Below are 56,718 nucleotides of genomic sequence, written 5' to 3'. Positions count from 1 at the left end.
TTGCCCGCGAGCAGTTGGATCTAGTGATCACCGCCGACCCCCAACCCCTTGACGGCATTCACTACGCCCCGCTGTTTCGCTATGAGGGATTATTAGCCGTCGCCCGCCAGCACGCTTTTGCAGGCCAGGGTTTTATAGAGCCCCAGGCGCTGGCGGATGAAACCTTAATTACGTACCCCGTTGAGCAGTCGCGGTTGGATATTTTCACTCAGTTTTTGCAACCGGCGAATGTACGCCCTCGGGAGATCCGTACCGCCGAATTGACGATTATGATGATGCAGCTAGTAGCCAGTGGGCGCGGCGTATGTGCGCTGCCCAACTGGGCGCTCACCGAGTATTTAGAGCGCGATTACGTCAGCGCGGTAAAACTGGGCGAGCATGGGGTATGGAGCACGCTGTTTGCAGCGATTCGCGAAGAGACCCGAGAAGCGCCATGGATGCAGGATTTTTTGCGCACCGCGCGGGAAACCTCCTTTGCGGTGCTAACGGGGGTTAAGCCAGCGGATCACGACGGGGAACCAGCAGTGTAAAGCGCGCACCGCACAGGGTGGGGCTGGTATCGATAGTCACACTGCCGCCGTGCCCAGCCATGATTTTCTGCACAATCGAAAGCCCTAACCCGTAGCCGCCGGAACTGCGGGCGCGGCTGTCATCCAGCCGGGCGAACGGTTTAAAGATATCTGCCCGCGCTTCGGGCGGAATACCCGGGCCGTCATCTTCGACATCGATACGCACCAAGTTAGGCTCGTCCCACAGCTGAATCACCACCTGAGACTTGGCATGCCGACAGGCATTACCGACTAAATTCTGCAGCGCTCGCTGAAGATAGCGTGGTTCCGCCAGCAGCTCAATTTCAGGGCCGGGCGCCAGCGTTAACGTTAACTCTTTATGCAGCGGTGAAAGGGTATCAATCACGCGTTCCGCCATGGCACGGCACTCCACCAGTGACGTTTCAAGTTCAGCGCCATTGACCGTTTCACCGCCTAAGCGTGCATAGGTGAGTATTTCATCGACTAATTCATCGAGTTCGGCAATATCCGCATCGATGCCCTGCAACTGACGGCGAATAGCGGGCTGGTCGGTCATATCTTCGACCATCTGTACGGCAAAACGAATACGGGCGACCGGGGTACGCAGCTCATGAGAAACCGCGCGAATCATCTCTTGCTGACCACGCAGCAGGCTCTGCACTTGATTGGCCATGCCGTTAAACGCCATGCCTAACCGCCCTAAAAAGTCACCGCTTTCCACTTTTACCCGCGTTTCCAAACGGCCGCTGGCGATCCTTGTCGCGGCCAGCTCTAGCCGCGCCATACGGGCCTCAATACTGCGCATAATTAAATAGATGATCAGGCTGAGCACAATCATCAGCCCCACCAGAAGCGGCAAGTGCAAATTAGATGGCAGTGTATCGCCACGAGAGATAGGCCCAGCTTGCAGCCATTGGGATTCGCCTGGCAGTTGATAAAGCAGTGTGATGGAGAGCTTATCAGAGACCAACTGAGTAATGACGCCGCCACTCGCCAGCTGGGCCTGCTGCTGGGGCGATAGCCCGGCTGGCAAAGTAGGCGATAGCTGAAGCGGCCAGCTGCCGGGGCGCAGCTGGGCGATGCGGTTTTTTCGCTCATTTTCGGGCGCAGCCGCAAGCCAGTCGCCCAATAGAGCAATGCTGCCGTGCCACTGATGCTCACTCCACTCTTCAAGCCTGGCTTGCAGCAACCATGTATCGCCTGGTAAGCGTTGCTGTAACAACCACGGCCTCTCGGCAACCAGTATCTTGCCCTGCTCTAGGCGTAATCGCTCAAAATAGCCAAGATCAGCTTCGTTGATAGGCTGCAGGGTCAACTGCAGTTCAAGTTGCTCGGAAAAACGCGCAAGCAAAGCGTTTCGCTGGCCTGTAGGCAGATCGGCTAATTGTTGCGTCATCAGCGACATAGGTAACGCAGCTAGCTGCTCGCGGTAATCTTCGCGGCGCACCTGCTCGATAAATGAACGCCCTACTAACGCAATCACAAACACCACCAACAACGCTACACCCAGCAACAAATAGAAGCGTAAAAACGAGCCGTTACTGAGCACCCGCCGCATGATGCCTTCCCTCTGCATGATCAACCGTCTTTAACGAAGAGATAACCTTTACTGCGCACGGTTTTAATCCGGTGAGGCTGATTAGGATCATCGCCAATTTTAGGCCGGATACGAGACACACGAACATCAATAGAGCGGTCCTGGCCGTCGTACTTAATTCCCCGTAGATTACTGAATATCTCCTCACGGGTAAGCACCCGACCGGCATTACGGCCCAACAGCCACAGCAGATCAAACTCAGCGCTGGTTAGGTCGATACGCTCCCCAGAGAGCCAGGCTTCGCGGGTCGCGTTATCGATCTCTAGGTTTTCAAAGCGTAACCGCATTTCACCATCCGGTGCAGGCCCGTCGGCACGGCGTAGCAGTGCTCGCATACGCGCCAGCAGTACCCGCGGTTGAACGGGTTTCGGCACATAGTCATCAGCGCCCATCTCAAGCCCCAAGACTTGATCCAGATCGTCGGTGCGCGCAGTTAGCATCATGATCGGGCCAGCAAAGTTAGGTCTAACGCGACGACAAATAGCCAAGCCATCTTCACCTGGCAGCATTAGATCTAAAATGACTAAATCAGGCTGCAGGGTTAAAATCCGGTCAACCCCTTTAGCCCCATCAGCTTCCAGCGTTACTCGAAAGCCATTCGCTTCCAAGTACTCGCGGGTAAGTTCGGCCAAGCGCTGATCATCTTCAATGATCAGGATATGATCTTGATCGGGATAGTCAGGCATGACAGGCTCTTGCGACTCAAGCGCCTGAAATTGCTGCTCCAAATGATCTACCATCCTCTTTTTGCACTCCGCTTAGGCTGTTTATTTTTTCACCTGCTCACCCAGTAACAACGCAGGTGACCTATTGTTGGCTCCCAGGATAACTCAAAACCATCGAAACACCCGCTTCTGTCGTTACCATTGCGCTTATTGATCGACACGGAAGGCCTGACACTTGATTCTCACAGCAACGGGAGCTAATGTAGAGACGTTAACTGTCGACAATTTGACAGAGGAAACTGCCATGGGAAGTAGCAAAACGAAAAGTGTTATTAAACGTGTTTACATTCCAACCCAAGTGCGTGACCTGCCCAACGGGGAGAAGTTAAAAATACCCGGGCATTATAAAGCACCACCCGGTGAAGGAAACGACACAATTGAGTAATGCTCTCTTGAGTAGTCCTTTATTCAGTGAGTAAGCCTCAAATTAACAAAAAGGCAGGCCATCACAGGCCTGCCTTTTTCATTTGATCGCACTCAGCTAGGCTGCTATCCCTTCGGACCAAACAAGAACCACGCAATCAAACCGATCAATGGGAAGAACAGCAATACTAGAATCCAGATCAGTTTAGCAAAACCACCTGCATCGCTTTTGGCCACTTTGACGATGGCCCAAATAACGATAACAAGCCAAATTAGTCCTAACAATCCACCTACTTCAATGCCCATAGCAACTCCTTAGCGTGTTGGCACTCTGTTTCTGAAACCTAGCTGTTTAACTCTTGCGATCAACTCCACCTTCACCAGCTGAACTCACTGCTCGGGAAGGCTCAACACCATCTCGCCTGCCTGTATTTCAATCGACAAGAGATTTAAAAAACTCATGCCGAGCAGGACAGTGTCGCGTTCCATGCCAGGGCTAATAGAACCCTGTACATTTTGCACTTTTAACCCGCCCAGGGAAACCTCATCCAGTTCGGTTAAGGTACCTTCTACTCGGCCATTGGCGGTATTAAACCAAGCGCTGCGCCCCGGTGCCAAGCCCAGTTCATCGGCCAAATCGGCCGATACCGCCACATAGGTGGCGCCCGTGTCGAGCAAAAAGGTGACGGGCTCACCATTAATACGGCCAGGCGCCTCGAAATGCCCAGCACGATTACGCTTTAAGGTAATCGGCTCACCTGCAGGCAAGGTATGCACGATATTGGCATTGGGGCGCATCATTTCTTCCAGGCCACCGTGTATCCACCACGTCCCAACGGCCATTAACAACACCCAAAACAACAGCATCATGACGATGCCACCACGCTGTGCTATTGGCGTTGCTGTCTGCGTCACCATCGTTCACCTCGCTGAGGTAAGGGCACCCAGCTATCCCTATTGTGTGTTTTCCCAGGCAAGCGCAGCCTCCCGGCCGCGGCGCTCGTTGACCTTAGCGCAAATCAGCATCGCGATAACGAACAAGGCCACACATAATAGAATAGACGCCTGCAAGCCAATGAGCGTTTGCAACACGCCCAGCATGACGATACCAAACACCCCCGCCAACTTATTGGCCAACCCCCAGAAACCGAAAAACTCAGCTGATTTTTCCAGCGGTGAAAATAGACCAACCAGTGCCCGGCTGGCAGATTGGCTAGAACCAAGGCTCAGACCCGCCAAGCAACCCACTACCAGGAAGACGTACTGGGCCTGCCACTGCACCTCAAACTGTTCGTTGATCCACTGGGTCAGTTCCGGGGTTGCCCAGATGGCAATAATCGCCAGCACCCAGAGCGCCAGCGTCATCTGGTAAGTGTGCTTGGCACCTAGCCGATCCTGTAACCAGCCAAATCCTAACGCCCCCGCCGCCGCGGTGACTTGAACAATGATAAACATGATATTGCGTACGCTCTCGTCCCAGCCAATCACTTGGGCACCATAGATGAATGCAAACGCGATAATGATGTAAACACCGGCCATCGAGAACAACAGCGATACTAAAAAGACGGTCAGGTCTTTGAAATAACGCAATTCGTGCAGCGTGGATGTCACCCGCTTCAAGGCAATATGACGATACGAGACGCCACGAGGCTGAGGCGTACCACGCTCTTTTAACCATAAAAAAGTGGGAATAGCCGTAACCAGAAAAAAACCAGCGGCAAAGGGACCAACCCAGCGGATACGTTCAAAGTTGTCAGCGCTTGCTTCACCTAGTACCACCAAGGTGAATCCGGCGGCAAATAACCCCCCGATATAGCCTAACGCCCAGCCAAAACCGGAAATTTTGCCCAGCGACTGCGGTGGCCCAAGCTCGGGTAAAAAGGCAGCAATAAATGACTCACCCATGGAATAGGCGTAGTTAGACAACACAATCAACAACAAACCAATAATGACGTAGCCAGGTTCAACAAAGTAGAGCATGGCCGTGGTGACCACGGTGGCAAGATAGCTGATGAGCAGAAAGCGCTTTTTCTCAGCCTGGTAGTCCATCACCGCGCCACACAAGGGTGCCGTGATCACTACCATCAGATAGCTGATGGCCAGACCAAGGCTCCATAAGAAGTTGGCAAGTCGGAAGTTATCACCCCGATCCCCGACGATGACCGTGGTAAATAGCTCGCCAAAGACCACGGTAATGATCAGAAGCGTGTAAGCCTGGTTGGCAAAATCAAACATCGCCCAGCCGAAAATCTCTCGACGCGATGCGTAGCCATTCATCGCCTTAGCAGTAGTAGCAGGCAGCATTCGTTTACTCTCACAGAGGAAGTCGTAAGCCTAGCAGGTGGAGCCAGCAATATGCCACGGCTTGCGTTGGCAGATTAGAGAAGGTGAAGATTAGCCTAGTTAGCTTACCAAACGCCGGGGCCGGAACCGGGTAGAGACACGCAAATGCCCGGCTTAAAAAAGCCGGGCGTTGTGATACGACCAGTGCGAAGAACTAACTTTGCAAAGAGCTAGCAGCGTTAGAGCAACCAGTGGGCAGCCACCGCGGTCAAGCCAATGACCATGGCCGTCAGTACGGCTACGGTCACCACCCGGTCGAGCCAACGATCAAAGGCAACCCCTTTGGGCTGCCTTCGCGTTGCGCCATGGCGTCCTTGCCGAGCCATTAGCCTGTTCGCTCCATGTATCGTGCTCCTGAAATAGCAAGCTCCCGCAACAAAAAAGCTTGCCTGTCCCTAGCGATGCTAGCTATTAATTCGCCGGTTGACCACATTGGGGGCACGACGAAGACGCTCTTCTTCCCCTAATAGCTCGGCTTCAAAGGCGTCAGCCCCCACTGGTGTTTCCCCATGGCGACGATAAAGCTGCGTCAGCATCGCCTTGCGGTCTGCGCGCAGTTCCTGCACTAAAACAAACACCATCATATACAGAATAAAGGTGAAAGGTAGTGCCGACAGCACCGATGCGGATTGCAGCCCCGTTAAACCACCGGATGCAATCAGTGTCAGGCAGATGGCGGCGATCAGCACACCCCAAATGACGCGCTTATACAGCGGCGGATTGATCGAACCATTATCGGTCATTTGCGCCACGATATACGAGGCCGAGTCAGCGGATGTGACCAAGAAAATAAAGATCAACAGCATCGCGACAAACGACAGCGCGCCCGTAAAGGGCATCAGCTCAAACATCTCAAACAGTGCGACCGTTATATTATCCTGAGTCGCGGCAGCTAAGCCGATATCCGTACCGTTCAACTCCATATGCAACGCCGCACCACCGAATACGCCTATCCACAAACAGGCGAGCAGCGGCGGTACGAACAGCACCCCAAACACATACTCTTGAATGGTACGTCCGCGGGATACACGAGCAATAAAAGTGCCCACAAATGGCGACCAGGCGATTACCCAAGCCCAGTAGAAAATCGTCCAGCTGCTTGCCCACTCATTGTCGCTGTAGGGAGAAATACGCAGACTCATACCGATAAAGTTCTGCAGATAATCGCCAATGCCCACTGTGATAGTTTCTAATATCGCCACGGTAGGGCCAGTGAACAATACATACAGCATCAACCCAATACACAAAATCATATTAAGGTTAGAGAGGCGTTTAATGCCTTTATCCAAGCCCGACCAGGTCGATGCCATATAAGCGCAGAACATGACGAAAAGAATCACAAACTGCCAAAAGCCGTTTTCCGGCAGGCCGAACACGGCGTTTAAGCCGCCGTTCATCTGCAGCACACCCAGCCCAAGTGACGTTGCGACCCCCATGACAGTGGCCACCACCGCAAAAACATCCAGCCAGGAAGCATAAGGGCGAATTTTAGGGTTCTTAGCCGTTATCGACGACAACACCGAAGACACCAGCCCGGCCTGCCCTTTGCGGAACTGAAAATAGGCAATGATCAACCCCACAATCGAGAAGGCTGCCCACTGATGAATGCCCCAGTTAAAGTAGCTGTATTGAATCGCGTAGCGGGCCGCTGCTTCAGTTTCTGCAGTTTTGTCGCCATAGGGCGGTTCAATAAAGTGAAACATGGGCTCTGCCATGCCATAGAACACCAACCCGACACCAAAACCTGCTGCCAGCAGCATGCTGATCCATGAGAAAAACGTATAGTTGGGTCGGCTGTCCTGAGGGCCTAAACGAACTTTGCCGTATTTACTCAGTGCCAAACCAAAAAGAAAAATCACAAAGCCAAAGACAGAAAATAGATAAAACCACCCAAATAGCTCGGTAACGGTCGTCAGCGCTCCCTCTGCCGCGTTGGCAAATCCTTCAGGAAATGACGCCCCGACAACTACCAAGCCAAAAATAATCACCACTGATGCGATGAATACCGACTTGCCTCCATGATTAGCCATATAACCGTCCTGTTAGATGAGCTCTGTTTAGATAAGCACTGCGTACTAAGCGCATGCTTGTACAGCCAAACTTGTTTTGTACAGCTTAATGGTAACAGTTGGAAAACCTAATCGCACTGCCAGTGGAGCATGCCCCGCCGACGACGCATTTCGTCCTATCGCCATGCAGTGAACTTGCTAGACCAACTGTGTTCCAATGGATGCGAATAACCGATGGAGGCTCTCATGCCACAGATGAATCGCGACCAACGCAACGCAGCATGGCAAGCGGCAAACCAATGGCGTGCCCGTGCAGCGCAAACCCAGCCCACCGGCCTAGTAGGTAGCTTAAAGCTGCTGTTTACATGGTTGGCCTTTGGCGCGTTGATGATAGTAGGTGTGGTACTCGGCCTATTTTTCTTATTGATTGGCTGGGCAATGATGCCGTTTATGCGTCATAAAATGAAAAAACGTATGGAGCAAATGCGTGCTCAGCAGGCGCAGGATATCGGCGGTGGTTATTCTCGCGGAAATACCTCTGCGAACAGCCATCCAGGTCATCAGGACGCATTAGAAGGTCACTATAAAGTTAAAGACAGTGAAGTTAAAAATGGTCGTTAAATAGGTAGTCACTGATCGCGCCGCCTGTTAAAGCGGTGCATGTATCCACGTGAATGTTGCCGCTAGCGTTAGCGGCATTACCACCAAACTCCCCAGGTTGCCAATCAGTACCAGCGACGCCACTTTTTGTGGCGCCAGCTGGTACTGCTCTGCCACCAAATAATTCAATACCGCGGGAGGTAGGGCTGCAAACACCAGCAGTACGGCCATTTGCATGTCATTAAGTGGCAGTAGCCACATTAATGGCAACGCAATCACTAACCCCGACAGCGGACAGAGCACCGCCCCCAGCATCCCCGTGCGCCAATCGCTAAAGTCAATTTCCAGCAGCCGCACCCCTAGCGCAAACAGCATTAAGGGGATACATACTTCGCCCAGCATACGCATAGCCTCCAGCAGCCAGCTTGGTAGCGGCAGTCCACTGGTGTTCACCCCCAGCCCCGCCAAGCTCGCCAACACGATAGGCATGCGCAGCATCCGCCATAGCGAAGTACGCGGGTTTAGCATATAAAGCCCTACCGAGAAGTGCAGCAGCATCTCAACAATAAACACCACTACAGCGGCAGGCAGCGCGTCAGGGCCGAATGCAAGTACCAGTAACGGCACCCCCATATTGCCTGAATTGTTGAACATCATAGGGGGAAGAAAGGTTTTAATATCCAGCTTAAGCCACTTAGCCACCGGCCACAGCACAACCCCCGACCCTAGCACCACCGCAACAGCCGCCGTAGCAAGCCAGGCGTATTCAGCAAGTGGCGCCTGGCGGTCGGCCAGCACGGCGAATACCAATAGGGGAACGAACAGCTCCATATTGAGCGTATTCAGGCTACGAATGTCGGGTCTCCGATAGCGTCCATAGGCAGCGCCACAACCGGTGATTAAAAAAACGGGCAATAGCGTGGCCAGAATATGTCCAATCATGCGGGCCACCCCGCCTGACTCCATGGCTTCATTGTTTCTTCCTAGTCAGAGTGACCCGTTTGCCGGGCTAGTTATTTTCAGTGGCGGGTGACTCAAGAAAGCGCTGCCAGAGCGCGGTGACTACATCGCGATGTTGCCTAAACTCTTCACCATCGGTGAGCGCTTTTTCACCGGTGAGCGCCGCTCGATGGGTAGCGCTGCGATAGGCCAGATAAGCTTCTCTCAGTCGCTCCGCTTCTTCATAAGGTAAGTGCCCACTCTCCGTCAGGCTCTCTAAAATACGGATATTGTCACTATACGTCAGTAGCGCGGGGGTTTGGTGAGCGAGCGCTAACACCGCGTATTGGCAGAGGAACTCAATATCCACCATACCGCCCGCATCTTGCTTAATGTTAAACGTATCACTGGTCGCTTTACTGCCCAGATGGTCGCGCATTTTCTGGCGCATTTTGACCACTTCTTCGCGCAGCGCGGCTTTATCACGCTCATTGCTTAAAATATCGCCGCGCAGCTGGGCGAATTTTTCGGCCAGCACATCGCTCCCCGCCACGACACGGGCGCGCACCAACGCTTGGTGTTCCCACGTCCAGGCGTTCTGCCGCTGATAGTCTGCAAAGGCTTTAAGCGATGTTACCAATAGCCCTGAATTCCCCGAAGGCCGTAGACGCATATCCACTTCATAAAGCGTGCCGGTGGGGGTTACCGCGGTAAGCAGGTGAATAATACGCTGGCCCAAGCGGGTGAAAAATACGGGTGTATCAATGGGCCGTGGGCCATCCGTCGCGCCTTGTCCATCACTATCATGCAGGAAAACAAGATCTAAATCGGAGCTGTAGCCCAGCTCGATGCCGCCCAGCTTGCCGTAGCCGACAATCAGAAAGGCTGCCTCGCGGGTATTCAGGCCCTCAGGAACGCCATGCTTGCGGGTAATATGTTTCCACGCCATGGCCAGTACGGCATCAAGGATGACTTCAGCGATAAACGTTAAGTAATCACTTACTTTCATCAGGTGCCGAGTGCCCATGATATCTGACGCCGCGACATGAAGCGTTTGCGCGTGCTTAAAGACACGCAGCGCCTCCAGTTGCGCCTCTTCGTCATCCTCTGGCAAGCGGTTCAGCGTTTGGCGCAGCTCATCGGCCAGGCGCGCTTTATCGGCCGGGGTGTAGAGCGTTTCCGGCGTCAGCAGCTCGTCGAGTAGGATGGGGTAACGCGCCAGCTGTTCGGCAATCCATGGGCTGGAAGCACACAAACGCATCAGGTGTTCAAGCGCCTGAGGGTTTTCGCGCAGCAGGGCAAGGTAAGCGGTACGCCGTAAGACGGACTCAATCAGTGGCTGCACCCGCGCCAGCGCGGTATCCGGCGCCTCGTTGTCGGCCACGGCATCCAGCAGTAGCGGCATCAACGCATCCAATCGTTCAAAGCCAATCCGCTGCATGCTTTGCACTTGCCGGGAGTGGTAAAGACTCTGCAGACGCTTTAAGGCTTTTTCCGGCGCACCGAAGCCCGCCTCGGCAAGGTGCGCAGTGGCCTCCTCCGCCTCTAGCTCGCCGCGCCAAATCAGTCGCCACTGGGCCAAGCCAAGCTGGCTGTCATCATTGGCCTCATCCACGTCCTCTTCAGGGTCCGCGATCACTGCATCAAAGTGCTGGCGCACGCGCTCGCGCACTTCATCAAGCTGGGCAATCAGCCCCGGCCAGTCTTCATGGCCCATGGCGAAGGCTACCCGCTCACGGTCGCTATCATCGCTGGGTAAGGTTTGCGTCTGGCGGTCTTCCAGCGCTTGAAGGGCGTGTTCGACGTCACGTAAAAAAGCGTAATCGGGCAGTAGCTCATCAACCACTTCTTGCGGCAACAGGCCTAGCTCGGGCAAGCGGTTGAGCGCGGTTTTCAGCGATGTCACTTGCAGTTCGGTATCACGGCCGCCGCGAATCAGTTGGAACGCCTGCACCACAAATTCAACCTCGCGAATGCCGCCGGGGCCGAGCTTGATATTGCTCTGCATTCCTTTGCGCTTCACTTCGCGGTTAATCATCGCTTTCAACTCACGCAGCGACTCAATCGCGCCGAAATCAAGATATTTGCGATACACAAAGGGGCGCAGCCCGGCCAGCAACTCATCACCTGCGTCTAAATCACCCGCCACAGGCCGCGCTTTCAGCATTGCGTAACGCTCCCACTCGCGGCCTTGATCCTGGTAGTAGCTGGAGAGCATGGAAAAACTGCCCACCAGCGGCCCGCCGTCGCCTAAAGGCCGCAAGCGCATATCAACGCGGAAGGCGAAACCGTCCGCCGTGATAGCATCTAGAGCACCGATGAGCTTTTGGCCAAGCTTGGTAAAGTACTCCTGGTGCGCTAATGGCTTGCGCCCGCCCTGGGTTTCGCCTTTTTCGGGGAAGGCAAAGATCAGATCAATATCGGAGGAAAGATTCAGCTCACCCGCGCCCAGCTTGCCCATACCCAGCACAACCAAGCGCTGGGGCGAGCCGTCTTTGCGTGGCGCGGGCTCACCCCAGCGCGGCGCATAAAATTGCTCAAGCCAACTCAACGCGGCTTCCAGGCAGATTTCGGCAAGCTCAGACACCGCCTTGGCGGTATCCCACATAACGTAGCCGGGGGCACGGTTAAGGTCACGCCAGATAATGCCGACCATCCGCTTGCGGCGAAAACGGCGAATCACCCGCTGCATGGCCTCTTCGTCATCGGCGCTCTCAAGCGACTCGTTCAACCAGCTAGCCAGTTCATCCCGCCCAGGATTTGCGTCCAATTCACCGGCAATATCCAACTCAGCCAACCACTGGGGGTAGCGGGCCAGGGTATCCAGCGCGAAGGTTGAAATGGCCAACACTTTAGCAAGCGCCTCGCGGCGCTGCTCAGAAAGCCCCTGCCAACTGCTTGAAGGCAGCTCTTGCTGGGTCATCTCAGCAATATTATCGGCTTGGGTCAGCGCCTCAATTAAGCGCTGCCAAGCGGCCTGGGTAGCTTTTTGTAACGACGCTGGCAGCGTCGACAACGGTAAAAAATCGTCGTTCACTTGCATAACTACCTCGCTGTCCAGCGTGTTAAAAATATTCAGCTCTTAAACCAGCTTAGCTATAAAACTTTTCCCAACCCAATAGCCCCCAGGTAAGGCCAGCCATCATCAGTGACAGCATAACAGCGGCGGAGCCAATATCCTTGGCCCGGCCAGAAAGCTCGTGGTGCTCAGTGCCAATGCGATCAACCACGTTTTCAATCGCACTGTTCAAGAGCTCGACGATCAATACGAAAAACAGGCTACTCACCAGCAGTAGCCAACTGATGATGCTGTCCCCTATCCACCAGGCGAAGGGGAGTAACAACGCAGTAATCACGACTTCTTGGCGAAAGGCTGCCTCGTTTCTAAACGCGGCCTTAAGCCCCTTCCACGAATAGCGCGTGGAGTGGACCAAATGGGTTAAACCGGTATGCCCTGGTTTCATGCAGGTCGCCTCACCTTGTGAGCGTAAAGGAAAATCAGTTCGCTAAAATCATGGCGTCCAAATCCAGTGATAATGGATCCAGCACCTCAGTCCAGCTTAAATACGGCGTACTGCCGCTACCATTGACCATGACACTAAATACTCCCCAGCGTCCTTGCGCGGTGCGAAAATAGCCCGCCGCGGCGCGCACAGCAAAGGGTTGATTCAGCGTACCGGTTTTTAACATGACATTGTTTTGAAACGTGGTTGAGCCACGCCGAATAAAGCGCATAACGCCGTTGGCTGGCGATTGGAAAGCGGCCACAAAGCTTGGAAACAGCGCGCTCTGCCGAAACATGTCTTCCAGCATCACGTTAATCCCCTGAGCCGATGTGCGGTTTTCCGTCGTCAGCCCGCTGCCGCTATACAACGTTAATGGCCCATGCCCAGGAAGACGCTGCACATAAGACTCAATGGCTTGGCCTGCCTGGCGTAACTGCGCCTGGGGCGTTTCGACCAGATCAAGCGCCAGTACATCGGCCATGTAGTTATTGGAGTAGTTCATGATGCGCAGCAATATTTCTTGCAGAGGCTGGCTATCGACGGCGGCCAAGCGCTGTGCCGTGCTGGGCGGCTGGGTCGAACTGACGCGCCATGAGTCGCTTACCTGAATCCCTGCCTGATTCAGCATACCCATCAGCACTTGTGCAGTTTTCTCGGCCGCATCGCCCGCGCCACGATAAACATCCCGGGCAGTGGCATTGGTCGAAATCTGTCCCGTCAGGCGCATCACGTCACCACGTTCATCGGTGATACGTTCAGCACTAATCTCGGTGCCGCTATTGGCTGGGCGAGTGACGACTTGATTATCAATGGTGATCAGCGAGGTCTGGCTATCGCACAGCCCCACCCGGGCTGGCTCACCTGCGCTAGCAGCGGGGGCGACATTGACACACCAACTGCCGAAATTAACGCCAGCTGACGAAAGCGGCGCGCTGTAGGCGTTGGTGACCCGAGTGAGGGCATCGCAGCGGTCGGTAGTAATACAGTCAACCGGCCCAAACCGCCACTGGCTGACCACCAAGGCGCCATCAATTTCACGCACCCCGGCTAAGTGCAAACGCTGCACCAAGCGCCATAGGTTTTCCGTGGTCAGGCCGGGGTCGCCACCGCCCTCAAACACTAAATCGCCACGCAGTACACCGCCTTCAGCTCTGTCTTCAACCCTGCCCGAGCTAACTAGCTGGCTGGTAAAACGATGCTGAGGACCAAAACGGATCAGCGCCGCCGCCGCCAGGTATGCCTTGGTAACAGACGCGGGCGATAACTGGCGCTCTGGATTAATGCTGCCCAGCAGCGCATTAGCGCCTGTGTCGGCGTCAAGCAGGCGCGCTTCAGCACTGATCGAGAAACCTTTGTTCTGCAGTTGGCTCAGGCGGTTGAAATCAGCGAACAGGCTGGCACTGGTGCACAGGGCCAGCGAGGCAATCCCGAACACCAGCGACCAGCGCCGCAGACGCTTAACAGTAAAAAAAGAACCCATTAAATTACCTCAATGCACGTTCATTTTGGAAAACACTTGCAGCAGAACCACACCCGCCACAATCAGGCTAATCCCCAGTACCGCCGGCAAGTCGGGCTTTTCACCAAACACCACAATGCCGACCAAGGTGACCAACACAATGCCCAGACCCGCCCAAATCGCATAGGCGACCCCCACCGGCAGCGTGCGCAGCACCAGGCTAAGCAGATAAAAGGCGAGCCCGTAGCCAACCACCACCACAACGCTCGGCAATGGACGTGTGAAGCCCATAGAAGCCTTTAATGCACTCGTAGCAATGACTTCGGCCACAATTGCCAATACCAAATAAACAAACGTCATATCCGCTCCAAATCAACCCATAACCACCACAGCGCTTGGCCACTTTGAGCATACTTCGCCTCAAACGGTGTTAAATAGTCACCTTCAGGTACAAATTCAGCCACTGCAGCCTGCTTGCCGGTTACCTGCGCCACCGCCAAGGCAAACTCTTCAACGTAAAGCGACCAATTTGAGCGCAGCTCAAGGTGCCCACCAAGCGCCAACAGTGTGGGTAAAACCGCATGGCCATGCCAGCGCATTTTGAGATGCCCTGCTTTGGGGTAAGGATTGGGGTAAAGCAAATAGTGATACTCGGGCGCCCAGCCTGCCTGATAGGCCAAACGCCAGAAATCGACCAGATCCGCGCGCACTAGCAGTGCATTATGTGGCAGTTCGCCGTGATCACGCCCCAAACGATCCTCACTGCGATCAATGCCAATCACGGCATGGCCGGGGAACTGCGCCGCTAGTTGGCGTGTCGATACCCCGACGCCACAGCCGGAATCAAGTATCAGCGGTGCCTGGCGGCTCGCCAGCCATTCGGCCGCCTGCGCAAAGTTGCGCTGCGTGTGCTCGGCGATCGGTTTACGTAATGGATGCGTGAGCGCTCGGTTGACCCGGCGCGCTAAATCCTGATGCGGGCCTGGCTGATTAGAGGTCACTGGTCGAGAATTATGCTGCATGCCATCTCTCGGCTGAAAAGCGTGATTCTAACAGTCTCGAGCGCTTGCGGCATGACGCCGTTGCGTGGCCGGTGCTATGATCACGCATTAGGTACTTATTAAGCGCATCGCTTTGGTCATAATAGAGCTAGTTATAATTGACTTAGCTATAATTTAATTAGCTATGACTGGCTTAGAGCGTTGTCAATAATTGTTATTACCACCACCGCATCACGAGGAACCCGGCTTGTCACACTTACCGGTGATTGTCGGCATGGGCGGCATCAACCCCGCTGGCAGAACCTCTGGCCATCAGGCCTTCCGCCGCACTGTGCTTGATGCCCTCCCTGCTGACCAGCAACGCCAGACACTGGAAGGCTTGGCGGCGCTTATGCGCCTAGTAGAGCACTCCGAAAAAGGGTGGCACGACAGTCAAGGCCACCCCATAGAGGCCCCGGCTCAGTCGCTGCGTGATCAGGTATTGAACCACACCCTGATCCGCCGCAATGAAGACCCGCGCTTTCTAGATCCCGGCATGCCGTCTAATCGGCACGCCAGCATGCAGTTGGCCGAGCCGCTACGTTTTACCCTGCGCCGCCGCCAACTGCCTGAAAATCTGCCCGCTGATTGGCAGGTACGCGATATTGATGCCCGCGAGGTAGAAGTCAGGGTGCCCGCCGGAGTGCTTGAAGTACTGCTGCCTGACGCCCAGCTACCCAAGGTTCGCGCGGCGGCTCAGCTACCCAGCGGCTTTGACCCGGCGAGCCTCTACCGCAGTGTGCACCACCCCCGCGGCCTATCGCTGGCGGTATTTGGCGCAAGCGACTGCCTGGGCGCCAGCGGCCTCTCATGGGAGACACTGCGTCAGCAGTTAAACCCGGATCATATTGCCGTGTACGCAGGTAACTCCATTGGCCAGTTAGACGATCAGGGCTGGGGCGGCTTACTGAAAAGCCTGGTGAGCGGCCAGCGTGCCACCTCCAAGCAGATGCCGCTGGGCTATGGTCAGATGCCCGCCGACTTTTTGAATGCCTATGTACTCGGCAGCGTGGGCGGCACCGGGGCGGCTCTTGGCGCTTGCGCTAGTTTTCTCTACAACCTGCGGCTGGGCATTGACGACATTCGGGCCGGACGCCGCCGTGTGGTGATGGTAGGCACCGCGGACGCCCCCATTACGCCGGAGATTATAGAGGGCTTCAGGGCCATGGGCGCGCTGGCCGACGACGCGGGCCTGAAAGCCCTGGATGCGCTGGAGCTGCTCACCGACAGCGATTACCAGCGCGCCTGCCGCCCCTTTGCGCGCAACTGCGGCTTTACCATGGCGGAAGCCAGCCAGTTTGTGCTGCTGATGGACGATGCGCTGGCAATGGAAGTCGGCGCGGATATTCTCGGCGCGGTGCCTGACGTATTCGTCAATGCTGACGGTTACAAGCGCTCGATTTCGGCGCCGGGGATTGGTAATTACATCACCCTGGGTAAAGCGACTGCGCTGGTGCGCGATATGCTGGGTGAAAAAGCCCTTAAAGAGCGCAGCTTTTTGCATGCGCACGGTACCAGCACCCCCAAAAACCGCATTACCGAATCCCATGTATTCGACGAAATCGCCCGCGCCAACGGCATTAACGACTGGCCGGTCGTGGCCATCAAAGCCTTTATCGGTCACTCCCAAGGCTCCGCGGCGGGAGACCAGTTGGCAAGCGCCCTGGGCAGCTTTGCCCACGACTTGCTGCCCGGCATCCCAACCCTGGATGCGGTGGCTGACGACGTCTATGCCGAGCGGTTACGTTTTTCAAAAACGGCGCAAACGTTTCGCGCGGACGCTGCCTTTATTAACGCCAAAGGCTTCGGCGGCAATAATGCCACCGGTGTTGTACTCTCACCTGCGGTGACCGAGCGCCTGCTGGCTCAGCGCCATGGAGCCGCCGCCGTAAGTGCCTGGAAAGAGCGTCGCGAGACTACCCGTGAAGCGGCAGCGGCCTACCTTGCTCAGGCAGACCATGGTCACTACGCACCGCGCTACCAGTTCGGTGAAGCAGTGCTGGAAGGCCCAGAGTTGGATATTCATGCCGACAGGATTCATATTCCCGGTTACGACCACGCGGTTTCGCTCACCAGTGACAATCCCTTTGGCCGTTTGGACGAGGAGACATCGTGATGAGCAGCGGCAAAATCAATATCGCCGTCTATCCAGGCACTTTCGACCCGATCACCAATGGCCACTTCGACCTCATTGAACGCGGCGCGCGCATGTTCGACAAAGTCGTTATCGCAGTGGCGGCAAGCCCCGGCAAAAGCCCCAATCTCGGCCTGGAAACGCGCATGGAACTGGTCAAAAAGGTCTGTGTGTCGTTACCCAACGTGGAAGTCATCGGCTTTTCCAACCTGCTCACCACCATGATGCATGAGCAGGAAGCGACGATTATTCTGCGTGGCCTACGCGCGGTCTCCGATTTTGAGTATGAGCTGCAGCTTGCCAACATGAATCGGGCGCAAAATCCAGAACTGGAAAGCGTCTTTTTAACCCCGGCGGTTGAAAATTCATATATTTCTTCGACCATCGTGCGCGAGATTGCCAAGCTGGGTGGCGATGTTTCTCGCTTGGTGCATCCACAGGTCGCCGAAGCGCTACGTAAGCACTACACTAGCTAGCCAACGCCATTGTTGAGTAAAACACTCGGGTATTGCGGTACAATCGCCCGAGTGTGAACGTATACGCGAGGTATGCCCATGGCCCTGATGATTACCGACGAGTGCATTAACTGCGACGTCTGCGAGCCCGAATGCCCTAATGATGCGATCTCTCCAGGCGAGGAGATTTATGTTATCGACCCCAACCTATGCACCGAATGCGTAGGTCACTATGACGAGCCTCAGTGTCAGCAGGTTTGTCCGGTGGACTGTATCCCCCTTGACCCAGAACGCCACGAAAGCCAAGAGCAGCTGATGAAGAAGTACCGCATCATCACGGCCGCTTAAGCCTAATGCGGATTTGGGCCCTCGCCTGGCCAATCATTCTTTCTAATATCACCGTTCCGCTACTTGGGTTGGTCGATACCGCCGTGGTTGGGCATCTGCCCGACTCTCGCTATCTGGCGGGCGTTACCCTGGGTGCGACTCTCTTCAGCTTTCTCTATTGGGGCTTTGGTTTCTTGCGCATGGGCACCACGGGATTAGTCGCACAAGCCATGGGCCGTGAGAGCGACACGGATGTGCGCAACCTGCTGGGACAGTCGCTGATCATGGCACTGGTGATCGGTACCCTGCTGATTGTGTTTGCCTCTCCGCTGATTACGTTAGGCTTGTGGCTATTGGATGGTAGTGAAGTAGCCACCGATTTAGCGCGTGAGTACGCCCACATCCGTCTCTGGTCAGCGCCAGCGGTACTTGCCAACTACGCCATTTTGGGCTGGTTTTTGGGGCAACAGAACTCACGCGTCACGCTGATGATTCTGCTGCTCACCAATAGCGTCAATATCGTGCTGGATTTATGGTTTGTGGTAGGCCTGGGGATGACCAGTAATGGCGTAGCGTGGGCCAGCGTGATCGCCGACTATAGTGCGCTAGCGTTTGGCAGCTATTTAGTACTGCGCCAATTAACGAGGCTAGAAGGACATTTTTTGCGCGAGCGTTTGCTTGCCCTAGCGGCTTATACAGCCCTATTCAACGTTAACGCTAACCTGTTTGTGCGCACGCTTGGCCTGCTGTTTGCCATGGCGTTCTTTACCGCCCAGGGCGCCCGCCAAGGCGACACGGTGCTCGCCGCCAATGCCGTGCTACTGCAATTTATCATGCTCACCAGCTATGCCCTGGATGGCTTTGCCCATGCGGCTGAATCCCTGATTGGGCGCGCCTATGGGCGCAAAGATTGGCGTGAGTTTGCCGCTACCGTGCGCGCCGCTGCGGTTTTTTCTTTCTGGACGGCTGGCGCTGCCGCTTTACTGTTCGCACTAGGCGGCAATGCGCTAATTGCGCTTCTCACTGGTCTTGAAGAGGTACGTACGACGGCAGCACACTACCTACCATGGATGGTGATCATGCCGCTGTTCGCCGTATGGAGCTATCTACTCGATGGCGTATTTATTGGCACCACCGCCGTTAGTGAAATGCGCAACAGTATCTTTATCGGTCTTGCCGCTTATCTACCCACTTGGTGGATCACTCAGGGACTGGGTAACCACGGTCTATGGCTTGCATTCATGCTCTTTACGCTGGTTCGCTCGGCAGTACTCATTCATTATTATCGACGCTACCGGCGCACACACTGGTGCTAAGATGGCCGCCATTAATGGCAGTTGCGTTAACGTGAGATGTAGCGGGCAGCTTCAACGTGAAAAACAGCGCGCTCGCCCGTATATTAGCTATGCACCTCCTAGACACTGACTAGGCACTTTCTAATAATGAATAAAGAGAGCATCCCATGCTTAAAATGATCTCAAAACCGGCCGTAAAGCTGGTGGAGCGCTATCTACCCGACCCGTACATTTTCGTTCTGCTGCTGACGTTAATTGCCGCGGTCGCCGCGATCGCCATTGAGCGCCAAACACCGCTAGCGGTTCTGCGCTTCTGGGGCGATGGCTTCTGGGGTTTACTGACATTCTCTATGCAGATGCTGCTGGTGTTGGTTACCGGTTTTATGCTGGCTAGCTCCCCGCCGGTAAAACGTATTCTGCAAAAAATCGCTGGTACGGCTAAAACACCCGGTGGCGCCATCATTCTGGTGACGCTGGTTTCCTTGGCGGCCAGCTGGATTAACTGGGGGTTTGGTCTTGTGGTCGGCGCGCTGTTTGCTAAAGAGCTGGCCCGGCTGATTCGCGTTGACTATCGGCTCCTCGTTGCCAGTGCCTACTCGGGTTTTGTGGTGTGGCACGGCGGCTTGGCAGGTTCGATCCCCTTGACCATCGCCACCGAAGGCCATTTTACCGCTGACCAGATTGGCGTCATTAGCACCGGCTCAACGATTTTCGCCTTCTTCAACCTCGCCATTGTGGTCTGCCTGTTTATCGCCATACCACTGGTGAACCGTATGATGCTGCCGGATGAGAAGGATAGCGTCTACGTCGACCCCAGCGTACTGAACGACAAGCCAGAGCCGGTAGGACGCATTACTCGTCCGGCAGAACGTCTTGAAAACAGCTTGACCCTTTCCCTACTTGTAGGGGTGCCTGGCGTGCTGTTCTTGCTTGATCACTTTTTGCTGCGCGGCGGCGGCTTGAACCTTAACGTCGTTAACTTCCTGTTTCTGTTCCTTGCTATTGTTCTGCATCGCACGCCACGCAACCTTCTCAACAGTTTGAATGAAGCGATCAAAGGCGGTGCGGGTATTGTTATTCAATTCCCCTTCTACGCTGGCATCATGGCCATCATGGTTCAATCAGGGCTGGCTGAAAGCATGTCTGAGTGGCTGATCTCATTTGCCACCGCCAGCTCACTCCCCTTCTGGTCATTTATCAGCGCTGGGATTGTGAACCTGTTTGTCCCTTCTGGCGGCGGCCAATGGGCCGTACAAGCACCAGTGATGCTCCCTGCGGCTCAAGCGTTAGGTGCCGACATTTCACGGGTGGCCATGGCAGTCGCTTGGGGTGATGCCTGGACCAACCTGCTGCAACCCTTCTGGGCGCTACCGGTACTCGCTATTGCCGGGCTGAAGGCAAAAGACATTATGGGCTTCTGCCTGATTCAGCTGTTTATTACCGGCATTATCATTTCAGTTGGCCTAATGTGGTTTTAAAAAACAGCCAATGACTGCCCGCCGCTCAGTTTGCCCGGCATTTGGGCGGCGGGCAGTGATAACAGAAGGAACACCGCATGTCCGAGACGGAAACCAGCGCGAGTACCGCTATCAATACTGCCCTGCCTGGGCAGCACGAACTCTCCATGACGGTATTAATGACACCTGACATGGCGAATTTCAGCGGCAAAGTGCATGGTGGCGCTATTCTTAAAAAGCTCGATGAAGTCGCGTTTGCTTGTGCTAGCCGTTATTCAGGTCACTATGTGGTGACACTGTCGGTAGACCAAGTCCTGTTTAAACAGCCGATCCATGTCGGTGAACTGGTCACGTTCTTAGCCTGCGTCAATCATGTGGGCCGCTCATCAATGGAAATTGGTATTAAGGTCGTGGCCGAAGATATTCGCAATAAGCTAATCCGCCATACCAACAGCTGCTACCTCACCATGGTCGCGATTGATGCTGAGGGCAAACCCGCCAGCGTACCGCCACTCACGTTGGCAACACCGCTGCAGAAACTACGCTTTGAAAAAGCAGCGCTGCGCAAAAAGTTACGCAAACAGGCGGAGCAAGAAGAGCTGTTGACCCAACAACAGCATCAGTCGCAGGCTCAGTAACAACCGTTGTAACGCCCCACCATAAGGAGTTCGCATGCCTGCCAGGGAACGCTACCCGCACCTGCCTAAAGCGGTCGAATATGCCCATATCGGTTGGGATTTTTTCATTCTGACGCTGGTGGTGATTAACCTCGCGCTACTGCTGTTTGATTCACTGTTTCTGCTCGGCCCTATTAACCAAGGCATCGCCAATCTCGCGCCCGGTTTTCATACTTTCTACGATGAGGTGATTCATAGCCGCTTCATCACCATCGACTTGGTATTTGTCAGCTTTTTTATCGCCGATGTACTGTTGGGCTGGTCAATTGCCATTGCCGAGCGGCGCTACCACCGCTGGTTTTTCTACCCCTTCGTGCACTGGTATGACGTGCTGGGCTGCATTCCCCTCGCAGGCTTCCGCCTGCTGCGTATTCTACGCGTGGTATCGTTAATCAATCGGCTGCATCGCCTCGGCCTTATTGATGTTACCCACTGGTATGTCTATCAATTTGTTGCCAAGTATTACGATATTCTGCTGGAGGAGCTTTCTGACCGTATCGCGCTACGGCTATTGGGCAATGTACAGCAGCAGATACGCGCCAGCGATTCGCTGACCGAGCGCGTGATTGAGCGTGTGATCATGCCCCGCAAGTCGCAGCTGATTCATGAGATTGCGCAGCGGTTGGAGAGCACTATCGGCAAAGCCTATCAGCACAACCGTCAGTCCATTATGGCGGCGATCAGCGATTTGGTTAGCCGTACGCTCCGGGAAAGCCCCGAGATTCAGCGCCTTAACCGCCTGCCCATGGGGCAGCAGGCCACCAGCGCTATGGAGGCATCACTCAGTGGCGTCGCCCAGCGACTAGTCGATGAGCTGCTGCTAGGTATTCATTCCGATGAGTTTAGGCAGTTAGTTGAGCGCACCGCCGACAGCGGCTTCGACACTTGGCTAACGGTTGACGAAGGCAGCAATCGCGTTACCGAGCAGGTGATGTATGACATTCTCGAAATGCTTAAAGACCAGATAAGCCATCAAGGCTGGAAAGACCGCTATGAATAATTCATAAGGTGGCGGGGGCTAACGGCCGCTCGCCCAAACAGGCGGCAACAATGCCCAATGCCTGAATGAGTTCGCTGCGATCCGCCGCGGCCCCAACACATAGACGAATGGCTTGGGGTGCGGGGGTGCTGCCCACACAAAAGGGCTCAGCGCTGCTTACCTTAACGCCCCGCTGCAGTAGCCGATCACACAGCTCTACGGCCCGGCTTCCCTCTGGCAGCGTCAACCATACATTACTGCTGTGGGAGCGCCCGCTTAGGGTAAACCCTTGCAGCCATTGGGCGGCCAACTGTTGACGCTCCGCTAACTCTTGAGTCTGCCAGGTAAGTAGTTTTTCCGCCGCGGCTTGGTTAATCCAGTGGCAGACCACGTCGACCATTAGCGGCGGCACCATCCAACTCTGGGCGCGCAGGCCAGTCGCTAACCGCTCGTGCAAACTTTTAGGCGCCCGCAGCACGCCAATTCGCAGCCCCCCCGCCAACACTTTAGCGGTGCTAAACACAAACAGTGTGCGTTCTGGCGCAAGCTTGTAAAGAGGCGTACCACGCTGCTCAGCGGGTAGATATTGCACGCCGTCTTCAATCAGCCAGATATCATGGCGCCTCGCCAGCGCCACCAGCTGTTCGCGACGCGGCGCGCTTAAACACGCGCCGGTGGGGTTGTTCTGCTCCGGCGTAAGATAAATCGCTCTCGGCGGCTGCCGGGCACACTGCGCCTCCAGCAGATCCATGCGCATCCCTTCGCTGTCTTGACCAATCCCTACCAACTTGAGATGACCTTGCTGCGCTGCGCTGATGGCACCGGGGTAGGTCAAGGCATCGGCAGCCAGCAGCTCGCCCGGCCGTAGCAAGGTGCTGAGCGCCAGACTAATGCCGTGCTGGCCACCTTGGGTGATCAGCAGTTCATCAGCCATCAGAGACATGCCTAAGGTATTTAACCAGCGAGCCAGCACCTCACGATGCTCGCGACGCCCCTGGGACTCTTGGTAGGTCACACCCCGCGCTAATGCTGCACCGGATTGGCTTAAGGCGAGCAGCGCTTCGCTCAACAGCGACTGTCGCAACGGGTGGGGCGGAGGCAGGCTAAGACTTAAATCGATCACACCGGCCGTTTCATCAGCGGGAAACGTCAGGCTAACAGCGTTGTCTTGCGTTTTGCTCCTCACATAGGTGCCGCTACCCACCCGTGCCGATACCCAACCGCTGCGCTCAGCTTCAGCGTAACCCCGGGTTACCGTGCCGATGGTCACCCCTAGCGCATCTGCCAAACGGCGCTGGGGCGGCAAGCGCTCCCCAGGCAGTAGTTCACCTGCCTGGATAGCGGCTTCAATGGCGCTGGCAATAGCGCGATAGCGTGAACCAGAAAACTCAGCGAGCGAAGGCACCCACATTGTCATGGTGACAATAAAACCTTTGACGTTAATTTAATCCCCATTATGCTAACAATAGGCGCTCTAAAGCAATCCTCAACCACAAATTGTATGGATACAATAAAATGAACAGCGAATGGGTAATCCTCGGTCCGGCCGCGCTCTATATGATGTCGATGACGCTTACCCCTGGGCCAAATAACGTTATGCTTACCGCTTCTGGCGCCAACTTCGGCTTTAAGCGCACATTGCCGCATATGTGGGGAATTTTAGGTGGCTGCTTTTTACTCTTTGCGGGCATAGCGCTGGGCTTGGGCGTGCTGTTTGAACGCTACCCTGCAATTCAAACCGCGTTGCGCTGGGTAGGCAGCGCGTATTTGCTCTATTTGGCTTGGAAAATTGCCAGCGCCCCGCCGCCCAATCTTAAGGCACAGGCTCATAGCGTACCGTTTACGTTTTGGCAGGCTGCGGCGTTTCAGTTCGCCAACCCTAAAGCATGGGTAATGGGACTGGCGCTGATGGCGGGTTTTCTACCCGAAAGCGGCCAACCGGTATTTAATGCATTGTTACTTGCTGGCTTTGCTGAGATGGTGGCGCTGCCCTGTATTGCGCTATGGGCTGGCTTTGGTAGTGCAATTGGGCAGTGGATCAAAACAGATGCCGCGTGGCGGGCGTTCAACATCACCATGGGCGTGTTGACCGCCGCCTGCGTCGTACTGATCTTAGGTTAGCCGCAGCGAAGTTCCTCGATGACATCTTGATCATCAAGATGAATATTCAAACGATCCGGGCGGTGGTCCATGGTGGCGGCCTCACCAGGGCGCAATACGCGCGCTTGACGAGTGCTGCTCTCACTTTGTAACTGCGACCCCATTGCTTCATCGAACGGTTCGCCGATGGCGTATTGGATAGCCTCAAGATCGCAGGCAGCTGCCTGCTCTTGATTAGATCCGTTGGGCGTTACCGTTGGCGGCGGTGGCGCAGCGTCTACGTCGTCGTTGGCTGGAGAAATCGGCATTTGCGAGCTAGCACAGGCCGTTAGCAGCATTGCACAAGCGCCAACAGCAGCGAGCTTAGCCAGAATAATACGGGGTTTCATCCTTGAATCTCCAAAAGTAGATTATGAGGGTAGGCTATAAATCCAACGGGCCAGGCGTTAGCCTAGCCCGTTGGATACCACTTGCTTTAAAACGCAGTCTTACTTATTCAGCTGCATCTTGGACGGCTTTACCGCCCTCTTGCACATCTTGGCCAGCGCCAGAGATGGTATTACAACCCGTTAGCACACCCGCTGTCATCAGCAGCATAAAGCTCATGGCCAATAATTTTTTCATTTTTCCGTTCTCCTTAACGAGTTATTCAACATCGGGAAACTCCGCTGGCAACTTAATTTGCCACTTGGGAGTTTTTTCAGGGTAACAGCGTTTTGGCAATCGCGCTCGTTTTCCCTACGTCACTGCGCGGCTGCTATGCTAACAATCATCTAACCGCTGTGTGGAGCCTATCATTTGATCAATTTCGAGCTAGATGAACGCCTTGCCGCCGACACCTTACCTATCGCCGACCTCCCATTAAGCCGCGTGCTGTTAATGAACGACGCGCGTTATCCCTGGGTGATCCTAGTACCGCGCCACGCTTCTATCAGTGAAGTGTTTGAGCTTTCTGCCAATGACCAGCAGCAGCTTTGGCGCGAGGCCACCCAGCTAGGCGATGCAATGAAAGAAGCGCTGGGTGGGGACAAAGTTAATATTGCCGCGCTCGGCAATGTGGTTAGCCAGCTGCATGTGCACGTTGTTATTCGTCGGCACAGCGATGCAACCTGGCCTGCCCCTGTTTGGGGCAACGGCTCACCTAAACCTTACGATCTGGATGAGCAAGCGCAGTTACGCGACCAACTGCTGGCGCTTATCAATGGACTGGATGTGTAGCCTACCCGTTACCCCGTTAATGGATGGCCTTGCCGCGCAGGTGGCTCGTTGAGAAGTGGCCCACTCGCAGGCTGGGCGATACCCGCAACGCTAAGTGAAATACCCAGTACGACAATCAGCGCTCCACCGGCCAGGGCCACCCAGCCGGTGGCTTTTTGCACGCTGCGCTGGCTGTGCTGCTGTTTAGACAATCGCCGCTGCGCCCAGCCACGGGCTAAAATACTGGCCAGTGCGAGTGCTGACACCGTGAGCCCCGTGCCCAGCGACATCGCCACAACAGACGCCACGCCGACTGCGAACTGGCCGAGCAGGCTAGCCGCCCCCAACATTAACACTGCCCCACTACATGGGCGCATCCCTATGGCACCGACCGTCATTATCGCCGTGCGCCAATCTAACGCCTGCTGCGGCTCAATATGGTGAGCACCGCCGCAACAGTGGCTATGATCATGGCTGTGGCTGTGGCTGTGGCCATGGCTATGTTCATGGTCTTGATGATGCTCGTGGCCTGGGCTGTGCGCATGAGCCCCTCGCTCAGGCTGATAGGCTCGCCGCAGTTGCTTGACGGCTCGCCAGCATAGCCACGCCCCTAGCGCCGCCACCAGCAGAAAGCTGGCCTGCTCCACCCAGGCAACGCTACCCATGGCCTGGCGAGTGATCCAGCCTAGGCCGTAAACCAGCACCACAACCAGCGCAATGGCGGTCACCCCTTGCAGCAAAGAGGCGGCAAACGACAGCCCCAGGGCGCGCTTTATCGCACCACCGTGGGTGGCTAAGTAGGTCGCCAGGACGGCTTTACCGTGCCCCGGACCGGCGGCATGAAAGACGCCATAGGCGAAGCTAACACTCAGCAAGCTCACCCACGTTGCCATACTGGGGGTGCGTGACAGTTCGGTAATCGCCAGCGTTAGCGAGCGGTGCAGATCACGCTGCCAGCCAAGTAGCTGATAGCTAACGCTCTGAAAACCGCCTTGCCAAACAATGATAAGCACTGCTGCGACTAGCAACAGGCCCAGCCTTAACCCTAAGTGACGTGTAAAGGGCCTTGTTAAGGGCATCTTAACGCTCCAACGCAAAAAATGTTACAAGATAACATAGCTATAAAGCAGCACGCCACTGCCTGTTTTCGAACAGCGCCTAGCGACAATCAACTTGGCCGGTTTCGGCAAAATAGCGCCCCAGGCCTGGCTCACCACTCTCATCCTTGTCGAGCAGCGCCGCTTGCATCACCAGTTCAGGATCCGGGTCCGCGGGGAGAATAGCCAACTCACAGGCAGGCTCGCCGTGCAGTATCAACGCATCATCCCGAGGCTGACCGCCCTCCTCCTCGTGCACCACTTCGATGTAGTAGGTGGGATCAAACACCTGGTAGCTAAGCAGGGCGTCTGTCAGCGGCTGCGGCGTTTCCAGCGGCAGGATAAACATAAAGGTCAGCCGCCCATCGCGCTCCATGGCGGTATACTCGCTTACCTCGCCCAATGCCTGGCGTTCACCGTTAATACGCACTTCAGTTAAGTAGTGCTGCGCGGCAAGGTTATCGCGAATCTCTTTGCCTAGCTGGTCGAGCCCCTGTTCGAGGCTGGCACCCTCTACCTGTTGGAGCTCTTCAAAAACCACCAGGCTATAAAAAGGATCCATACGCCAGGTTTGATGCAGGCCACTCACCACGCCCTGATCATCGGTGATGACCCGCACACTCAGATCGATCCAACCGTGAGGGTGGGCATGGGCATCGGGGCTGACCAGAACACTACTCATGCCAAAGCAAACGGCGACTACGCTACCTGCCCACTTCATGGCGCGACACCCAGTTTATGCTGCAAGGCGACCAGCCAAGGGTCGAGCAAATAGGGCGGCAGCGGCTGGTTGCCCCTCAACGCCGATACCCGCACACGGCTGCCACTGCCCTCTTCGCTCACCTGCAACTGCAGCCGATACTCCGGCCAGCGAGCAAGCGATGCCTCAGCCCGCCCCAGCGATAGATCCGCATGGCGAACCACATAGCCCTGCTCCACCATCAACTCGACGGCTTCGCGGAAGGTTTCTTCTGATGAAGTGCTATAAGCCAACTCACGGGGCTCCAAGGGCGTGGTCGTTGCACAGCCGACCAATCCACCCAATAGCCCAACTAACAACCAGTGGCGAAGCGTCATAACGGCCTCCCGGTGGCGGGGACGGTTTGCGTAAAGCGGGTTTGAAAACGCTGACAGAAATCGTCGTTGCTGGCACTGTAGGATTCGCGCAGATCACCCCAGTGATCAAAGCGGCGGATATCGCGGGATATGCGTATATGCGTATCGTCGACCAGTAGTGACACACGCTCAACCTCTAACGGCTGCTGGCCTACACCACCGCCAAAACTGCTCCCTATACCGAACCCGACACCGGAACCTCGTCCGATACCCAAGCCACCAAAGACCCGCATTCCGCGCCCATAGCCGTAGGCATCATCGTAAGGATCATAATAGCCGTGTAGCGCACGTTCCCGACTGGCGCTAATCAAACCCAAGGCGGTATCAGTAGAGTTCAGGATAAAGCCCCATTCGGTGAGCACCTCAACACTGGTTTCTAACGCCCGCTCATGATTGGCGGGAAAATAGCACGCAGCCGCAGGCGCTGGCTCCGCTTGCGGCAGGCGATCAGGAATCACTTGGCAGCCAGCCAGTGCTAGCAGACAGGTTAAGCTTATGGGTATCGACTTCATGTTAGATCCTCTAACGGACGAGGCCGCTGGTTTAGCTCGCCGAAGCTAGTCATGCTTAAATGAAATGACATTGTAGTGAAGACACTGTTTTGTGGAGAACGTGCTGATGAATGTTTTACTTTGCCCCGACAGCTTTAAAGATGCGCTGAGCGCCCAAGACGCCGCCGCGGCCATGGCGCGGGGCGTCAAGCGCGCCCTGCCAAGTGCCCAAGTGCAGGCCTGCCCGTTGGCTGACGGTGGCGAAGGAAGCCTAGATGCACTGATCGCCGCAACAGGTGCTGAGCGCCGCCAGCTGGATGTTCAGGATGCCCTGGGGCGCCCAAGAAAAGCCACCTGGGGCTGGCTTAGCGCCCAGCGTACCGCGTTTATTGAGCTGGCAGAAGCCAGCGGTTTACAGCACCTTACCGGCGATGAGCGCAACGCGCTGCATACCTCTACTTTCGGCGTGGGTGAACTGCTACTGGCAGCGTTGGATCAAGGCGCTGAAAAAGCGCTGCTACTACTCGGAGGCAGCGCTACCAATGACGGCGGTGCCGGTATGCTGCAGGCCTTGGGCACTCGCTTTTTGGATCAAAACGACGAACCATTACCTCCTGGCGGTGCGGCGCTTAGCCAACTGACCCGTTTAACACTGGATGGGCTAGACCCGCGGCTGGCTAGCCTCACCCTTGAGGCGGCCGTGGATGTTGATAACCCGTTGTTGGGGGTACGCGGTGCCAGCGCAGTATTTGGTCCTCAGAAAGGCGCCTCACCTGAGGAAGTCGAACAGCTAGACCGCGCGCTGGGCCACTTTGCTGACATTAGCGCTCAGATACTCGGCGAGGACTACCGGACGCTACCGGGCGCCGGGGCGGCAGGCGGCATAGGGTTTGCAGCCAAGGCCTTTTTAAACGCCACGTTAAAACCCGGTATCGAAATGATTATGCAACAGGCTGACATGGCAACGCTTTTGGCTAACGCGGATCTAGTGATTACCGGTGAAGGCCGCCTGGATGGCCAGAGCCTGGCGGGTAAAACGCCTATCGGCGTTTCCCGTGCCGCCAAGCGCCTTAACAAACCCGTTATCGTGCTGGCGGGCAGCCTCGGCGATGGCTGGCAAGCCTGTTTTGATGAAGGCGTCACGGCCGCCTTCGCGTTAGCCGATGGCCCCACGACGTTAGCTGATGCACTACCACGCACCGCCGAGCTACTCGAAGCGCACTGTGAAAATCTGCTGCGGCTGTGGGTGCATAAACTTTGAAATGCATAAACTTTGAAAAGCGTGCAGGCCTTGAAAAGAGCTCTCAGCGCCAGCATTTAAACTGTAGTAAAAGGGTAACGGCAGGCATCTAATGTCGTAGCGCTATGGCGGCGATGCAAAAAACCTGCTTTGCACTGAACCAAAGACGCCCTATTCTGAACAGATATTCTCAAGATTTGTGCTGAAAACGCATTAACCGCCGCACGTTGCGGCATAAAGAGGGAGCAGGATATGACTGACACTAATAGCATTGGCCTACACGAAGGTAGCGCTAGTCAACTCGCCGAAAAGCTCAACCACCTGCTAGCCAACTACCAAATTTTCTACATGAACGTGCGTGGCTACCACTGGAATGTACGCGGTAGCGACTTTTTCGAGCTGCACGCCAAGTTTGAAGAGTTCTACACCGACCTGTTAGCCAAAGTGGACGAAGTGGCCGAGCGTATCCTAACCCTGGGGCACAAACCGGTACACGCTTACAGCGACTACGTCACGCTATCGCGCATTCAGGAAGATAAAGACGTTCACGACGGCATCACCTGCGTTAAAGGCGTGCTGAAAGGCTATCAAACGATCATTGAGCTACAGCGCGAACTACTGGCGCTCGCCTCTGACGCTGATGATGAAGGCACCGCGGCACAAGCCGGTGACTACATCCGCGAGCAGGAAAAAACCGTTTGGATGCTTAATGCCTACTTGAGCAAGTAAGTGTTAAGCAGATAAAGGCGTTCGCTTAGCGTAAAAACGGCACCACTTGTTGGGTGCCGTTTTTTATGCGCGGCCATTCAAACGAGGAGGACTAGCGCTGATCGGCAAGATCCTTGATCAACGCCCGCAGCATCGCCCAAAACTCTTCAACCGATGCAAGCTCCACCCGCTCATCCGGGGAGTGAGCACCGCGAATTAGCGGGCCAAACGAGATCATGTCCAGGTGCGGATACTTGCTGCCCAGAATACCGCACTCCAGCCCGGCATGAACCACCTTCACCTCTGGCTCACGGCCCAACAGTGCCGCGTGGCGCGCTTTAAAGGTCGCCAATAACTCGCCATTGGGATTGGGCGCCCAACCTGGGTAGCTGTTTTCCACTTTTACCCGCGCGCCAATCAAGCCAAACAGCGCTTGAAAGCGATCCGCCATAGCGACCACGGCACTGTCGTGCAGCGAGCGAACCAATGCGCAGAGGTGCAGCCGCCCATTTTCCAGGCTTAATACGCCTAGATTATTGGACGTTTCCACCACGCCCGGCACATCGGCACTCATCCGTTCGACCCCACAAGGGGCCGCGTGAAGCGCGGCCAACAGCATGACACTGGCATCCAGCGTTAGCGGTTCTGCTTCGGGCACCTCAGTCAGTTGTTGGGCGTTGATTTTAAGGCCGCTATCGCCACTGCCCAGCTCTCTTAAAAGAATGGTTTCCAGCCCGGCGATGGCCACCAGCGCGGCGTCTACTTCATCGGCAGGTAGCGCCACCTGAGCAAAGGCTTCACGGGGGATTGCATTACGCAACGTGCCGCCGTGGTAGCTGATCAAGCGCGCATCAAAGGCTTCTAACGTCCTTAACACTCTAACCAGTAGCCGGTTGGCATTGCCCAGCGGCTTGTGGATATCGACACCCGAGTGACCGCCTTTCAGGCCAGTCAAGGCAATCTCAATGACCTGTTCGTGATCGCCAGCAGCGGCGCTCGGCAGTTGGGCATCAACTTCTACATCAGCCCCGCCCGCGCAGCCAATATAGACTTGCCCACGGTCTTCACTGTCCAGATTGAGCAGCAACGAGCCTTCCAGCCAATTCTCAGCCAGGTTCAGCGCGCCACCCATGGAGGTCTCTTCTTCCAGGGTAAACAGCGCTTCCAGCGGCCCATGGCGCAGCTCTGGGTCTTCCAACACGGCGAGAATAGCCGCCACACCCAAACCATTATCAGCGCCTAAGGTGGTGCCTTCGGCGTGCAGCCAGCCGTCGGCAACATAGGTGCTGATCGGGTCGCGAGTAAAATCGTGCGCATGATCGCTATTGGCCTGGGCTACCATGTCCAGGTGGCCCTGAAGCACCACGCCTGGGGCTTGTTCACAGCCCGCGGAAGCCGGTTTACGCAGCCGTAAATTGCCAAAAGCATCGCGGTCGTGCGTCAAGCCTTGGGCATCGGCCCACGCTTCGAGGATGGCGACGAGCGCCGCTTCATGCCCAGAGGGGCGTGGCGTATTACAAAGGGTTCGAAAGTGGCGCCAAACCAAGGAAGGCGCCAGCGCTTCAAGATGTGCGTTCATTAAAGACTCTTCGTTATCGGCAATCGGCCTACTTTACCTCAATGAGGTTATTCACGGCGAGGCGCAGGGCCTTCAACGCGTCATTGTGGGCCGTCGCCAGGGGTATATTTTGAAACGCCCACGCCGCAACTTGTCGATGTGACTGCTGTTGCGCTTCCGTTAAGGGGCAGTGGCTGGCTTGCCGGGCCAAGGCTTGCAAGGCCGGGCGAGCAAGAACAGGATCACGATGGGCGGTCGCCACATCTTCAATATCCTGCCAGTCGCGCGCACTAAGCGAAACCCTCGGCATCTGACCGAGCAACAGTACGACGACCGAGGCAGGCAACGCCTTCACTTCAAACGCCAACAGGCCCGCTAATGCCGCCTGAAAGCGCTCATTCAGGTCGGCAAGCACCACTTCACCCTGTGTGTTTAACGCTTTCGCCACCATCACAGCAAACTCACCGGTGGAGGCCTCACGGGTAATACCTAAACGTACTGGCGTAAACCCCAGTGCCAACCAAAACCGTAACAGCGACGCCTCCGCACCAAAGGTGGCGCCATAAAGCGCGATACCCTGCTGCTTGGCGGCGGCCATATCATCATGCAGCAGCGCTTCCCCCAAGCCTTCGCGGCGCCGCTCTGGGTGCGTCGCGATCCTCACCACCCGCCGCCAGCGGGCGGTCAACGCCTCACGGCTGCCGGCGTGAGTGGCCAGCGACTGCGCCAACAAATGCCCCTGAGGCCGACGTTCACCGCGGGCGACTTGATGGGCAAGGGTGGCCTCAAAACCGCCCTCTTCCCGTGTCACCAGCACCGCCTGAGGCTCACTCGCCTGCTCGATCACGCGCAATGCCGTGCCGGGGCCGTCAAGCAATTGGCGCAGGTCGTTAGGGGAAGTACGGTAGTGCGACTGCACCAGCAGTCCAAACAGCTTTTCCAGTGCCGCGTCTTGCTCGGCAAGCCAGGCACGATCAACCACTTTTGTTATCACGGCCCTGTCATTCGGTTGAGCAGTAGGCAGCACTGCTTTTAACAGCAGCAGTTGATTGACCAGCGCTTCCAGCGGGTCGCCACCATGCCAGCGAATGGGCGACTCAAGCGCCAGCGCTTTCCAATGGGGCGTCAGCCGGTCAAGTGTGTCGCGAAAGCGCAGCGCGAATCCACGCCCGGAGCCCTCATAACCATGCACCGTCGTGGCAAAGGCAATGCGCGGAAAAGCCACCAGCCATTGCCCCAAAAGCGCAGCGGGAATTGCCGCCGCCTCATCCACCAATAAATAACTGCCATCGCCGCCCTGCGCCTGCGCATTGACCTGTTCGGTCAAGTCATCCGGGGATAAAAAAATCAGCTCGCGGCCCTCGGCCAGCACAAAGTGATCCTGGGCGACCCGACGACCTGCCGGACAAAGCGCAGACAGCCGTTCAAAAACGCTCTCCACCGCACTTAGGTGCGGCGCGGTCAGCACCACGCGCTGGGCTTTGTCCATTAACAGCCGGGCGCAAGCGATACCCAAGGCGGCGCTTTTGCCGCGCCCACGGTCGGCGGTTATTACCAGCGGGCGACGCCGCTTTAGGCCCACCAATCGCTTTACGGCGACTGCTTGATCTGAGGTTAGGCAGTCGCTATCACCACCGCTGGGATCGCCTGCTTCACGCGAAGCTAATTGAGACAATTGAGGCAACTGCAACGCCTGACCTGCACGCCAGCGCACTACCTGAGTTGACTCTTGCAGTTGACGCGCCAAGCGCGCCAGGTAATGGCAGCTCAGTTGCGACCAATGCCAGGGGTGATCAGCAAAACGCGCGTAGTCCGGATCAGGTGCTTCACCCCACGGCTGCGGTGTGAGCAATATCAGTAAACCACCCGCCGTGATCGTTCCCGCCAGCGCCCCTAACGCTTCAGGATCAAAGCCTGTGCTGTGTGTATCGATCACGACCAGTTGATGCTCAGCCCCCAGGCGTGCCCGTGCCTTGCGCGGTGAGAGAATAGGCGCGGAAAACAGCAGTGCAGTGTTCTCATTGGCCACCCACAAAGGCGCCTGCCAGGAGAAGGCTTGCCATACGTCCTGGGCGATTGAGCGACACTGCTCTGCCTCACCGCTTAACCATACCAACTGGCGCCAGCCGCGGCGATTGAGACGCTGCGCGAGATGAACTAACGCTGCCACCCTTCGCGGTGGGTGTTGGCTTTCTGACAGCTGATTATTTAGCAAATAATTGCCTACTCCGGCGCGCCTGTTTCCCATCACGTTACCCTATAAAGTGTTCCGCTGAGCCTCTTATGGCGTGCCTTCTGCTTACAACTTTGGTTGAATAATTTAACTACTTTCAACGTTTCTGCACTACATTAACACCTCATTTCGACATTAAAAAAACTATAACTCTCTGTTTTATTTAAATATATAGAATTTACTTAAAAAACGATGGAAGAGCTTTCTTACATTACTGATATTGCGCTGCAGCGGGGTTGGTGTGCTAGTTTAGCTCTGTAGCGCTTAAATTCCCTTGTTTACGTAAACGTAACCCTGTAGCGCTGCACTTTCCTGACTCCAGGTATCCAACACTAACAACGTCACACGCCAAACCAGGAAACACACCATGAAAAAAACGACCAAATTTTCCCTCACCGGCCTTGCCGCTGGTATTGCTTTCACAGCCTTCACGACCACCGCTCAAGCACAAGAAGAATGGACGATGACCTCTACCTGGCCAGAGAATCTTGATCTTATCAAGATCGACCAGCACTGGGTGGAGCTGGTCAATAAGCTGGCGGGCGAAGAACTACAAATTAATTTCCGCGCGGGCGGCACGCTAATGCCCGGCACTGAAGTCTTTGACGCCACAGAAACGGGCAGCATCGAAGCCGCAGGCGACTGGCCGGGCTACTGGGCCGGCTTGAACCCCGCCTTTTCACCGCTAGCCACCACAACGAGCCTGTTTAATGGTGTTGACTACCTCAACTGGATTCAACAGTGGGGCGGCCGCGAGCTGTACGAAGAGATCTATGGCCAGTTCAACATGGTCTATCTCCCCTACGGCATTACCAACAATGAATCGGGCTTTATGGGCCGCACCCCTATTGAGAGCATTGCCGATTTAGAAGGCAAACGTCTGCGCCTTTCGGGCCGTGACCAGGGCCGCGTGCTTGAAGAGCTGGGCGGCTCCCAGGTCACGCTAGCGGGCGGTGAAGTCTACCAAGCCATAGAGCGCGGTGTTATCGACGCGGGTGAGTTTTCGACCCCTGGCGTTGATTTTAACGCCGGTTTTGCCGAAGTGGCTGACTACTGGGCCACGCCGGGCTGGCATCAATCGGCCAGTGTCTTTGGGGTAATGATCAATAAAGATGCTTGGGATGCGCTCTCAGAAGAGACTCAAGAAACCCTACGTATCGCGGCGGACGCCACCATGGCATGGTCGCTAGCCTGGTCTGAACGCCAGTCTACCGAAGCTACGCAGAAGTTTATTGACGCAGGGGTCACGATCAACCAATTCTCTGAAGAGGACTTGGCGCGCATTCAGGAAGTTACCAACGAGGTGATTCTGCGCGGTGCTTGCGAAGATACTGACCACGCCAAGGTCTACCAGTCTATGATTGCCTACCTTGAGCACTACGCGACGTGGCGTGATGTTTCCGCACCTTACAACATGAGCCGCGTGATGGATAATCTGCCCTCACTGGAAGAGATCGAAGCCTGCCTGTAAGGCGCTTCTGTGCCGCCTCGGTTTTACCGGGGCGGTTTTTTTGTGCTGACCGCGGAGATCTTCCATGAATGCGATTGCCAAGGCGATCGATGCTATCAATGAAGCTTTTGGGCGCGTCATCGCGCCATTGATTGCCATCATTACCCTGATTGTTCTATACGACATTGCGTCACGCTTTCTGTTTGGGCGCCCTAGCGACTGGGCGTTTGACGTTACCAAGATGCTGTTTGGCGCCCATTTTATGCTGATGGCGGCTTACGGACTCCGCCACCATGCCCACGTGGAAGTCGACGTATTGAAACGGCTGCTATCACGTAGGAAGCAAGCCGTGCTTGAAGTGCTCGGTTACCTAATTTTCTTTGTCCCCTTTATCTGGATGCTGATCACCCTGGGCTGGAGCTTCTTTGAACGCGCGTGGAGCCGCGGTGAAACCACTTATGGCATGGTCTCAATCCCGGTCTACCCGATTAAAGGGGTGATTGTGGTCGCCGCCATCCTGATTCTGCTGCAGGCAATTGCTATTGTGCTGCGTGCCATCATGCAGCTTCGCGAGGAGACATCAGCATGAACCTAAGTCCTGAAATGCTCACGCTGGTGATGTTTGGTGGCCTGATGGTGGGCCTGTTTATGGGCCATCCGCTGGCATTTGTGCTGGGTGGTGTCGCGGTTATCGGCGCTTTTCTCGGCCCTGGCGAGCGTATCCTCGGCACCCTGATTAATAATATTTTCGGTAACGCCATGGACAACTATGTGCTGGTGGCGATACCGCTGTTCATTTTGATGGCGAGGTTCCTGAACGACTCCGGCGTCACCGAGAAGATGTTTGATGCCATGCGGCTGTTGCTGGCTAACCTGCGCGGTGGCCTAGCCCTTACCGTGGTTATCGTGTCGGTGCTGCTGGCCGCCACCACTGGTATTGTCGGTGCCTCGATTGCCGTCATGGGCATGATCGCCCTGGTGCCGATGCTCAAGTATGGCTACAACAAAGAACTGAGCGCGGGCGTCATTATGGCCAGCGGTTGTCTGGGCATTTTGATACCGCCCAGCATCATGTTAATTCTGATGGCCAGCTACTCACCGGTTTCCGTGGGCGCACTGTTTGCTGGCGCACTGATTCCGGGCCTGCTGCTCGGCGTTATGTACGCCCTTTACGTGTTGATCATCTGCTATATCAAACCCAGCTACGGCCCCAAGGTACCGGTAGAAGAACGGGCCGAAGTCAGCACCAAACAACTGCTGATCATGCTGGCCAAGTATGTGGTTCCCCCCATGTCGTTGATTCTGGGTGTGCTGGGTGCGCTGTTTACCGGTATCGCTACGGCGACCGAGGCCTCGGCCATCGGCGTGTTTATCGCGTTCATTCTGTTTTTGATTTTTGGTGATCGCAAAATAAGCACCTGCTTCTGGACGATGATAGAAGCGGGTAAGACCACCACCATGGTCATGCTGGTATTAGTCGGCGCCACTGCCTTTACCGGCGTGTTCTCCCGCGGCGGCGGCATGACCGTGATCAGCGAGTTAGTGATGGCAATGCCTGGTGGCACGGTGGGCGCGCTGATCCTAATGCTGTTCCTGGTGTTCGTGCTGGGTATGTTCCTGGATTGGACCGGCATCGTGCTGCTGAGCTTTCCGATCATGCTGCCCATCGTCGAAACCATGGGCGTCGATATGCTCTGGTTCGTCGTGATGGTGGCGGTAGTGCTACAAACCTCGTTCCTGACCCCGCCCTTTGGCTATGCGCTGTTCTACTTAAAAGGCGTGGCACCGCCAGGGGTAGAAATCGTCGATCTGTATAAAGCAGTAGTGCCTTTCGTCGCCTTGATTCTGCTGGCGTGTACGTTGATGGCGTTCTTCCCATGGCTGATCACCGGTCTGCCAAGCATGATGCTGGATTACTAGGCCTTTCCCAAAGCTTATCGTCCAACCATTATGGCCCGCTCCGGCGGGCTTTTTTTTGTATTAACGAAGAGTCTGCAAAGCTGCAGTAGAACAGCGCCAATGCTACTATTCACGCCCGTCACTATTTCGCATTCAGTGCGCTGCGCCACTTTCCGGCTTTCCTCGACTGTTTTCCGTCAATCCAAGGAGTGTTCGCTTGTTCAGATCCAGCTATCGCGGGCTATCCGCCGCCACCTCTGCGCTTGGCCGTCGTGCCAGCCCCTGGTCGATAGCCTTGATCGCGGTGGCGTTCGTGGTTGCTCTGCCAGTGCTGGTGGTGTTTGCCCATATCGCGATGCCCACCGATGGCGTATGGCAGCATTTGGCTAGCACGGTCCTGGGTCGCTACTTGAATAATACGTTCTGGCTGGTGGTGATCGTGGGCCTCGGCACGTTGGTCATCGGCACCGGCACCGCCTGGCTGGTGGTGATGTGTCGCTTCCCCGGTAAACGGATATTCGAGTGGGGGCTGCTGCTTCCACTGGCGGTGCCTACCTATGTCATCGCCTACGCCTATACCGACTTCCTCCAATTCGCTGGCCCGTTACAGAGTCTGCTACGCGAGACGTTTGGCTGGGAGTATGGCGACTACTACTTTCCCAATGTGCGCTCGCTGGGCGGCGCGGCAACGGTGATTACCCTGGTGCTTTACCCCTACGTCTACCTGCTGGCTCGCGCCTCATTCCTGGAACAGTCGGTGTGTGTGCTGGATGTGGGCCGCACGCTTGGGCGCGGCCCTTGGCGGCTGTTCGCCAGCGTCGCCGTACCGCTGGCTCGTCCGGCGCTGGTGGGCGGGGTATCACTGGTATTGATGGAGACGCTAAACGAGTTCGGCGCTGTGCAGTTCTTTGGTGTCGATACCTTTACTACCGGCATTTACCGCACCTGGTTCGGCATGGGCGAACAAGTCGCGGCGGCGCAGTTGGCAGCGTGCCTGCTTACCTTCGTGATTGTTTTAGTGCTGCTGGAGCGCTGGTCGCGGGGCAAGCGCCGCTATTTCCATACCACCAACCGCTATCAGCAACTGCCTGAATACGCGCTGCACGGCTGGCGTGCCACCGCAGCGATGCTGGCCTGCCTTTTCCCCGTGCTGGTGGGTTTTCTACTCCCCAGCGGCATCCTGCTTAATTTAGCGCTGCAGGGGGGCGATTCGCTGTGGGGCTCGCGCTTTATCGGCTATGCCTGGAACAGCCTGGGATTGGCAACCGTCGCGGCGCTAATCGCCGTGGGCCTGGCGGTAGTGCTGAGCTATGGCGTGCGCATGCACGACACGACGTTTGCGCGGGTGGCTGCCAGGGTCGCTTCCATGGGCTACGCGATTCCCGGCTCGGTCGTCGCAGTGGGTATTCTAATTCCGTTTACCTGGCTGGATAACGCACTGAATACCTGGCTGAATAATCATTATGGCTACATTATCGGCCTGGTGTTCAGTGGCTCGGCGTTTATTCTGCTGTACGCCTATGTGGTGCGCTTTTTGGCTGTCTCGTTCAATGCGGTAGAAGCCAGCTTAGGCAAGGTGACGCCCAGTATGGATGCCGCCTCGCGCACCCTGGGCCAAACCGCAGGCGGCACGCTACGCCATATTCATACGCCGATGATGCGTAGCAGTTTGTTAGCGGCGGGGATTTTAGTCTTCGTTGATGTGATGAAGGAGCTACCGGCGACGATTATTCTGCGCCCCTTCAACTTCGACACGCTGGCGGTGCGGGCGCACAACTTGGCCTCTGACGAGCGGCTGGCCGAGGCATCCACATCGTCACTGGCAATTGTAGTCGTTGGCATTCTGCCGGTGATTCTGCTCAGCATGGCCATGCGCCGCTCGCGTCCCGGCGCTAAGTCGTGAGGAAATCCTAGGACGAGAGCGGAAAAACAAACACCTGGGAAAGGTCGAGATGGATATCCACCGGCTGCCCCTCCGCGGGTAGAAAAACCCCCGGTACGCGCGCGTGTAGGTGAGCCTCAAGGCCGTTTTCGCTATGGGCACACAGGTGTAGCAGGCTGGTGCGTCCGAGTAGCTTCGCCATTACCAAATGGCTATGGCGATGGGCATCAGCAGGCAGATCTCGCTCAACAATACGCAGCGCCTCGGGGCGTATCATGATTTGCGCGTCGCTACCCTCCGCTAATCCGGGGGCAGGCACCCGCCCAACAGGCGTGCTCACAGCGCCATTATGCACTTTGCCCTTTAGCTCATTGACGTCGCCGAAAAAGGTCACCACAAAGGGGTCTTGCGGCGCGCAGTAAAGCTCTCGCGGCGTTCCCGTCTGCACAATTCGCCCATCGCGCATGAGCGCGATGCGATCAGCCATAAACATGGCTTCTTCAGGGTCATGGGTCACCAGTAGGGTCGCCGCCCCGACCTTTTTCAATACGTGCAGCGTATCGTCGCGGATACGGTCGCGGAGGCGCGCATCCAGGCTTGAGAAGGGTTCATCCAACAGCATCAGACGCGGTGACGGCGCCAACGCCCGTGCCAGAGCTACCCGCTGCTGTTGTCCGCCCGAGAGCATGTGGGGGTAGACATCGACATAATCAGCCATGCCCAGTTGTTCGAGCAGCTGTTTGGCCCGCTCGCGGCGCTGACCGGAGGCCAAGTGCTTGAGCCCAAAGGTGACATTTTCCAGCACGGTGAGATGGGGGAACAGCGCCGAGTCTTGAAACGCTAGCCCTACATTGCGCTTTTCCGGCGGCAGGTGGCGCTGGCCCGGCGCAGCAATCGTAATATCGTCCAGCGCTACGCTGCCCTCTTGCAGTACTTCCAGCCCCGCTGCAATGCGCAGCAGCGTGGTCTTGCCGCACCCGGAGGGGCCCAGCAGGCAAACCACTTCACCCGGTGCAACGCTTAAATCCACCCCTTTGACAACCGCATGGCCGTCATAGGCATGGCACACATTGTGAAGGGACAACGCCGTTGTACTGGGCACCAACGGGGCGACCTTGAGGGTTGCTGTCATATATCACCACTGTTAATTAACACGGTTCAGGTACGCAAACCGCGACTGTCAAAACCTAAACGCGGATTCAATACGTTTGAAAGTTGTTTGCATTCTATTTTTTATTCACTGGTTATGCACGTAACACCTTTTACGTAGACGCTAAGCCTTGACGTCAGGCAGTCAAAACGCTTCAATAAAGATGTTAATAATGCAACTTATTATCATTCAATAAATAAGGATGTGCTCGATGAAAACTGTACGCTTTGTTGCTCCAATGGCAGCGATGATGGTGGGCGCTACGTTTGCTGGTCAGGTCGCTGCAGATGAACTCAACCTCTACTCTGCTCGCCACTATGACTCTGACGAACGCCTCTACGATGCGTTCACCGAAGAGACCGGCATCGAAGTCAACATCCTTGAAGGCGACTCCGACCAGTTGATCGAGCGCATTCAGCGCGAAGGCGTGGCAAGCCCCGCAGACGTGATGCTTACCGTCGATGCAGGCCGTCTGTGGCGCGCGGAAGACGAAGGCATCTTCCAAAGCGTTGAATCGGATGTCCTCAACGAGCGGCTACCTGAATCCATGCGCCACCCTGACGGCCTGTGGTTTGGTTTTAGTCAGCGCGCCCGGGCGATTTACTATAACCGTGAAAACTTCGACCCGAGCCAGATCACTAGCTACGAAGATCTTGCCGACCCGCAGTTCGAAGGCAAAGTATGCATTCGCTCTTCCAACAATATTTATAACCAGTCGCTGCTGGCCTCAATGATTGAGCACCACGGCGAAGAGGGTGCCGAAGAGTGGGCCCAGGGCGTTGTGAATAACATGGCGCGGGATCCGGAAGGTGGCGATACCGACCAGATTCTCGGCGTTGCCAGCGGCGAGTGCGATATTGCCGTGGCCAACCACTACTACTATGTTCGCCTGCTGAAATCTGACGACGATGCCGAGCGTGAAGCGGCGCGTAAAGTGGGTATTATTTTTCCCAACCAGGATGACCGCGGCACCCACGTGAACGTAGGCGGCGCCGGGGTTGTGGAAGGCGCACCTAACCGCGAAAACGCCGTCCGCTTCCTTGAGTACCTGGCTTCCGACACCGCCCAGGAGATCTTTGCCTCTGGCAACAACGAGTTCCCGGTGGTTGAAGGCATCAAGAAAGACCCAGTCCTGGAATCCTGGGGCAACTTCAAAACAGATGACGTCAACATCAGCGTACTAGGTGAGAACAACCCTGAAGCGATCCGCATTTTTGATCGCGTCGGCTGGCGTTAAGTGATTTAACGCGTACTAAAAACCCCCGCAGCTACGCTGCGGGGGTTTTGCGTTATAGCGCGTCTAAACAGGCGAGCACGAGGGACTGCAGGGGGCGGCCATCTTCCTGGATATAGAGGCTACGAACCCGGCTTGCTGGCAGCTCTAAGGGCACGTGGCTGACAATAACCACGATCCCATCCCTTGTACGGCGCGCAAGGCTAGCAAGTACTTGCTGTCGTGTAATGGCATCCAGCCCGGCTAATGGCTCGTCAAGCAGTAGAATCGGCCGTCGCGCCAGCAGCACACGCCCCAGGGCGATACGCCGCGCCTGCCCGCCGGAAACGGCGGCACCATACTCACCCAAAGGCGTCTCCAGGCCCTGGGGCAAGTCGCGTGCCCACGCGCCCAGCGCCAGATCGTCGAGAATGCTCCATAGCTCGCTATCGCTGGCATCGCGGTCACCGAGGCGTAGGTTTTCCGCCAGGCTCATATCAAACAAGTCCCACTGCTGGGGCAGGTAACCGACGATACGGTGAAACGACCACTGCTCAATAGAGTGGCCGTTAAGACAACACTCCCCGCCAAGCGGCAGCAGCTCGCCGGCCAACACCTGCAACAGGGTCGATTTCCCGCAACCTGAGGGGCCATGCACACAAAGTATTTCACCGCTCTGCAACGCCAGACTAATACGCTGCGGCCCCACCAGTGCACCGGGCAGGCTGGCGGTTAATTGGTTGACGTTGAGATGCCAAGCAGGCGGTGCGGTGTCAGCGAACTCAATGCCAGCTTGCCCCCTTGGCGCTACCTCCACCAGGGCATTGAGACGATCCCGTGCGGCAAGGCTCGCCCCCAAGGCTAGAAAACTGTTGGCCAGCGGCGCCAAAATCTCCCCTAATGCCAGGATCGCCAATACCGCGGCTAACAGCATCGGCACCGTCAAATGGCTAGTCGCCAATAGCCCTTCTGCCTGCCATAACACGCCCACAATGGCGCCTCCCAACGCTACCTGCTGCAACGCGGTGGTCAGGCTAGCCAGCAACTGCTGCCGCTCCTGGTGGGCCAGATAGTCGGCATCGTGATTTTTCACTCGTTGCGCCATATCCGCCCAACGCCCCCACAACACCAACGAGGTAATCGCTGCCAAAGGCTCAATCAGTGCCACCCGACGATGCTCGGCAAACTCAGCCCTCTGGCGGGCCTGACCCATACCGCGCCATAACGCCAGTAACGGCAGCCCCAGCCAGGCTAACATTAACCCCGGCGCGGCGGCCCAAAGTAGGGTTTCACTCAACCAGTAAAGGCCAGCCATAACGACCATCACCATTAGCCCGGCCCAGCCCCAGGGCAGCAGTGCTCGCAAAACTACCTGATCAAGCTGGTCGATATCACTGACCAGCCGATGCATGGTACTGGCCGTGCCGTAGTGCGATGAACGGGAAGCCGGCTGTAAAGGCGTTTGTCCCAATGCCATAAAAAGCCGACAACGCAGGTCTTTTAGCAACCCCAGGGCGGCATCGTGGGAGGCTAGGCGCTCACCATAGCGCCCGGCCGTGCGAACGATGGCACACAGACGAATCAAAGCCGCGGGACGAAAATAGTCGAAGCCGAAGGCGCTCGCTGTCACCGTTCCGGCCACCGCCGCGGCGGTAATAAACCAACCTGAAATGGCCAGCAAGCCGATAACGGCCAGCAGCGTGGCGGCGCCCAGCAAGAACGCCAGCGACCAACCGCCGCGCCTAAGCAACAGCAAATCACGCAGCCGGATGGTGGGGGTAGGCATCCCGGACGGTGTCTTGTTTAGCCGCAACATGCCATAGCCTCTTGCAATGACAGCTCTACTCGCCGGTCAACCCACCCCAGCCCCGCCGACTCGTGGCTGACAATCATCACGCTACGCCCGCGGCTAAGCTGCCCGATCAGTGTGTTGAGTTGCCAGGCGGCATCCGGATCTAGATGGGCCGTGGGCTCATCGAATAGCCATAGCGCTGCATCGCGAAGCAGCAGCTGCGCCAACCCCAAGCGTTGCAGCTGGCCGCCGGAAACCCCCTGCCCGCGTTCACCCAACTGCGTGGCAAGCCCATTGCCACGAACCAGAATTGGCCAAAGTCCGACCTGGGTGAGCACTTCAATAAGCTCTGCATCAGATTTGTCTGGGGCCGCCAAACGCAGATTCTCCGCAATGCTGCCAGACTGTATCGGCGGTTGCTGACTAAGGTAGCCAAGCTGGCGTTGCCAGGCGTCGCGAGGCCATTGGGAAAGCTCACAACCCTTCGCCTTGAGGCTGCCCTGGTAGGCGGTAAACCCCAGCAGCGCTTGTAAAAGACTCGACTTGCCCGCCCCACTCTCGCCCTGCACCAACAGCCGTTCGCCCGCGGCCAGCGTCAGATTAAGCGGCGCCAGCCGAAGCCGCCCGCCCTCACCGCTAACGCTTAACTCGCGGCATTCAACAGCAAGAGACTCACCGCTTACCGCTGTTGGAGAGAGCGGCAACCCTTGGGGCTGCCAAGTATCCGCTTCCAGCAGCGGCGACAACGCCTGCATGGCGCCCAGCGCTTCGGCACGGGCATGATAATCGCTGCCCAATTGGCGTAGCGGCGCATAGAACTCGGGCGCCAGCAGCAAAATAAACAGCGCTCCCTGATACGGCACCGGAACGTCTGCTTTCGCCCAGGGCAATAGGCCAAGCAAGCCCAAGCCAAGATAGAGCGCCACCAGGGCAATCGCCAGCGCGGCAAAAAACTCCAGCACCGCGCTGGATAGAAAGGCCAGTCTAAGCACCCGCATGGTACGCCCACGGTAGGCGTCACTTGCCTGGGCGACCTTGGCCTCCGCCTGGTCGGTCGCCCCCATGCGCTGCAGCGTCGCCATCCCTCGAACCAGGTCGAGAAAGCGGCCACCCATACGCGCCAGCGCCGTGAACTGCTGCTGACTGGCACCCGCAGCGGCACGGCCCACAAGGATCATAAACAGCGGCACCAAGGGTGCGGTCATCAGCATTAATCCCGCGGCCAACGGGCTATGCAACGCCACCACCGCCGCGATCAGGCAGGGAACGACAACGGCCAGCAGACTCTGTACCCGATAGCGACTAATGTAGCCGTCCAGGGCGTCCACCTGCTCCAGCACCTGAGTGGCCAAGGCACCATCGCTGCCAAATTGGCGCCTCACCGGCCCAAGACGGCCAAGCTGCGTTAATAACTGGCTGCGTAAGGCGACACGGGCATGCCGACTGGCTTGGCGAGATACCCCTTCACGGCCGGCGTGGAGCAAAGGGCGGAGCACCATGCACACTGCCAGCCCTGCTAACCATGCCGACGGGTGGCCCAGCGACTCCCGGCCCTGCCAGAGCAGTAACCAGTGATGGAACAGTGCCGCCAGCAGCCAACTCTGGGTAATCAGCAGTACCACGCCGATCAGCGCAAGCAGTGTGGCGCCCCGCAACCACCAGCGTTGCGGGGCCAGGCAGCGGTTCAGCCGCTGCCCCGGGTCAATAACGTCAGTCGCTCCGCTCATGCTCGGCTTCGCCTTCATAACCATTCACTTCAAGCCGCATGGCGATAAGAACAGTGACGACAGCTGCCAGCGTGACACCCAAAATCCAGGCGAAATACCACATAGGATCATCTCCTCAGTAAAGTGCTTTGTCGTTATCACGAATAAACTGCTCATTTAGGCGACCGCGCATGACCCAATAACTCCAGGCGGTATAGAGCAATATCAACGGCACGAAGATACACACCACCACAAACATGATCTTGAGCGTCAGCTCACTCGCCGTGGCATCCCACATGGTGAGGCTATGATTAGGGTTGAGTGTCGACGGCATCACGAAAGGGAACATCGTCACGCCAGTGGTGACCACCACCATGGCCATAGCAATGGCCGAACTGGTAAATGCCAGCGCATGCCGCCCCAGTTTCATGGTCAACGAGCAGAGTACAAAACCCAATACGCCTACTATCGGCAGTAGCCATAACAGCGGGAAGCGGCTGTAGTTGGTCATCCAACCGCCAACACTGACCGTGACGATTTTGCCAGTGGTATCGTTGTAGCCCTGGGTGTCGATCACGCTGGCCACCTCGTAGCCATCAACGCCCCATAGCAGCCAGACCCCACCCAGCACGAACAGTGCCGCGCACACCAATGCGGTGAGGCTGCCGATGGCCGCACTCCGCCTGCGTAGCTCACCCTCGGTTTTGAGCTGCAGCCAGGCCGCGCCGTGGGTGACAAACATCAGCAGGCTCAACAGCCCGGCCAACAGCGCAAACGGATTCAATAGCCCCAGTAAGCCGCCCTGATACTCCAAACGCAGATAGTCATCGAACTGGAAGGGAACGCCCTGGAGAAGATTGCCAAAGGCGACACCAAAGATCAGCGCAGGAACGGCGGAGCCGATCGTCAGCCCCCAGTCCCAGCGACTGCGCCAGGTGGGGTTGTCCAACTTGGAGCGGTAATCAAACGCTAAGGGGCGCAGGAAAAGCGCGAACAGCGTCAACATCAAAGCGAAATAGAAGCCGTTGAAAGCGGTTGCGTAAACCGGCGGCCAGGCAGCGAACAGTGCGCCCCCGGCGGTCACCAGCCAGACCTGGTTGCCGTCCCAGTGAGGCGCCATGGAGTTGATCATCACCCGACGTTCAAGATCGTTGCGGCCAACGACCTTAAGCAAGGTGGCAACGCCCATATCAAATCCATCGGTGACCGCGAAGCCGATCAACAGCACACCGATCAGCACCCACCAGACAAACCTAAGTGTTTCGTAGTCCATCATCATGCCTCCCGTGGCGGGGTGGAAATTAGGTAGCCGGAATCGGCTTCGTCATCCAGGTAACCGCTACCGGAAGGCCCCTTGCGGGCAAAGTGCTGCATCAACCACATTTCGATGATGACGAAGGTGGTGTAGAGGATGCCGATGGCAATCAGAGTAGTGAGTACCTGCTCGGCCGTTAGGCTGGAAATAGCCAGGTGCACCGGTAGGATCTCGCCGATGGCCCAGGGCTGGCGGCCATATTCAGCCACGAACCAACCTGCTTCACAGGCGATCCAGGGCAACGGCAGGCTGAACAGCGCAAAGCGCAGTAACCAAGGGGACGTCTCAGGCTGACGGCGCAGACTATGCCAGAGGGCCAGGGCAAACAGCAGCAGCATGCTAAAGCCAGCGGCTACCATGGCCCGAAAAGACCAGAACAGCGGCCAAACCTTGGGAATCGACGCCTCTACGGCCTGGTTAATCTCGGCGGCCGTCGCATTGGCCACATCGTCGCTATAGGCGCTAAGCAGCAGCCCATAGCCGAGATCGCTGCGCACCTGCTCGAACCGGGCCTGATCCCCTTCGCGCTCTTCACCGCTGCGCAGGCGCTGCATAAGGGCATAGGCTTCCTGGCCGTTGACGATGCGTTCGCGGTGCTCCGCCTTAAGCTCGCGGATCCCCATCACTTCGGTATCCAGCGAGCGCGTAGCGATCAAGCCCATCACGCCAGGTATCTTGATGGCTAGGTCGGTGCGCTGTTCAGCCTCGTTGGGCAGCCCAAACAGGGTAAAGGCAGCCGGAGCGGGATGGGTTTGCCATTCGGCCTCGATGGCGGCCAGTTTGACCTTTTGGACGTCTCCCAGCTCATAACCAGACTCGTCGCCCAGAACAATCACCGACAGTACACTGGCCAAGCCAAAGGCAGACGCAATCGTGAAGCTGCGCCGGGCAAAGGCGATCTCGCGACCCTTGAGCAGGTACCAGCTTGAAATCGCCAGCACGAAAACCGCGCCGGTGACGTAGCCCGCCGACACGGTATGCACGAATTTGACTTGGGCAACGGGGTTGAGCAGCACTTCAGCAAAGCTGGTCAGCTCCATACGCATGGTGGCAAGGTTGAGCTCTGATCCCACGGGGTGCTGCATCCAGCCATTGGCTACCAGAATCCACAGGGCCGACATGTTGGTCGCCAACGCCATCAACCAGGTAACCGCCAGATGTTTCTCTTTTGACAGGCGATCCCAGCCGAAAAAGAACAGCCCGACCAGGGTCGACTCAAGGAAGAACGCCATCAAGGCTTCTATCGCCAGCGGCGCGCCGAAGATATCGCCGACATAATGGGAGTAGTACGACCAGTTGGTGCCGAACTGAAACTCCATAGCGATGCCGGTGGTTACCCCCAACGCAAAGTTAATACCGAACAGCTTGCCCCAGAACTTGGTCATCTGACGATAAATGGTCTTACCGGTCATCACATAGACCGTCTCCATAATCGCCAGCAGTATCGATAGCCCTAGCGTTAAAGGTACAAACAGGAAATGCACCATCGCCGTAAAGGCGAACTGCAACCTGGATAATTCAACAATGTCCATGAGTGACTCCCGATGGATAGCGTAAACACACCCTTCGCCCCACCGGGAAGCCACAAACAGCTGCTAACCCAGGCAAAGCGATGTGTATAAGCTTATTCCTCCACCTGAGCCAAAAATTTGACCTTGATCAATTCCTTATCTATGCACTCCAAGGTTGCGACAAAATGCCCTCCAAGCCAATCTAGTGTGCCTCATCCCAATTGGCGCCACTCTCGGCTTCCACAATCAGCGGCACTTTCAGCTCCGCCGCGCCCTGCATGCGTTTTTGCACTTGCTCGATAAACGCTTCGACCTGCTTCTCGGCCACTTCAAACACCAGCTCATCGTGCACCTGCATCACCATCAGCGCATCGAACTCGCCTTCCGCTAACCATGCATCCACGTCGATCATCGCCTGCTTGATGATATCCGCAGCGGTGCCCTGCATGGGTGCGTTAATCGCGGTGCGCTCTGCGCCTTGACGGCGGTTACGGTTCTGCGAATGGATTTCCGGCAGGTAGAGCCGCCGACCCAGCACGGTTTCGACAAAGCCATCTTCACCTGCCTGGGAGCGAATACGCTCCATATAACGGGCCACGCCGGGATAGCGGTCAAAGTAGCGATCAATATAGGTTTGTGCCTGATTGCGCTCGATATGCAGCTGGCGCGACAGCCCCCAGGCACTCATGCCGTAGATCAAGCCGAAGTTGATCGCTTTGGCACTACGTCGCTGGTCGCCAGAGACCTTATCAAGGGAGGTGCCAAACACTTCTGCCGCCGTGGCGGTGTGGATATCGCGTCCTTCGGCAAAGGCTTCCAGCAGCCCTTTATCTTCGGAAAGGTGCGCCATAATACGCAGCTCAATCTGCGAGTAGTCAGCGGCGACAATGCGGTAGCCGGGGCGGGCGATAAACGCCTGACGAATTTTGCGCCCCTCTTCGGTACGAATAGGAATATTTTGTAAGTTCGGGTCCGACGACGACAGCCGCCCGGTGGCGGTGACCGCCTGGTGGTAGCTGGTGTGCACCCGGCCAGTGGCTTTATTGAGCAGCCTAGGCAACTTATCGGTATAGGTGGACTTAAGCTTGGCCAGCCCCCGGTGCTGCATAATCACCTTGGGCAGTGGGTAATCCAGCGCCAGCTCTTCCAGCACGCCTTCGGCGGTAGAGGGTGCGCCTTTGGGCGTTTTCTTGAGTACCGGGATTTTCTGCTCTTCAAACAGAATCTGCCCTAACTGCTTGGGTGAGCCGAGATTAAATTCCCGCCCGGCCAGTTCAAACGCTTCGCGCTCTAGCTCGCCAATACGCTTTTCTAACTGCTGGCTCTGCTTGTGCAGTAGGTCAGCATCCACCGCCACCCCATTACGCTCAATGCGCGAGAGCACTTTGATCAGCGGCAGTTCGATATTATCCAGCACTTCGGCCAAGCGCCCCTCGTTTTCGACCTGTGGGCGTAGCGTTTGCTGCAGCCGTAGGGTGATATCGACATCTTCGCAGGCGTAAGGCGCCGCCTGTTCCAGGGCAATCTGGTTAAAGGTCAGCTGCTTGGCGCCCTTACCGGCAATCTCTTCAAAGGAGATGGTCTTTTCGCCCAAATACTTCAGCGCCAGCGAGTCCATATCGTGGCGGGTGGCCGTGGAGTTGAGCACGTACGACGCCAACATGGTGTCGGCAAACGGGCCCGCCACTGAGATGGCGTAGTTGGCCAGCACCGAAATATCGTACTTGAGGTTCTGGCCAATCTTGGTTTTGGTCGGGTCTTCCAGCAGCGGCTTTAGCGCCGCCAGCACCGTTTTGCGGTCAAGTTGCTGGGGGGCATCCAGATAGTCGTGGGCCAGCGGAATATAGGCCGCCTCCCCCGCTTCCAGCGACAAGCCGACGCCGACGATTTCTGCATCCATATAGTTGAGGCTGGTGGTTTCCAAATCAAAACAGAAGCGCTCGGCGTTTTGTAGCCTATCCAGCCAGCGCTCAAAGTCTGCCTGTTCGAGGATGACGTGATCTTCACGGGCACTCCCATTGGCAGATGCCTCTGTGCCCTCGGGCTCGCTATCGTCAGCGCTGGCAGGGACAGGCTCGCCGCCTTTCACATCATCCACGCCTTCATCTTTGCCTTCCAGCAGCTCACCTAGCCACTGTCGGAACTCCATCTCTTTATACAGCGTGACCAGCGCTTCACGGTCGGGGTGGGCAATATCCAAATCATCCAAGCCCACCGGCAAATCGCAATCAACCTTGATGGTCGCTAACTGATACGAAAGGAAGGCCTGATCGCGATGCTCTTCAAGTTTCTTGGGCAGCGTTTTTGCGCCCCGAAAAGTAAGCGTTTTGACCCGTTCTAAATCGCTATAAATGGTCTCCAGGCCGCCGCCCATGCCTTGCAGTAGACCAATCGCAGTCTTTTCACCCACGCCGGGCACGCCAGGAATGTTATCGACCTTGTCGCCCATCAGGGCGAGAAAATCGATAATCAGCGCAGGGGGCAGGCCGAACTTATCCTCCACGCCCCCCTCGTCCAGGGTTTCATCCTTCATGGTGTTGACCAGCGTGATATGGGCATTGACCAGTTGCGCCATATCCTTGTCGCCGGTGGAAATGACCGCATCGCGCCCTGCTTGGGTGGCGTGGTGGGCCAGGGTGCCAATCACATCATCCGCCTCCACCCCTTCAATGCACAGCAGCGGCAGGCCCAGCGCTTTCACACAGGCGTGCAGCGGCGCAATTTGGCTGCGCAGGTCATCGGGCATGGGGGGGCGGTGGGCTTTGTAGTCGCTGTACATCTCATCGCGGAAGGTTTTGCCCGGCGCGTCGAAAACCACCGCCATGGGGCTTTCGGGGTAATCCTTAATCAGCCGCTTGAGCATATTCAACACGCCCTTCACCGCGCCTGTCGGCTGACCACTGGAGGTCGTTAGCGGCGGTAGCGCATGAAAGGCACGGTAAAGATAGGAGGAGCCATCGACGAGGACGATCGGAGCGCGAGCCATAACCAAGTTCCTAAAGAGAGTCATAAAAAAATAAGTGCTAAAAAGAGTTACTCACATGATACCCGCTGCGCAGGCGGCCTGCAGAGTCAAACTCTATTCTGTTATCACAACAACGCTGCCAACTCAGCGACCAAGCCGCTACAATAATGGGCTTAGCAACCTGGGCGAGACTCTCATGGCTGTATTTACCCCGCTTAGCGACGCACAGGTCGCCGCGTTTTTAGAAAAATTTGATGTTGGCAGTTTCGTTTCCCTACAGGGGGTGGCGAGCGGCACCGAAAACTCGACGTTTTTTGTCACCACTGACCGCCGCGAGCTGGTGTTAACCCTGTTCGAACAGGGCGAGCATGAAGAGCTGCCGTTTTTTGTCGAACTGCTCGACTATTTAGACGAGCACCGCCTGCCGGTGCCCGGCACGATTCATGACCGCGAAGGCGTTGCCCTGCATAGCCTGGAAGGTAAACCGGCGCTGCTGTTTCCACGCCTGCCCGGCCGTCATCCGGAAGCGCCCAACTTGGCTCAGTGCCACGCCCTGGGCGATACCCTGGGCCGCCTGCACGTGGTTTCAAAACGCTTTCCCGGCCACCGTCCGAATCCGCGGGATATCAACTGGCTGCATGTGATGCACCACAAGGTGCTGAGCTATCTAAGCCCAGCAGATCAAACCTTGATGAAGGATGAAGTCGACGATTTTGAGGGCGCCTTTATTCAGCACAATGAGCTGCCGCAAGGCGCTCTGCACGGCGACCTTTTCCGCGACAATACCCTCTTTGAGGGTGATCAGTTGGGCGGTATTATCGACTTTTATAACGGTTGCACCGGCGATCTGCTGTTCGACCTGGCGATTGTAATCAACGACTGGGCTTCCAACGACGACGGCACGCTTAACGCAGAGCGCTATGACACGCTATTGAGCGCCTATCTGGCACGCCGACCATTAACGGCGGATGAGCGCGAGCTATGGCCCACCATGCTGCGCATGACGGCGCTGCGTTATTGGTTATCACGTCTGCTGGTGGTTTACGTTGACCCGCCAGCGCATGATTTAACGCCCCACGACCCGGAGCGTTTCCGTACTATTTTAACCGCGCGCATTGCCCACGGTGCGCTGCCGCTGCCTGAGGTAACTGCATGAGTGTGACGGCCACTACTAGCCCTGCGTTGCGTGCTCGGCGCACCTGGAATATCGATCAATGGGGCAGCGGCTACTTTGATGTCGATGACCACGGCCAAGCCCTTGTCCGCCCGCTGGGTAGCGATGCAGAAGGCCCGGCGCTTCCGCTGAGTGCGCTGGTGCGTCAACTACAAAGCGCCGGGCTACGCCTGCCGGTACTGGTGCGCTTTAGCGATATTCTCCATGACCGGGTCGAACAGCTGTGTGGCGCCTTTGATGCCGCCATGAGTGATTGCGACTATCAAGGTGGTTACACCGCCGTTTACCCCATCAAAGTGAATCAACAGCGCCGCGTAGTGGAAGAAATTCTGGCCACCGCCGAGCGCGGGAGTGGCCGCGTGGGGCTAGAAGCGGGCAGCAAGCCGGAGTTGCTGGCGGTGCTGGCGCTTTCCGATGGCGGCTCCTCGCTAATCGTTTGTAATGGCTACAAAGACCGCGAGTACGTGCGTCTGGCGCTGCTGGGGGAGAAGCTCGGCCATAAGGTTTATTTGGTGGTCGAGAAGCTCTCAGAGCTGCAGATGATCCTGGAAGAGGCCCGCGAACTCGACGTTACCCCGCGTATTGGCCTGCGCGCCCGCCTTGCCTCGGTGGGCAAAGGCAAATGGCAGAATACCGGCGGTGAAAAATCCAAGTTCGGGCTGACCGCCAGCCAGATTCTCGAGGTGGTCGACACCCTTCGTCGCGAGGACGCGCTGGAAAGCCTGCAACTGGTGCACTTCCACTTGGGCTCGCAGATCGCCAACATCCGCGATATCCAGCGTGGCCTGCGCGAGTGCGCCCGTTTCTATCAAAACCTGATGCAGCTGGGCGCGCCCATCGATACCGTGGACGTTGGCGGCGGCTTAGGAATCGATTACGAAGGCACCCGCTCGCGCAGCTTCTGCTCGGCCAACTACTCGATGCGCGAATACGCGCGCAATGTCGTCAGTGCCTTTGCCCAGCTATGCCAAGAGGCCGACCTGCCCCAGCCGCATCTGATCAGCGAGTCCGGCCGCGCGCTAACCGCCCACCACGCGGTGCTAATCACCAACGTAATTGGCGAAGAGCGTATTGATAACACGCCGCCTGAACGCTATTCGCTAGGAAAGGGCCAAGAAGAGAAACAGGAAGATGCCCAAGTAGAGCTTCTCTGGCGGGTGTTTGAGCAGTTGGCAACGCACCAAGAGCCACGCATGCTGGTGGAAGCCTGGCACGACCTGCTTCAGGCGGTCAGCGAACTGCAGGACCGTTTTGTCATGGGCCTGAGTGACATTACCGCCCGCGCGGAAGGCGAGCGTGTCTACATGGCTGCCTGCGCGAGGCTGCGTACCCAACTTGACACCCGTAACCGTGCCCACCGAGAGATCATGGACGAGCTAGCGGAGAAGCTGGCCGACAAGCTGTTCGTCAACTTCTCCCTGTTCCAATCGGTGCCTGACGTGTGGGGCATCGAGCAGATATTCCCGGTGCTGCCCCTTAGCGGGTTGGATCAAGCGCCAACGCGTCGAGCAGTGATACAGGATATCACCTGCGACTCCGATGGCCGCATCGACAGCTATGTCGATGGCCAGGGCGTGGAGAGCACCCTGCCTCTGCCCGAGTGGGCATCTGATGACGAGCGTTGGTTAGGGTTCTTTCTGGTAGGTGCCTATCAGGAAATTCTTGGCGATTTACACAATTTGTTCGGCGATACCGACTCTGTCGATGCCGCGCTTAATGCCGATGGCGAGTGGACGCTCTCCAACCCGCTAGCGGGTGATTCAGTGGCGCAGGTGCTTGCCTACGTCAACTTCAATGCCAACGTGCTTAAGCAAAAGCTCACCGACCAGTTAGCCGCCAGCGGCTTTACGGCCGATGAACAAGCCCGCTTTGCGGCAAGCTTGAGCGAAGGGCTGGAAGGCTATACGTATCTTGAGTAACGCGGCTTGAGCCACTTGGCCCTAGCGAACGTTTTTGTCGGCTAAAACAAGAAACGCCACCCTGATTACGGGGTGGCGTTTTCTTTGATCGTCACAATTTACAATAACCTTGGTGATCGCGTACTCAACATATACCTCGATGGTCTCGCAACTCGTTTAACTACTCGACTACGCTGGTTTCGATTTTCAAACCACCAGTCAAGGTTAAGCGCAGTGACGAGCCGCGAACGAGTTTTCCAACGCCTGAAGGCGTACCGGTCAAAATGACATCACCCGGTTCAAGGGTAAAGTGGCGGCTCATTTCGGCCACCAAGGACGGGATAGCAAAAATCATATCAGCCCCCTCGCCGTGCTGGCGCTCTTCACCATCAATCTCAAGCGTGAAAGCCAGCGCATTCCAATTGGGCACCCGGCTTAATGGCAAAAACGACGAAAGCGGGCAGGCGCCATCAAAGGCTTTGGCGATTTCCCAAGGATGGCCCTTCTCTTTAAGCGCCGTCTGCACATCACGTAAGGTTAAATCCATCGCCAAGCCGATACCGACAATCGCCCGCTCGGCTTCATCCATCGTGGCATGGGTTAAGGTTTCACCCACTAATAGCGCAAGCTCAACTTCATAATGCACGTCGCCGCGTGAAAACGGCGGGTCCAACGGCTTGGTTAGATCCACAACGCTGGTCGACGGCTTAATAAACAGCAACGGCTCAGTGGGAACCGGATTATCCAGCTCTTTCGCATGGTCGGCATAATTACGGCCGATGCAGACAACTTTGCCCAACGCGTGGGGAAACTCCTGGCCATCGGTGAACTGTAGAACAAAACGCATGGCGGGTATTCTCCTTCTCATTATGCGTGCCGCAGACGCACAGTTTACCCCACCTAGACGAAGGTTCCACAACCTTCAGCCATCAATTTGTTTCCCCACCACTCGTTAGCGATACTGCTGCGCCTGCTGGTCAAGGCTGTGAGCCAAGAAGTCAGGACGCTGCTTAGCTGCCGCATAGGGCGCCTCACAACGGTTATCGCGACGATTAAAAACAAAGAACACGTTGCTACGTGGGTCAGGCGAAAGGTTGGCATTCGACGCATGTAGCGTATTGCAATCGAACAGCAACAAGCCGCCCGCTTTACCCTTCGGTGCTTCAATACCGTGTTCAGCCACTAGCTCGGTTAACGCTTCTGGGCTTGGCACGCCCACTTCCTGCGCTTTCAGCGAGCTTTTGTGGTTATCCTCCGGCGTTTCCCCCAGGCACGGCACAAACTTGTTGTGTGAACCGGGAATCAGCATTAACGGCCCGTTGAACTCGTGGTTGTCGGTCAAGATTAGCGAAGCACTCACTGCATGCATCGCCGGCATGCCATCTTCCGCGTGCCAGGTTTCAAAATCGGAGTGCCAGTTAAAGCCCTTACCGGCAAACCCCGGCTTATAATTGATCCGCGACTGATGCACGTAGGGGTCATCGCCAATAATTTGACGCGCAGCGCCCGCTACCCGCTCGTCGCTGGCCAGTTCACCTAAGCGTTCAGAGAGGAAATGCACCGCAAAGAGTGAGCGGATTTCCTGGCTTTCTGGCTCTGTCACGCTGAATTCTTTATTGCGGTACTCATCGTTACTCATCAGCGCCGTCATTTCTTGACGTAGCTCATCAAGCTCCGCGCCTTCAATGAGGTTGGGAATAAACAGAAACCCTTTGCGCTCGAACTCATCAAGCTGCGCTTGGCTTAAGGGGCCGGAAAGCTGGCGACCTTTCACGACCGCCTCTTGTCGCGGCAGCCAGGTTTTCTCAGGCGTATTGGCCAAGCGCGATGGGTAGACATCCTGTACCTGTTCACTTTGAACCTGTTTGCTTTCAACCTGGGCGCGCTGAGCTTCTGTTGTGCGCTGAACACTAGGGGAATCCGCCATTTCGCTATATTGCTTATGGGCGTTTACCGCATTTAGCGGTGTGCTTTTGACTGTCATCTAATCCACTCCTTGTATGATTAGGTTTCAGATCGAATGATGTTGCAGGGCACAGCGTAGACAAACAAAATCAGCATGCAAGGGTTAATAACGTTTTTCATAACGTGTGTTACGTGAAAAAAATTGAAGCTTTTTTATCTGCGTTTATCTGTGCTAGTTAAACCTTCTACGAATGCCTAGAAGCGACTAATAACTTCTTATCTGCTCCATAAAAATCATCAAGATTATAAACTTCTTCATCAGCACCCCACTAAATACTAAAGAATACATTCCTTACATAAACGGGCTCAGCCACCATATTTGTAAAAACTAGCTCACAGCCAGCGCTTAAACGTTAGAAAAAATAAGTGGGCAAAAACCACCCAGATTAAAAAAGTGCTTCTTTAAAAAAACACCAACACCAATTCATAGTAGCCTTTAATCATATTAATACACTTATTCAAAAACAAGAAAATTCAAAAAAAGTGAAGATGCCCATAAATTATACCTGAATCCGTGAAGCCGGCGCCGACACTTTCCCTATCACCGCCAGCGAGCACTTTTTGATCATTCGCCCCGTGCAAGTTGGCTTTCGCAAGCCCGTTATTGCCAAAACCCACCGTGC

General features: G+C 56.3%; 51 protein-coding genes (1 of these 51 only partly in view). 20 read left to right on the top strand and 31 right to left on the bottom strand.

The window, feature by feature from the left end; translation table 11 throughout:
* A protein-coding gene (locus tag HZS80_RS14990; RefSeq protein ID WP_179916555.1) for a LysR family transcriptional regulator crosses the window boundary here: on the top strand, window positions 1–530 show its 3' portion. The gene continues 409 nt to the left of window position 1, outside the view; the window shows 530 of its 939 coding nt (coding positions 410–939); its start codon lies off the left edge, out of view; its stop codon occupies window positions 528–530.
* Here the strand turns inward: HZS80_RS14990 and HZS80_RS14985 are convergent.
* From HZS80_RS14985 to HZS80_RS14955, 7 genes are all read right to left on the bottom strand, one after another.
* Complete coding sequence (locus HZS80_RS14985; protein WP_179916554.1) at window positions 493–2,088, bottom strand: ATP-binding protein; 1,596 nt, start codon at window positions 2,086–2,088, stop codon at window positions 493–495. The two genes, HZS80_RS14990 and HZS80_RS14985, sit on opposite strands and share 38 nt — an antisense overlap.
* A 20-nt stretch (window positions 2,089–2,108) precedes the next feature.
* Entirely contained in the window at window positions 2,109–2,867 is a 759-nt protein-coding gene (locus tag HZS80_RS14980) for a winged helix-turn-helix domain-containing protein (RefSeq protein WP_281372600.1), read from the bottom strand.
* A gap of 474 nt (window positions 2,868–3,341) precedes the next feature.
* Window positions 3,342–3,521 carry a PLDc N-terminal domain-containing protein gene (locus HZS80_RS14975; protein WP_008957563.1) on the bottom strand — a complete coding sequence of 60 codons (180 nt, stop codon included), beginning with the start codon at window positions 3,519–3,521 and terminating at the stop codon, window positions 3,342–3,344.
* 84 nt (window positions 3,522–3,605) lie between these two features.
* Window positions 3,606–4,133: a retropepsin-like aspartic protease family protein gene (locus tag HZS80_RS14970; protein ID WP_179916553.1), complete on the bottom strand. Its 528-nt coding sequence runs from the start codon at window positions 4,131–4,133 to the stop codon at window positions 3,606–3,608.
* A 36-nt stretch (window positions 4,134–4,169) separates the two neighbouring features.
* Window positions 4,170–5,519, bottom strand: a complete 1,350-nt coding sequence (locus HZS80_RS14965) for an MFS transporter (RefSeq protein ID WP_179916552.1) — start codon at window positions 5,517–5,519, stop codon at window positions 4,170–4,172.
* Between the two features lie 218 nt (window positions 5,520–5,737).
* Window positions 5,738–5,884 carry a hypothetical protein gene (locus tag HZS80_RS14960; RefSeq protein ID WP_179916551.1) on the bottom strand — a complete coding sequence of 49 codons (147 nt, stop codon included), beginning with the start codon at window positions 5,882–5,884 and terminating at the stop codon, window positions 5,738–5,740.
* A gap of 78 nt (window positions 5,885–5,962) precedes the next feature.
* A complete protein-coding gene (locus HZS80_RS14955) occupies window positions 5,963–7,588 on the bottom strand; it encodes a BCCT family transporter (RefSeq protein ID WP_179916550.1) in 1,626 nt (541 codons plus the stop codon).
* Window positions 7,589–7,813: 225 nt separating this feature from the next.
* On the opposite strand from HZS80_RS14955, the gene HZS80_RS14950 reads away from it, so the two are divergent.
* Entirely contained in the window at window positions 7,814–8,188 is a 375-nt protein-coding gene (locus tag HZS80_RS14950; RefSeq protein ID WP_035562043.1) for a hypothetical protein, read from the top strand.
* A 27-nt stretch (window positions 8,189–8,215) separates the two neighbouring features.
* Here HZS80_RS14950 and HZS80_RS14945 read toward each other — a convergent pair whose 3' ends face one another.
* The 6 genes from HZS80_RS14945 to trmB form a co-directional block, all read right to left on the bottom strand.
* On the bottom strand, window positions 8,216–9,109 hold the full coding sequence (locus HZS80_RS14945) for an AEC family transporter (protein ID WP_179916549.1): 894 nt from the start codon (window positions 9,107–9,109) through the stop codon (window positions 8,216–8,218).
* A 67-nt stretch (window positions 9,110–9,176) separates the two neighbouring features.
* Window positions 9,177–12,149, bottom strand: a complete 2,973-nt coding sequence (gene glnE, locus HZS80_RS14940) for a bifunctional [glutamate--ammonia ligase]-adenylyl-L-tyrosine phosphorylase/[glutamate--ammonia-ligase] adenylyltransferase (protein ID WP_179916548.1) — start codon at window positions 12,147–12,149, stop codon at window positions 9,177–9,179.
* Between the two features lie 49 nt (window positions 12,150–12,198).
* On the bottom strand, window positions 12,199–12,570 hold the full coding sequence (locus tag HZS80_RS14935) for a diacylglycerol kinase (protein ID WP_008957571.1): 372 nt from the start codon (window positions 12,568–12,570) through the stop codon (window positions 12,199–12,201).
* A 34-nt stretch (window positions 12,571–12,604) separates the two neighbouring features.
* On the bottom strand, window positions 12,605–14,092 hold the full coding sequence (gene dacB, locus HZS80_RS14930) for a D-alanyl-D-alanine carboxypeptidase/D-alanyl-D-alanine endopeptidase (RefSeq protein ID WP_035562035.1): 1,488 nt from the start codon (window positions 14,090–14,092) through the stop codon (window positions 12,605–12,607).
* Between the two features lie 9 nt (window positions 14,093–14,101).
* The gene (locus HZS80_RS14925; protein ID WP_008957573.1) at window positions 14,102–14,431 is read right to left on the bottom strand and encodes a DMT family transporter; all 330 of its coding nucleotides are present in this window, start codon (window positions 14,429–14,431) and stop codon (window positions 14,102–14,104) included.
* Entirely contained in the window at window positions 14,428–15,093 is a 666-nt protein-coding gene (trmB, locus tag HZS80_RS14920) for a tRNA (guanine(46)-N(7))-methyltransferase TrmB (protein ID WP_179916547.1), read from the bottom strand. Before trmB ends, HZS80_RS14925 begins: the two co-directional genes overlap by 4 nt.
* A gap of 253 nt (window positions 15,094–15,346) precedes the next feature.
* Here trmB and HZS80_RS14915 point away from each other — a divergent pair, with 253 nt between their 5' ends.
* The 7 genes from HZS80_RS14915 to HZS80_RS14885 all read left to right on the top strand — a co-directional run bounded on the left by HZS80_RS14915 (window position 15,347) and on the right by HZS80_RS14885 (window position 22,456).
* On the top strand, window positions 15,347–17,227 hold the full coding sequence (locus HZS80_RS14915; RefSeq protein ID WP_179916576.1) for a beta-ketoacyl synthase: 1,881 nt from the start codon (window positions 15,347–15,349) through the stop codon (window positions 17,225–17,227).
* A complete protein-coding gene (gene coaD, locus HZS80_RS14910) occupies window positions 17,227–17,721 on the top strand; it encodes a pantetheine-phosphate adenylyltransferase (protein ID WP_035562027.1) in 495 nt (164 codons plus the stop codon). Before HZS80_RS14915 ends, coaD begins: the two co-directional genes overlap by 1 nt.
* 78 nt (window positions 17,722–17,799) lie before the next feature.
* Window positions 17,800–18,048 (top strand): YfhL family 4Fe-4S dicluster ferredoxin, encoded by a 249-nt coding sequence (locus HZS80_RS14905; protein ID WP_008957577.1) that lies wholly within the window; start codon window positions 17,800–17,802, stop codon window positions 18,046–18,048.
* Between the two features lie 5 nt (window positions 18,049–18,053).
* Window positions 18,054–19,343 (top strand): MATE family efflux transporter, encoded by a 1,290-nt coding sequence (locus HZS80_RS14900; RefSeq protein ID WP_179916546.1) that lies wholly within the window; start codon window positions 18,054–18,056, stop codon window positions 19,341–19,343.
* A gap of 146 nt (window positions 19,344–19,489) precedes the next feature.
* On the top strand, window positions 19,490–20,800 hold the full coding sequence (locus tag HZS80_RS14895) for a short-chain fatty acid transporter (protein ID WP_179916545.1): 1,311 nt from the start codon (window positions 19,490–19,492) through the stop codon (window positions 20,798–20,800).
* Window positions 20,801–20,877: 77 nt separating this feature from the next.
* On the top strand, window positions 20,878–21,417 hold the full coding sequence (locus HZS80_RS14890; protein ID WP_035562020.1) for an acyl-CoA thioesterase: 540 nt from the start codon (window positions 20,878–20,880) through the stop codon (window positions 21,415–21,417).
* Between the two features lie 34 nt (window positions 21,418–21,451).
* Window positions 21,452–22,456: an ion transporter gene (locus tag HZS80_RS14885; RefSeq protein WP_179916544.1), complete on the top strand. Its 1,005-nt coding sequence runs from the start codon at window positions 21,452–21,454 to the stop codon at window positions 22,454–22,456.
* 1 nt (window position 22,457) lies between these two features.
* Here HZS80_RS14885 and HZS80_RS14880 read toward each other — a convergent pair whose 3' ends face one another.
* Window positions 22,458–23,852: an aminotransferase-like domain-containing protein gene (locus HZS80_RS14880; protein WP_179916543.1), complete on the bottom strand. Its 1,395-nt coding sequence runs from the start codon at window positions 23,850–23,852 to the stop codon at window positions 22,458–22,460.
* A gap of 98 nt (window positions 23,853–23,950) precedes the next feature.
* Between HZS80_RS14880 and HZS80_RS14875 the strand changes: the two genes are divergently transcribed.
* Window positions 23,951–24,556, top strand: a complete 606-nt coding sequence (locus HZS80_RS14875) for a LysE family translocator (RefSeq protein ID WP_179916542.1) — start codon at window positions 23,951–23,953, stop codon at window positions 24,554–24,556.
* Here the strand turns inward: HZS80_RS14875 and HZS80_RS14870 are convergent.
* Complete coding sequence (locus tag HZS80_RS14870) at window positions 24,553–24,924, bottom strand: I78 family peptidase inhibitor (protein WP_035562007.1); 372 nt, start codon at window positions 24,922–24,924, stop codon at window positions 24,553–24,555. The genes HZS80_RS14875 and HZS80_RS14870 overlap by 4 nt on opposite strands.
* Window positions 24,925–25,027: 103 nt before the next feature.
* Entirely contained in the window at window positions 25,028–25,159 is a 132-nt protein-coding gene (locus tag HZS80_RS14865; protein WP_027958626.1) for an entericidin A/B family lipoprotein, read from the bottom strand.
* A 174-nt stretch (window positions 25,160–25,333) separates the two neighbouring features.
* On the opposite strand from HZS80_RS14865, the gene HZS80_RS14860 reads away from it, so the two are divergent.
* The gene (locus tag HZS80_RS14860; RefSeq protein WP_035562004.1) at window positions 25,334–25,753 is read left to right on the top strand and encodes an HIT domain-containing protein; all 420 of its coding nucleotides are present in this window, start codon (window positions 25,334–25,336) and stop codon (window positions 25,751–25,753) included.
* Between the two features lie 8 nt (window positions 25,754–25,761).
* On the opposite strand, the gene HZS80_RS14855 is transcribed toward HZS80_RS14860, so the two are convergent.
* From HZS80_RS14855 to HZS80_RS14840, 4 genes are all read right to left on the bottom strand, one after another.
* Complete coding sequence (locus HZS80_RS14855) at window positions 25,762–26,811, bottom strand: nickel/cobalt transporter (RefSeq protein ID WP_179916541.1); 1,050 nt, start codon at window positions 26,809–26,811, stop codon at window positions 25,762–25,764.
* Window positions 26,812–26,890: 79 nt separating this feature from the next.
* Complete coding sequence (locus HZS80_RS14850; protein WP_179916540.1) at window positions 26,891–27,550, bottom strand: DUF1007 family protein; 660 nt, start codon at window positions 27,548–27,550, stop codon at window positions 26,891–26,893.
* Window positions 27,547–27,906 carry a hypothetical protein gene (locus HZS80_RS14845; protein ID WP_179916539.1) on the bottom strand — a complete coding sequence of 120 codons (360 nt, stop codon included), beginning with the start codon at window positions 27,904–27,906 and terminating at the stop codon, window positions 27,547–27,549. Before HZS80_RS14845 ends, HZS80_RS14850 begins: the two co-directional genes overlap by 4 nt.
* Window positions 27,903–28,457, bottom strand: coding sequence for a hypothetical protein (locus HZS80_RS14840; RefSeq protein WP_179916538.1), 555 nt, complete (start codon window positions 28,455–28,457; stop codon window positions 27,903–27,905). Before HZS80_RS14840 ends, HZS80_RS14845 begins: the two co-directional genes overlap by 4 nt.
* A 106-nt stretch (window positions 28,458–28,563) precedes the next feature.
* On the opposite strand from HZS80_RS14840, the gene HZS80_RS14835 reads away from it, so the two are divergent.
* Both HZS80_RS14835 and HZS80_RS14830 read left to right on the top strand, forming a co-directional pair.
* Window positions 28,564–29,697 carry a glycerate kinase gene (locus tag HZS80_RS14835; protein ID WP_179916537.1) on the top strand — a complete coding sequence of 378 codons (1,134 nt, stop codon included), beginning with the start codon at window positions 28,564–28,566 and terminating at the stop codon, window positions 29,695–29,697.
* Between the two features lie 231 nt (window positions 29,698–29,928).
* Window positions 29,929–30,405, top strand: a complete 477-nt coding sequence (locus HZS80_RS14830; RefSeq protein WP_035561994.1) for a Dps family protein — start codon at window positions 29,929–29,931, stop codon at window positions 30,403–30,405.
* 91 nt (window positions 30,406–30,496) lie between these two features.
* On the opposite strand, the gene HZS80_RS14825 is transcribed toward HZS80_RS14830, so the two are convergent.
* Together HZS80_RS14825 and HZS80_RS14820 are read right to left on the bottom strand one after the other, a co-directional pair.
* The gene (locus tag HZS80_RS14825; RefSeq protein WP_179916536.1) at window positions 30,497–31,963 is read right to left on the bottom strand and encodes an aminoacyl-histidine dipeptidase; all 1,467 of its coding nucleotides are present in this window, start codon (window positions 31,961–31,963) and stop codon (window positions 30,497–30,499) included.
* Between the two features lie 28 nt (window positions 31,964–31,991).
* Complete coding sequence (locus HZS80_RS14820) at window positions 31,992–34,157, bottom strand: tRNA(Met) cytidine acetyltransferase TmcA (protein ID WP_179916535.1); 2,166 nt, start codon at window positions 34,155–34,157, stop codon at window positions 31,992–31,994.
* 385 nt (window positions 34,158–34,542) lie between these two features.
* On the opposite strand from HZS80_RS14820, the gene dctP reads away from it, so the two are divergent.
* The 4 genes from dctP to HZS80_RS14800 all read left to right on the top strand — a co-directional run bounded on the left by dctP (window position 34,543) and on the right by HZS80_RS14800 (window position 39,427).
* Window positions 34,543–35,646 carry a TRAP transporter substrate-binding protein DctP gene (dctP, locus tag HZS80_RS14815; RefSeq protein WP_179916534.1) on the top strand — a complete coding sequence of 368 codons (1,104 nt, stop codon included), beginning with the start codon at window positions 34,543–34,545 and terminating at the stop codon, window positions 35,644–35,646.
* 64 nt (window positions 35,647–35,710) lie between these two features.
* Window positions 35,711–36,214: a TRAP transporter small permease subunit gene (locus HZS80_RS14810; RefSeq protein WP_008957595.1), complete on the top strand. Its 504-nt coding sequence runs from the start codon at window positions 35,711–35,713 to the stop codon at window positions 36,212–36,214.
* Complete coding sequence (locus HZS80_RS14805) at window positions 36,211–37,545, top strand: TRAP transporter large permease (protein WP_179916533.1); 1,335 nt, start codon at window positions 36,211–36,213, stop codon at window positions 37,543–37,545. The genes HZS80_RS14810 and HZS80_RS14805 overlap by 4 nt, the downstream gene beginning before the upstream one ends.
* 196 nt (window positions 37,546–37,741) lie before the next feature.
* Window positions 37,742–39,427, top strand: coding sequence for an ABC transporter permease (locus tag HZS80_RS14800; protein WP_035561973.1), 1,686 nt, complete (start codon window positions 37,742–37,744; stop codon window positions 39,425–39,427).
* Between the two features lie 7 nt (window positions 39,428–39,434).
* On the opposite strand, the gene HZS80_RS14795 is transcribed toward HZS80_RS14800, so the two are convergent.
* Window positions 39,435–40,538, bottom strand: a complete 1,104-nt coding sequence (locus tag HZS80_RS14795; protein ID WP_179916532.1) for an ABC transporter ATP-binding protein — start codon at window positions 40,536–40,538, stop codon at window positions 39,435–39,437.
* Between the two features lie 229 nt (window positions 40,539–40,767).
* Between HZS80_RS14795 and HZS80_RS14790 the strand changes: the two genes are divergently transcribed.
* Window positions 40,768–41,793, top strand: a complete 1,026-nt coding sequence (locus HZS80_RS14790; RefSeq protein ID WP_179916531.1) for a Fe(3+) ABC transporter substrate-binding protein — start codon at window positions 40,768–40,770, stop codon at window positions 41,791–41,793.
* Window positions 41,794–41,845: 52 nt separating this feature from the next.
* Here the strand turns inward: HZS80_RS14790 and cydC are convergent, their stop codons facing one another.
* The 6 genes from cydC to polA form a co-directional block, all read right to left on the bottom strand.
* Window positions 41,846–43,585, bottom strand: coding sequence for a thiol reductant ABC exporter subunit CydC (gene cydC, locus HZS80_RS14785; RefSeq protein ID WP_179916530.1), 1,740 nt, complete (start codon window positions 43,583–43,585; stop codon window positions 41,846–41,848).
* Complete coding sequence (cydD, locus tag HZS80_RS14780; RefSeq protein WP_246362110.1) at window positions 43,573–45,288, bottom strand: thiol reductant ABC exporter subunit CydD; 1,716 nt, start codon at window positions 45,286–45,288, stop codon at window positions 43,573–43,575. Before cydD ends, cydC begins: the two co-directional genes overlap by 13 nt.
* Window positions 45,272–45,391 (bottom strand): cytochrome bd-I oxidase subunit CydX, encoded by a 120-nt coding sequence (gene cydX, locus HZS80_RS14775; RefSeq protein WP_035561958.1) that lies wholly within the window; start codon window positions 45,389–45,391, stop codon window positions 45,272–45,274. The genes cydD and cydX overlap by 17 nt, the downstream gene beginning before the upstream one ends.
* A gap of 12 nt (window positions 45,392–45,403) precedes the next feature.
* The gene (gene cydB / locus HZS80_RS14770; protein ID WP_340162619.1) at window positions 45,404–46,546 is read right to left on the bottom strand and encodes a cytochrome d ubiquinol oxidase subunit II; all 1,143 of its coding nucleotides are present in this window, start codon (window positions 46,544–46,546) and stop codon (window positions 45,404–45,406) included.
* The gene (locus HZS80_RS14765; RefSeq protein WP_179916527.1) at window positions 46,543–48,114 is read right to left on the bottom strand and encodes a cytochrome ubiquinol oxidase subunit I; all 1,572 of its coding nucleotides are present in this window, start codon (window positions 48,112–48,114) and stop codon (window positions 46,543–46,545) included. The genes cydB and HZS80_RS14765 overlap by 4 nt, the downstream gene beginning before the upstream one ends.
* 181 nt (window positions 48,115–48,295) lie before the next feature.
* Entirely contained in the window at window positions 48,296–51,079 is a 2,784-nt protein-coding gene (gene polA / locus HZS80_RS14760; protein ID WP_179916526.1) for a DNA polymerase I, read from the bottom strand.
* 175 nt (window positions 51,080–51,254) lie between these two features.
* On the opposite strand from polA, the gene HZS80_RS14755 reads away from it, so the two are divergent.
* On the top strand, window positions 51,255–52,214 hold the full coding sequence (locus HZS80_RS14755; protein WP_035562468.1) for a homoserine kinase: 960 nt from the start codon (window positions 51,255–51,257) through the stop codon (window positions 52,212–52,214).
* Window positions 52,211–54,151, top strand: a complete 1,941-nt coding sequence (gene speA / locus HZS80_RS14750) for a biosynthetic arginine decarboxylase (RefSeq protein WP_035561946.1) — start codon at window positions 52,211–52,213, stop codon at window positions 54,149–54,151. Before HZS80_RS14755 ends, speA begins: the two co-directional genes overlap by 4 nt.
* A gap of 160 nt (window positions 54,152–54,311) precedes the next feature.
* Here speA and HZS80_RS14745 read toward each other — a convergent pair whose 3' ends face one another.
* Together HZS80_RS14745 and thpD are read right to left on the bottom strand one after the other, a co-directional pair.
* The gene (locus HZS80_RS14745; RefSeq protein WP_035561943.1) at window positions 54,312–54,977 is read right to left on the bottom strand and encodes a fumarylacetoacetate hydrolase family protein; all 666 of its coding nucleotides are present in this window, start codon (window positions 54,975–54,977) and stop codon (window positions 54,312–54,314) included.
* A gap of 105 nt (window positions 54,978–55,082) precedes the next feature.
* Window positions 55,083–56,114, bottom strand: a complete 1,032-nt coding sequence (gene thpD / locus HZS80_RS14740; RefSeq protein WP_035561940.1) for an ectoine hydroxylase — start codon at window positions 56,112–56,114, stop codon at window positions 55,083–55,085.
* Window positions 56,115–56,718: the final 604 nt, after the last annotated feature.

It is taken from the genome of Vreelandella glaciei (assembly GCF_013415125.1).
Classification (GTDB): Bacteria; Pseudomonadota; Gammaproteobacteria; order Pseudomonadales; family Halomonadaceae; genus Vreelandella; species Vreelandella glaciei.
This window is presented reverse-complemented; position numbering and strand designations above follow the sequence as displayed.

What these genes read in the sequence shown, in the direction of transcription:
- HZS80_RS14985 (WP_179916554.1), bottom strand. Translation starts at nt 2,088, where the DNA reads ATGCGGCGGGTGCTCAGTAACGGCTCGTTTTTACGCTTCTATTTGTTG.
- HZS80_RS14980 (WP_281372600.1), bottom strand. Translation starts at nt 2,867, where the DNA reads ATGGTAGATCATTTGGAGCAGCAATTTCAGGCGCTTGAGTCGCAAGAG.
- HZS80_RS14975 (WP_008957563.1), bottom strand. Translation starts at nt 3,521, where the DNA reads ATGGGCATTGAAGTAGGTGGATTGTTAGGACTAATTTGGCTTGTTATC.
- HZS80_RS14970 (WP_179916553.1), bottom strand. Translation starts at nt 4,133, where the DNA reads ATGGTGACGCAGACAGCAACGCCAATAGCACAGCGTGGTGGCATCGTC.
- HZS80_RS14965 (WP_179916552.1), bottom strand. Translation starts at nt 5,519, where the DNA reads ATGCTGCCTGCTACTACTGCTAAGGCGATGAATGGCTACGCATCGCGT.
- HZS80_RS14960 (WP_179916551.1), bottom strand. Translation starts at nt 5,884, where the DNA reads ATGGCTCGGCAAGGACGCCATGGCGCAACGCGAAGGCAGCCCAAAGGG.
- HZS80_RS14955 (WP_179916550.1), bottom strand. Translation starts at nt 7,588, where the DNA reads ATGGCTAATCATGGAGGCAAGTCGGTATTCATCGCATCAGTGGTGATT.
- HZS80_RS14950 (WP_035562043.1), top strand. Translation starts at nt 7,814, where the DNA reads ATGCCACAGATGAATCGCGACCAACGCAACGCAGCATGGCAAGCGGCA.
- HZS80_RS14945 (WP_179916549.1), bottom strand. Translation starts at nt 9,109, where the DNA reads ATGATTGGACATATTCTGGCCACGCTATTGCCCGTTTTTTTAATCACC.
- glnE (WP_179916548.1), bottom strand. Translation starts at nt 12,149, where the DNA reads ATGCAAGTGAACGACGATTTTTTACCGTTGTCGACGCTGCCAGCGTCG.
- HZS80_RS14935 (WP_008957571.1), bottom strand. Translation starts at nt 12,570, where the DNA reads ATGAAACCAGGGCATACCGGTTTAACCCATTTGGTCCACTCCACGCGC.
- dacB (WP_035562035.1), bottom strand. Translation starts at nt 14,092, where the DNA reads ATGGGTTCTTTTTTTACTGTTAAGCGTCTGCGGCGCTGGTCGCTGGTG.
- HZS80_RS14925 (WP_008957573.1), bottom strand. Translation starts at nt 14,431, where the DNA reads ATGACGTTTGTTTATTTGGTATTGGCAATTGTGGCCGAAGTCATTGCT.
- trmB (WP_179916547.1), bottom strand. Translation starts at nt 15,093, where the DNA reads ATGCAGCATAATTCTCGACCAGTGACCTCTAATCAGCCAGGCCCGCAT.
- HZS80_RS14915 (WP_179916576.1), top strand. Translation starts at nt 15,347, where the DNA reads ATGGGCGGCATCAACCCCGCTGGCAGAACCTCTGGCCATCAGGCCTTC.
- coaD (WP_035562027.1), top strand. Translation starts at nt 17,227, where the DNA reads ATGAGCAGCGGCAAAATCAATATCGCCGTCTATCCAGGCACTTTCGAC.
- HZS80_RS14905 (WP_008957577.1), top strand. Translation starts at nt 17,800, where the DNA reads ATGGCCCTGATGATTACCGACGAGTGCATTAACTGCGACGTCTGCGAG.
- HZS80_RS14900 (WP_179916546.1), top strand. Translation starts at nt 18,054, where the DNA reads ATGCGGATTTGGGCCCTCGCCTGGCCAATCATTCTTTCTAATATCACC.
- HZS80_RS14895 (WP_179916545.1), top strand. Translation starts at nt 19,490, where the DNA reads ATGCTTAAAATGATCTCAAAACCGGCCGTAAAGCTGGTGGAGCGCTAT.
- HZS80_RS14890 (WP_035562020.1), top strand. Translation starts at nt 20,878, where the DNA reads ATGTCCGAGACGGAAACCAGCGCGAGTACCGCTATCAATACTGCCCTG.
- HZS80_RS14885 (WP_179916544.1), top strand. Translation starts at nt 21,452, where the DNA reads ATGCCTGCCAGGGAACGCTACCCGCACCTGCCTAAAGCGGTCGAATAT.
- HZS80_RS14880 (WP_179916543.1), bottom strand. Translation starts at nt 23,852, where the DNA reads ATGACAATGTGGGTGCCTTCGCTCGCTGAGTTTTCTGGTTCACGCTAT.
- HZS80_RS14875 (WP_179916542.1), top strand. Translation starts at nt 23,951, where the DNA reads ATGAACAGCGAATGGGTAATCCTCGGTCCGGCCGCGCTCTATATGATG.
- HZS80_RS14870 (WP_035562007.1), bottom strand. Translation starts at nt 24,924, where the DNA reads ATGAAACCCCGTATTATTCTGGCTAAGCTCGCTGCTGTTGGCGCTTGT.
- HZS80_RS14865 (WP_027958626.1), bottom strand. Translation starts at nt 25,159, where the DNA reads ATGAAAAAATTATTGGCCATGAGCTTTATGCTGCTGATGACAGCGGGT.
- HZS80_RS14855 (WP_179916541.1), bottom strand. Translation starts at nt 26,811, where the DNA reads ATGCCCTTAACAAGGCCCTTTACACGTCACTTAGGGTTAAGGCTGGGC.
- HZS80_RS14850 (WP_179916540.1), bottom strand. Translation starts at nt 27,550, where the DNA reads ATGAAGTGGGCAGGTAGCGTAGTCGCCGTTTGCTTTGGCATGAGTAGT.
- HZS80_RS14845 (WP_179916539.1), bottom strand. Translation starts at nt 27,906, where the DNA reads ATGACGCTTCGCCACTGGTTGTTAGTTGGGCTATTGGGTGGATTGGTC.
- HZS80_RS14840 (WP_179916538.1), bottom strand. Translation starts at nt 28,457, where the DNA reads ATGAAGTCGATACCCATAAGCTTAACCTGTCTGCTAGCACTGGCTGGC.
- HZS80_RS14835 (WP_179916537.1), top strand. Translation starts at nt 28,564, where the DNA reads ATGAATGTTTTACTTTGCCCCGACAGCTTTAAAGATGCGCTGAGCGCC.
- HZS80_RS14830 (WP_035561994.1), top strand. Translation starts at nt 29,929, where the DNA reads ATGACTGACACTAATAGCATTGGCCTACACGAAGGTAGCGCTAGTCAA.
- HZS80_RS14825 (WP_179916536.1), bottom strand. Translation starts at nt 31,963, where the DNA reads ATGAACGCACATCTTGAAGCGCTGGCGCCTTCCTTGGTTTGGCGCCAC.
- dctP (WP_179916534.1), top strand. Translation starts at nt 34,543, where the DNA reads ATGAAAAAAACGACCAAATTTTCCCTCACCGGCCTTGCCGCTGGTATT.
- HZS80_RS14810 (WP_008957595.1), top strand. Translation starts at nt 35,711, where the DNA reads ATGAATGCGATTGCCAAGGCGATCGATGCTATCAATGAAGCTTTTGGG.
- HZS80_RS14805 (WP_179916533.1), top strand. Translation starts at nt 36,211, where the DNA reads ATGAACCTAAGTCCTGAAATGCTCACGCTGGTGATGTTTGGTGGCCTG.
- HZS80_RS14795 (WP_179916532.1), bottom strand. Translation starts at nt 40,538, where the DNA reads ATGACAGCAACCCTCAAGGTCGCCCCGTTGGTGCCCAGTACAACGGCG.
- HZS80_RS14790 (WP_179916531.1), top strand. Translation starts at nt 40,768, where the DNA reads ATGAAAACTGTACGCTTTGTTGCTCCAATGGCAGCGATGATGGTGGGC.
- cydC (WP_179916530.1), bottom strand. Translation starts at nt 43,585, where the DNA reads ATGTTGCGGCTAAACAAGACACCGTCCGGGATGCCTACCCCCACCATC.
- cydD (WP_246362110.1), bottom strand. Translation starts at nt 45,288, where the DNA reads ATGAGCGGAGCGACTGACGTTATTGACCCGGGGCAGCGGCTGAACCGC.
- cydX (WP_035561958.1), bottom strand. Translation starts at nt 45,391, where the DNA reads ATGTGGTATTTCGCCTGGATTTTGGGTGTCACGCTGGCAGCTGTCGTC.
- cydB (WP_340162619.1), bottom strand. Translation starts at nt 46,546, where the DNA reads ATGATGATGGACTACGAAACACTTAGGTTTGTCTGGTGGGTGCTGATC.
- HZS80_RS14765 (WP_179916527.1), bottom strand. Translation starts at nt 48,114, where the DNA reads ATGGACATTGTTGAATTATCCAGGTTGCAGTTCGCCTTTACGGCGATG.
- polA (WP_179916526.1), bottom strand. Translation starts at nt 51,079, where the DNA reads ATGGCTCGCGCTCCGATCGTCCTCGTCGATGGCTCCTCCTATCTTTAC.
- HZS80_RS14755 (WP_035562468.1), top strand. Translation starts at nt 51,255, where the DNA reads ATGGCTGTATTTACCCCGCTTAGCGACGCACAGGTCGCCGCGTTTTTA.
- speA (WP_035561946.1), top strand. Translation starts at nt 52,211, where the DNA reads ATGAGTGTGACGGCCACTACTAGCCCTGCGTTGCGTGCTCGGCGCACC.
- HZS80_RS14745 (WP_035561943.1), bottom strand. Translation starts at nt 54,977, where the DNA reads ATGCGTTTTGTTCTACAGTTCACCGATGGCCAGGAGTTTCCCCACGCG.
- thpD (WP_035561940.1), bottom strand. Translation starts at nt 56,114, where the DNA reads ATGACAGTCAAAAGCACACCGCTAAATGCGGTAAACGCCCATAAGCAA.